Raw genomic sequence first — 55,842 nt, forward strand, 5'->3', positions numbered from 1 at the left:
GAAGCAGTTGAACACCTGGGTCAGTTTTCAGTCGGCAGAACAGCCTCTACTGGGTCAGTTTTCGGTCAGCGGCAACAGGGCTTACGGAAAAAGCCATTTGTTCCGGTCATTTCGACGGAAAATGCCACTTTATCTGGCTCAATCATGCCAATAATGGTGCCCATTTTTCATGTAAGTCATTGATTTTTATAGAGTGGCGAATGTCACCTTTATCGCCCGTCGACATGCGCTTGTGCTGCTGAAGTAGAGTCAAACAAACCCCGGCCTGTGTGCCGGGGTTCTCATTTTGGCCTCTATAGCAAAAAGCTTACACGGCAACGAGCAGAGGGCCTCTCCCCTTTTATGTGAGTCATGGCTAATCTACACACACCTGCCGGGAACTGGATGTCCCGGGTCACGGAAGACAGACCGCGCCAGGACGGCAAACGACAGAATGTTGGAAGGTCTTAAAAAACCCGCTTTGGCGGGTTTTTTGTTGCCTACAGAAAAGTAACAGGCCCTGAACATTCTCAGTCAGGCACGATTCAGCTCTACCAGAGGAAAGCGTTGGTCTCCGACAGACCAACGATCAGGCAGAAAGCACTTTTTAATCTGCCATAGCCAGAACCTGTGTGTTACGCCCGGCATGCTTGGCGTGATAGAGCGCGGTGTCGGCCTTGAGCAGCATGCCGGTGATGTCCTCGGCGACGGGGCTGGTGCTGCCGTAAACACCGGCGCTGAAGCTCAAGTCGATGGTTTTTTCGTCGACCTGCGCCGGGTGCAGGGTCAGGGATTGGCGGAGCTGATCGACCAGCTCCAGCGCGCCGTTGGCGTCGGTGCCGGGCAGGATCAGCAGGAATTCCTCGCCACCATAACGGCCGATGCTGTCGTTACGCCGCAGCCGCTGCTGAAGATGGTCCGCGCAGTGCCTGAGCACGTCATCGCCGACCAGATGGCCGTGGCTGTCGTTGATCTGTTTGAAGTGATCCAGATCGAGCATGGCGATGGACAGCGGTGTGTGCTGGCGGCGAGCGCGCTCCAGCTCGTCGGTAAGTCGTTCGAGTATCGCCAGGCGATTGGGCAGCCGGGTAAGCGTGTCGCGCAGGGCGGTTTGGCGCAGCTCCGATTCGATGCGCTCGCGCGACAGCAGCACCAGGCCGAAGGAGAACATGATGATGGTGGCGGCGCCAAGGGCGACCGATACGGTCTGCTTCAGGTTGCTGACGTCGTAGTGCATCTCCGCCGGCGCACCGCTGAGGATGACCACCACGCGAATGCCCAGGCCGAACAGGCTGATGCCTGCACCTATCATCAAGATGCGATGGGCGCGCCCACCCTGCACGGCATGGAGACGGCTCAAACGCAGGATCACCAGGCATTGGCTGAACAGCAGCAGGCAGGCCACCAGTTGGCGGGGTTCCTGAGTGTCGATTAGCAGGCTGAGCAGCACGCCCAGTAGAAGCGGGAAGGCAAAGGCCAGCCGCCAGGGCGGGCGCCGGCCATGGATCAGCGGCAGGCTAACCGTGTAGAACGCCAGCGCGATAGACAGCAGCGTATTGGCCACCACATAGGTCAGCCACATCGAGGCCTGCCCGAACAGAGTGAAGCCGATGTAGGCCAGTGCATGGGAGAGCATGCCAAGCCCGGTGGTGAGCATGCCGTCGCGATGACGCAATTGGCCAACCAGGATCAGGCAGCTGCCCATGATCACGGCGACCAGCGCGACGGCTCCGAATAGTGTCTGGGTATGGGCGACCATATCGGCCTTCTGGCTCTTGAGGATTGCTTAACTCTAGTGCAATCCCCAGCCACATTGCTCGCGTTCGATCAGGACCACCAGTAGCGCACCATATGGAAGAACACCGGTGCGGCGAAACAGACCGAATCAAGGCGGTCGAGCATGCCGCCGTGGCCTTCGATCATGTGGCCCCAGTCCTTCACTCCACGGTCGCGTTTGATCGCCGACATCACCAGGCCGCCGGCGAAGCCGAGGATACACACCAGCAGTGCGAACAGAGCGGCCTGCCAGAACGCGAAAGGTGTGATCCAGCACAGCATGGCGCCGATCAGCGTGGCCAGGGCTACGCCACCGACAAAGCCTTCCACGGTTTTCGAGGGCGAGAGATTCGGCGCGATCTTGTGTTTGCCGGCCAGCTTGCCGCAGACGTACTGCAGCACGTCGGAGAGCTGCACGACGATGATCAGCCAGGCGATCAGCAGCAGATTGCGCCCCTCGTAGCCGGGAATGTCCAGGGTCAGCAGCGCTGGCACGGAGGAGATGCAAAACACCGCGATCATCAAGCCCCACTGCACCTTGGCCGCGCGCTCCAGATAGCGTGTGGTGTCGCCGCCCAGCGAGGCGAGGATCGGCAGCAGCAGGAACAGGTAGACCGGGATGAAGATGGCGAACAACCCGTACCAACCGAAGGCGATCAGCAGGTACTGCATCGGTAGGGCGAAATAGAAGGCTGCCACCAGAGCCGGGTAGTCGCTGCGCCGGGTCGGCGTCAGCGTCATGAACTCGCGCAGCGCATAGAAGGAGACGAAGTAGAACAGCAGGATCACGCCATTGTTGCCGAACAGGAAGGCGATGCCGATCACCAGCACCATCACCCACCAGGCGTTGATCCGCGCGTTGAGGTTGTCGATCACCGGGTTGGGCTGATCGCCACTGCGCCGCTTGAGGACGAAGCCGACCAGGCTGGCCAGCAACAGCAGGGCACCGATACCGGCGAACAGCAGCAAAGTGTTGTTATCCATCTCAGGCCTCCTCGGGTGCCAGTGCCAGCAGGGCGTTACGCGCGCGTTCCAGGAAGGCGTCTTTGCCCTCCCCCTCGATGGGCTCCAGCGCCGCACCGAAGCTCAGGGTGCACAGCAGCGGCAGTGGCAGCGCGCGGCCCTTGGGCATCACCCGGTTGAGGTTGGCGATCCACACCGGCACCAGCTCCACGTCCGGCCGCGCTTGGGCCAGGTGATAAAGGCCGCTCTTGAACGGCAGCAACGGTTCGTCGCCGAGGTTACGTGTGCCCTCGGGGAAGATGATCAGCGAGTCGCCGCCGTCCAACGCATCGAGCATCGCCTGCAGCGGGTTGACCCCTTCCTCCTTGCGCTCGCGGTCAACCAGCACACCGTTGAACACCTTGTTGATCAGAAAGCTGCGCACCCCTGGCTTCTGCCAGTAGTCGGCGCCGGCCACCGGCCTGGTGCGCTTGCGCAGCTCCGGTGGCAGTGAGGCCCAGAGCAGGACGAAATCGCCATGGCTGCTGTGGTTGGCGTAGTACAGACGTTGCGTCGCCTGCGCGGTGCTGCCGAGCCACAGGGCTCGGGCACCGGTCAGCAGGCGAGCTGCCGAGGTGATGGCGAAAGCGGTCAATGCAGCGAGCATGGCGACTCCTTAAGCGAAAACGATGAAGAACCCGAGTACGACGATGACGATCTGTAGCAGCAGACACAGCGCCTGTTTGCGTAGCAGGCCGAGTGCGCCCTGAGAGCGAAGGCTCCAGGTGCGGCCAGCCTGCTGGGCATTTTGCAGGCCCAGATTCTGTAGGGCCTGATCCAGTGCGTGAGTCTGGCTGTCGAGTTGTTCGCCGGCTTCAGCCAAGCATTGGAACAGCTCGGCATCCAGTGCCACGCGCAGCGCCCAGTACTTTTCGGCCAGGCCGGCGATCAGCAGCGACGCGCAGATCAGCGCCAGGATCAGGCTCGCGGGGGCGCAAAGCCAAGGCGCCAGGCCAAAGACCACGGCGACCAGGCTCAGCGCGCTGGAGCAATGATCGAGGCTGCGCCCCCGTCGCAACAGTGCCGCGACCAGCATGAGATCAGCCTGCATGGGCGACCTCCAGTTTCGCTCCGGCATCGAGCATGTCCTGCAGCGCGGCCAGGTGCTGCGGGCCAAGCACGATCTGCGGCCGCGCCTGGCGGATCAGCTCCACGGCCGCTTCCACGCTCTGGCAGCGGCCGCTATGCAGCAGCCAGGCCGCCACGGCGGTGGCGCTGCGCGAGTAGCCCAGCGCACAGCAAACCAGTACTGGGCCCTTGTGGCGTAGCCGTTCGATAGCCTCGGCGGCGTGTTGGCAAGTGAGCGCATCCGGCGCCACCAGATCCAGTGACGGCAGGCTGCAGTAGTGCTGTGGCGGGTGCCACAGCGGCAGTTCGGCGCAGAGATCGACCACGGCTGCATAGCCATCGAGATCGCCCGTGGCGGGCAGACGGCCGAGGTCGATGCCTTCCACCACCTGGCTTGGCCCAGGCTGGCGGTATGTCCACAGCCGCGAATTGATCCAGGCGCCGAGCAGATAGGGGGCGAGCAACGCCGTGGCGGCCGGGCTGAGGCGGCCGGAGGCCTGCTTCTGGAAACCGCCAGCACCGAACAGCAGGTAGTTGAGCGCAACCAGCGCCAGTGAAGCCGCCGGCCAGAACAGCCACAGCCAGGTACCGCCCAGCTTGACTGCGAGCACGGCGCATAGCGTTGCGCCAAGCCCGTAGCGCATAGCCAGGCGCCAACGGCGCGGATCGCTGGCCAGGCGTGTCTGCTTCAGCGGCGTATCATCCTGCAGCGGTAGCAGCCACAGGCAGAGGAACCCGGCCAGCAGCCCGGTGGGCACGTCGATGAAGTGGTGCTGCCAGGTGGTCAGCACGGAAATGCCGATCAACGCCATCCACCCGTGCAGCAGGCCACGCCAGAACGGGCCGCGGGTGTGATTGGCGAACATCGCCCAGATGATCACCAGCAGGGTGATATGCAGCGACGGCGCCTGGTTGAAGGGTTTGTCGAAGCCCATCAGTACGTCGAACATCAGACCGAAGGTGCCGTCCAGCGGCGGCCGCTCGAAGGTGAAGCGCAGCGGCCAGAGCAGGAAGCAGGCCACGCAGATCACCTGCGCGGCGAGCAGGCGCAGGGCATGGCGATCCATCTCGCGGCGGCAGGCCGGCAACAGGAAGGACAGGCCATAGAGCAGGTCGATCGACCAGTACGGCACGATGCTCCAGGGCCACAGCGGTATCTGCGGCTCCCAGGCGAAGACCAGGCTGCCGACATCCTCGCGTTGCCCGGTGAACCAGTTGGCGAAGCCGTAGCTGGCGAAGAACAGCGGGCCGAGCAACAGCAGCCAGAGTACGCCGCGCTTCCACAATCCTTGTTCGCGGGCGTGCTCCATCACTTCACCCGTTGTGCCAGGGACACGCTGAAGATGCCCCACTGGTCGATGCGTTGTGCCACCTTGCGGAAACCGGCTGCTTCCACCAACTGGTCCATTTCTGCCTGGCTGCGCCGGCGCATGACCCAGGCCTGGCCGTCGCGGTGGCTGGTCAGGGCGCGGGCGATCAGTTCCAGCTGCGGGTGCCAGGGCTGGCCGGTGTAGACCAGATAACCGCCCTCCTCGACCGCCGCTGCCAGCCCTGCCAGCGAGTCGCCGACCATCTGGTTGCTGCCGAACAGCTCGTACAGGCCGGAGACCACCGCCAGGGTCGGTTTCGGCTCGAGCGCGGCGAGATCCTCACGGTCGAAGGCATCGCCTTTGACGAAGCGGGCGATGTCGCCCAGGCCCTTCTGCTCGATCAGCGCATTGCCGTCGCGCACGTTGATGTCGCTGTAGTCGCGCAGCAGGATCGAGTCGGGGCGCTGCTGCTGGCCTTCCAGCGATTCGAGGATGTAGCGGCCGTGGCCGGCGGCGATATCGACGATGCGCACTGCCCTGCCCGCCTCGCGCAACCTGGCCATGGCCAGGCGCAGCAGTTCCTCGGCGTGCAGCTTGCGCTGACGAATGCCGCGCCAGCCGATGGAGTCCAGGTAGTTCTGGTCGATCAACCGGCCCAGCGCACCCTTGCCGGTGGGCTGGTTGCGGTAGACGTAATCGAGCGTACTGCCGGAGTCGAAACCGGTGTCGAAGCCCAGCTTCACGCCGGCTGACAGGCTGCTGCCCAGGCGCATGCCGGCGCGGGTGGCGCGCCAGTAGAGGTCGCGCAACGAGCGTTTTGGCAGCGGCGCGGCCAGCTCTTCGGCTTCGGCGCAGGTGGCGCCCAGACGATCGGCATCGAGCAGCGAGGGGCGCGTTAGCGGTTCCTCGAAGTTGCGCAGGATGAAGCGCCGCGCGCGGCTCAGGGCGTGGGCGCGGTCGCGTTCACCGAGGGTGTCGTGGAAGAAGCCCGGTAGCAGGTGCTTTTCCTTGCGCAGGCTGCCGAGGCGCTCGAAGAAGTCTTCCTGCGGCTTGCGGTGGACGACGAAGTCGGCGCCGGAGATCAGCAGCTGGGTCGGCACCTGGATCGCCTGGGCGTCGGCGACGATGCGGTCGGCGGCCTCGTACAGGCCGAGCAGCATGGTGACCGAGATGGGCCGGGCGATCAGCGAGTCATTCTCGAAGGAGGCGATGCGCTCGGGATCATGGCTGAGATAGCGCGCCTTCACGTAGCTGTTGACGAAGAAGTTGCCGCGCCAGGCGTGCAGCAGCTTCAGACCGGGGCGGGCGAAGGGCACGTAGAGCTTGACCTTGAAGGCCGGCGAGGCGAGTACCAGGCAACGCACCTTGGGCGCGTAGTCGTGGGCCCAGGTGGAGATGATCACCGCGCCGACACTCTGCGCCACCACCGCCAGGTCCTGTTCGGCGATGCCGTGTTGTGCGCCGATATGCTCGACGAAGGTCTGCACGTCACGCACGTTGGTGGCGAAGCTCGGACTGTCGCCGCGTGCGCCGGGCGAAAGTCCGTGGCCACGGGCATCCCAGGCGAAAAAGTCGCAGTGCGGCAGCTCCAGCTCGTCCACCAGGTGGGCCATGCGTCCACCATGTTCATGGCCACGGTGAAACAATACGACAGCCTGGCGTGGGCCATCGGCGGGCGCTGTCGCCGACCAATGTCGATAGCTCAGCTCGACGCCGTCATGAGTGGTAAAGGTGTGAAGCTGTACGGGGCGCATGGAATCTCCTTATTCCGTAGAACGGGTCAGACCGCTTCGGCCAACCCGTGGCGAACGCGGTTGTAGAGGGTATAGAGCAGCAGGGCGAGGATCAGGGCCAGCAGCAGGTTGATCCACAAGGCTGGGAGCAGGCCGCTGGCGACGCCAGCGCCGAGCACGCCGAAGCAGAAGGCGCGGTCACTCTTGCCCATCGGCCCGTCATAGCGGCGTGAGGCGCCGACCATGGGCCCGAGCACGCCAGCGTATTCGCTGATCACCGCCATCACCACCACGACAATCACCAGCAGCGGCGAGACGCCTGCCAGCAAGGCGAAGGGCAGATACAGGGCGCTGTCGGCGATCACGTCGCAGAGTTCATTGAGGTAGGCGCCGAGCTTCGATTGCTGGCCGAATTCGCGGGCGAGCATGCCGTCGACGGCGTTCAGCGCCATGCGCAGCAGCATCCACAGGGGAATCAGGGCGAACAGCCAGGTGATGTGACTGAAGGCCGCGAGCAGGGCGCCCAGCAGCACGGAGACGAGGGCTGCAGCCAGAGTGACCTGATTGGCGGTGACGCCGCGTGCATAAAGACGTTCGACGCCGGGGCGCAGCAGGTTCTGGAAGGCGGGTTTGAGCTGGTAGATCGATGGCATGGCAGTGAATTCCCTTTACTGATCCAATCTTCGGCCATTGCCGCAGGTGAGACTGTGAGCCCATCGAGGTAGACGCGGCTTTATCGACGGCGGGTGCCCGCTGGAAGCCAAATCGCTACATCTGAGCCACAACTTATACCCCGCCGCGGGATTTTCCTAGCGCTGGTGATTCGCCAGGAAAATCAGTTTGATGCAGGCAATGATGGCGCTTTGATTGCATTTCCTGCACAGCTTATCCACAGATCAGGCGGTTTCGCCCAGGCGGCTCAGCTGCGGCTCTTCGCCGCGCAGTTCGGTCTGTTGCTGGCGTACCCACTGAAAAGCACGTTCGTTGAGCTCGGCGATGGCGCGCGGGCCTTCACCCTCGGCGTACATCGGCTGGCCGATGATGACCTGAATGGTGCCCGGGCGCTTGCCCCAGCCGGCCTTGGGCCAGAATTCACCGGCGTTGTGGGTGATGGGCAGTACCGGCAGGCCGGCATTCACTGCCAGGGCGGTGCCGCCACGGGAGAACTTGCCGATCTGGCCTGGCGGAATTCGCGTGCCCTCGGGGAACACCAGCACCCAGGCGCCCTGCTTGAGGCGCTCATCGCCCTGCTTGGCCAGTTGCTTGAGCGCTGCCTTGGGGTTGCTGCGGTCGATGGCGATGGGCTTGAGCAGCGCCATGCCCCAGCCGAAGAAGGGCACGCGCAGCAGTTCACGCTTGACCACCTGCGACAGCGGCTCGAAGAAGCCGGAAAGGAAGAAGGTTTCCCAGGTGCTCTGGTGGTTGGCGAGGATCACGCAGGGGCGCTCTGGGATGTTCTCCAGGCCGCGCACTTCATAGCGAATACCGACGATCACCTTGGCCAGCCACACGGCGCAGTTGCACCAGGCCTGGACGACGAAGCGGTAACGCCAGCGAAACGGCAGCAAGGGCGCGACCACCAGGCTGATCAGGCACCAGAAGAACGAGCTGGCCGACAGCAGCAGGTAGAAAAGCGTGACTCTGAAAGCCTGCACTATCGCCATGAAACTTCACACCTTATGAGAGCAGTTGATCGGCGACAGCCGCCAGATCATCGAATACCAGAGTTCCTGGCGGCAGTGGCTTGGCCAGGGTGCGTTCGCCCTTGCCGGTTTTCACCAGCACGGGCTGACAATCGACGGCCAGCGCGGCCTGCAGGTCACCGCTGCTGTCGCCGACGAACCAGATTCCTGCCAGTTCCGTGGCGTAGTGCGCGGCGATCTGCTGGAGCATGCCCGGTTTCGGTTTGCGGCAGTCGCAGCCGTCGTCCGGCCCGTGCGGGCAATGCACGATCAGACCGACCTCACCGCCCTGCTCGGCCACCAGCTGGCGCAGGCGCGTGTGCATCGACTCCAGGGTCGCCAGGTCGTAATAGCCACGGGCGATGCCGGACTGGTTGGTGGCCACGGCCACCGTCCAGCCCGCCTTCGACAGACGTGCGATGGCGGTGATCGACGATGGGATCGGAATCCACTCGTCGAGCGTCTTGATATAGGCGTCGGAGTCTTGGTTGATGACACCGTCGCGGTCGAGGATCAGCAGTTTCATGCAGCCACGCCAGAAGCAGAGGTGGAAACGAACGCTGGCCGCGAAAACCTTCGCGGCCAGCGCCTGGCGTCAGCCCAGTACCGAGATGTCCGCCACGCCAAGGAACAGCCCGCGCAGACGAGCCAACAGGGCGTAACGGTTGGCGCGCACGCGCGCGTCTTCGGCATTGACCAGCACCGCCTCGAAGAAGGCGTCCACCGGCTCACGCAGGCTGGCCAGCTTGGCCAGGGCCTCGTTGTACTGGCGGGCGGCGGCCAGCGGTTGCACCGCGTGGTCGGCTTGCTGGATGGCGGCGTGCAGGGCGAACTCGCTGGGGTTGTCGAAGTAGTGCGCCTCGACCTGGGCGGCGATGCCACCTTCGGCTTTGCTCAGCAGGTTCGATACACGCTTGTTGGCGGCGGCGAGGGCAGCGGCTTGCGGCAGCTTGCGGAAGGCCTGCACGGCCTGCACGCGCTGGTCGAAGTCCAGCGGCGAGGTCGGGCCCACCGCACGCACCGCCTGGTACACGGCGACCTCGATGCCTTCGTCTTCGTAGCGCGCACGCAGACGGTCGAAGATGAACTCCAGCACCTGAGCTGCCAGACCGTCGCTCTTGATCTTGCCGGCATACTGGGCGACGGCGAAGTCGACCGCAGTGGCCAGGTCCAGATCCAGGCCCTTTTCGATCAGGATGCGCAGCACACCGAGGGCGGCGCGACGCAGAGCGTAGGGGTCCTTCGAGCCGGTCGGCAGCATGCCGATGCCGAAGATGCCGACCAGGGTATCGAGCTTGTCGGCCACGGCCACCGCGGCACCGGTCAAAGTGCTCGGCAGTTCGGCACCGGCACCGCGCGGCATGTACTGCTCGTTCAGGGCCAGGGCGACGTCTTGCGGTTCACCGTCGTTGAGCGCGTAGTAGTAGCCGGCAATGCCCTGCATTTCCGGGAATTCGCCGACCATCTCGGTGGCCAGGTCGCATTTGGACAGCAGACCGGCGCGGGCGGCGCGCTGGGCGTCGCCACCGACTTCGCGGGCGATGAAACCGGCGAGCGCCGATACGCGCTGGGCCTTGTCGAATACCGAACCCAGCTGGGCCTGGAACACCACGTTGGCCAGGCGCTGGTTGAAGTCTTCGAGCTTCTGCTTCTTGTCCTGCTTGAAGAAGAACTCGGCGTCGGTCAGGCGCGGACGCACGACTTTCTCGTTACCCGAGACGATCTGCGCCGGGTCCTTGGACTCGACGTTGGCCACGGTGATGAAGCGTGGCAGCAGCTTGCCGTTCGCATCGAGCAGGCAGAAGTACTTCTGGTTGTCCTGCATGGTGCTGATCAGCGCCTCCTGCGGCACCTCGAGGAAGCGTTCCTCGAACGAGCAGACCAGCGGCACCGGCCATTCGACCAGGGCGGTGACTTCATCCAGCAGCGCCGGCGGCACGATGGCCGTGCCCTGCTCGGCGGCGGCCAGTTCGTCGACGCGGCGGCTGATGATCTCGCGGCGCTCGGCGAAATCCGCCAGCACGTAGGCGCTGCGCAGGTCTTCGGCGTAGCTGGCCGGGCTGCTGATGCGCACATCGCGGTTGGCGTGGAAGCGGTGGCCGCGGGAGACGCGACCGGCTTTTTGCGCAAGGATCTCGCAGTCGACCACGGCGTCACCGAACAGCATCACCAGCCACTGGGTCGGGCGCACGAATTCGTCGCGGCGTGCGGCCCAGCGCATACGCTTGGGAATCGGCAGGTCGTTCAGCGAGTCCTGCACGATGGTCGGCAGCAGGTTCACCGCCGGCTGGCCGGGGATGTGCTGGGCGAAGCGCAGTTTCGCCCCGCTGCGGTCGAGCTCGGCGATGTCCACGCCGCACTTGCGGGCGAAGCCCAGGGCAGCCTGGGTCGGGTTGCCGTCGGCATCGAAGGCAGCCTGGATGGGCGGGCCGTCGAGGTTCATGCTGCGGTCGGCCTGCTGCTCTTCGAGCTGCTCGATCAGCACCGCCAGGCGGCGCGGCGCTGCATACACGCGGCTGGCGGTGTAGCCCAAGCCGGCGCCCTTGAGGCCTTTCTCGATACCGGCGAGGAAGGCGTCACCGAGGCTTTTCAGCGCTTTCGGTGGCAGTTCTTCGGTGCCCAGTTCGACCAGGAAATCTTTCGCACTCATGCTTGCGCCTCCAGGGTGTTGCCCAGTACTTCGTCTTGCAGGAGACCCGCATCCTTGAGCTTGGCCAGTACTTCGTCACGCAGTTCGGGGGTGGCCATGGGGAAGCCGAGTCGGGCGCGGGCCTGCAGGTAGCTCTGCGCCACGGCGCGCGCCAGGGTACGCACGCGCAGGATGTACTGCTGGCGCGCGGTCACGGAGATGGCGCGGCGGGCGTCGAGCAGGTTGAAGGTGTGCGAGGCCTTGAGCACCATTTCGTAGGTCGGCAGCGGCAGTTCCAGCTCGATCAGACGGTTGGCTTCGCTCTCGTAGAAGTCGAACAGCTCGAACAGCTTCTCGACGTTGGCGTGCTCGAAGTTGTAGGTGGACTGCTCCACCTCGTTCTGATGGAACACGTCGCCGTAGGTCACGGTGCCGAACGGGCCGTCGGTCCAGATCAGGTCGTAGACCGAGTCGACGCCCTGCAGGTACATGGCCAGGCGCTCCAGGCCGTAGGTGATCTCGCCGGTCACCGGGTAGCACTCGATGCCACCAACCTGCTGGAAGTAGGTGAACTGGGTGACTTCCATGCCGTTGAGCCAGATTTCCCAGCCCAGGCCCCAGGCGCCGAGTGTGGGCGATTCCCAGTTGTCTTCGACGAAGCGGATGTCATGCACTTCCGGGTCGAGGCCGATGGCCTTCAGCGAACCCAGGTACAGCTCCTGGAAGTTTTCCGGGTTGGGCTTCAAGACCACCTGGAACTGGTAGTAATGCTGCAGGCGGTTGGGGTTTTCGCCGTAGCGGCCATCGGTGGGGCGACGCGAAGGCTGCACGTAGGCGGCGTTCCAGGTCTCCGGGCCGACGGCGCGCAGGAAGGTGGCGGTGTGGAAGGTGCCGGCGCCCACTTCCATGTCGTAGGGTTGCAGCACCACGCAGCCCTGCTCGGCCCAGTAGTTCTGCAGGGCCAGGATCAGGTCCTGGAAGGTGCGCACGGCAGGCTTGTTCTGGCTCACGAAAAAATCACCTGTGGAGGCTTGCGAGGGAAAGCCGGGGAGTATATCGAAACTCGGCGCAGGCCGCAGGGTACGGCACATCGGCATCATCCCTTGTTGGTAATGACTGTATTTATATCCAGCTGTTTTGTGGTTATAGTCGCCGTTTCATCCTGACCGAGGCTTTCCGCCATGCCCCGTTGCTTCTGGTGTACCGACGATCCGCTGTACCAGGCCTACCACGACGAGGAGTGGGGCGTGCCGCAGCGCGATGCTCGGCAACTGTTCGAGATGCTGCTGCTCGAAGGCGCGCAGGCCGGGCTGTCTTGGATCACCGTGCTGAAGAAGCGCGAGCGTTATCGGCAGGTGCTGCACGGCTTCGATCCGGAGCGTCTGGCGCGCCTCAGTGACGAGGAAATCGAGGTTCTGATGCAGGACCCCGGCATCATCCGCAACCGCCTCAAGCTCAAGGCCGTGCGGCAGAACGCCCAGGCCTGGCTGAAGCTGGAAGACCCGGTAACCTGGCTCTGGTCGTTCGTCGGCGGCGCGCCGAAGATCAACCACTTCAGCGACCGCAGCCAGATGGTGGCGGTGACGCCCGAGGCCGAGGCGATGAGCAAGGCGTTGCGCAAGGCCGGTTTCAACTTCGTCGGGCCGACCATCTGCTATGCCTTCATGCAGGCCACGGGTATGGTGATGGACCACTCCACTGACTGCGACCGCTACGCGCAACTGAAGGGCTCATGACCACCATCACCACCCTGGACGAACTGCAGGCCGTTTACGGCGACAGCCACGAGCGCTCGCGGCGCAAGGAGCTGCCGCGGCTGATCGAACCCTACCGCGCGCTGATCCAGGCCTCTCCCTTCGTGGTGCTGGCCAGCGCTGGCCCGGATGGCCTGGACTGTTCGCCGCGGGGTGATGCACCGGGCTTCGTGCACATCCTCGACGACCAGACCCTGCTATTGCCGGATCGCCCGGGTAACAACCGCATCGACAGCCTGCGCAATATCGTCCTGAACCCACAGGTGGCGCTGTTATTCCTGATTCCGGGCGTCGGCGAGAGCTTGAGGGTCAACGGCCGCGCCGAAATCTCCCTTGATCCCGAGTTGCTGGAACTGGGCCGGGCCCAGGGCAAACTGCCGCGTAGCGTGCTGCGCATCCGCATCGACAGCTGTTACTTCCAGTGCTCCAAGGCGGCGGTGCGTTCCGGACTGTGGGATGCCTCGCGCCAGGTCGAGCGCGCCAGCCTGCCCAGTGCTGGCGATATCTTCCGCTGCATCTATGACGAGTTCGATGTCGAGGCCTACGAGCGAGACATGCAGCAACGCCTTCGGACGAGCCTGTACTGACTGGTCCGCCATGCGCCGCTACAATTGGCGCTTTTCTGAGCGGTTGGAGTCTGTTGTGGAAAAACTCAAGGGCGCCCTGGTGGTGGGTTTCCTGCGCCTGTTCGCGCTGCTGCCCTGGCGCGCCGTGCAGGCTGTGGGCAATGCCATCGGCTGGCTGATGTGGAAGCTGCCGAACGGCTCGCGCGACGTGGTGCGCATCAACCTGAGCAAGTGCTTCCCTGAGCTTAACCAGGCCGAGCTGGACAAGCTGGTCGGGCAGAGCCTCAAGGACATCGGCAAGACCCTGACCGAGAGCGCCTGCGCCTGGATCTGGCCGGCGCACAAATCGCTCGAGCTGGTGCGTGAAGTGGAAGGCCTGGAAGTGCTGCAGCAGGCCCTGGCCTCCGGCAAGGGCGTGGTCGGCATCACCAGCCACCTGGGCAACTGGGAAGTGCTCAATCACTTCTATTGCAACCAGTGCAAACCGATCATTTTCTACCGCCCGCCCAAGCTCAAGGCGGTCGACGAGCTGTTGCAGCAGCAGCGCGTGCAGATGGGTAACCGCGTCGCGCCGTCGACCAAGGAAGGTATCCTCAGCGTCATCAAGGAAGTGCGCAAGGGCGGAGCCGTGGGCATTCCGGCCGACCCGGAGCCAAGTCGTTCGTCGGGTGTTTTCGTACCTTTCCTCGGCACCACCGCGCTGACCAGCAAGTTCGTGCCCGGCATGCTTACCGGTGGCAAGGCAGTCGGTGTGTTCCTGCATGCGCTGCGTCTGCCGGATGGCAGCGGCTACAAGGTGATCCTCGAAGCCGCGCCGGAAGGCATGTACAGCGAGAACGTCGAAGAAGGCGTGGCCGCCATGAGCGAAGTGGTATCGCGCTATGTGCGCAACTACCCGAGCCAGTACATGTGGAGCATGAAGCGCTTCAAGAAACGCCCGGACGGCGAGGCCAAGTGGTACTGACGTACTGCCACTGAGCACGATGATGAACGAAGGCGCCTCGATGGCGCCTTTTTTCTGCCACATGCTGGGCGCCTGGACGCGAATGCGCTATTAAAGGCGACATCGCTCGTCCAATCACATGGAGCTGTCATGCCGAACCAGCGTCAGCAGGTGCGTACCCCGATGAAGTGCCGGATCAAGATCAGCCACCCCAGCTTTGGTGAGCTGTTGGCGCAGACCCGTGACCTGTCCGATAGCGGTGTCTATGTGAAGCACCCGGACATGACCGGCTTGACAGTCGGCACCGAGGTCACCGGCCAGGTGCAGGATCTGCCCTTTCCTGCGCCGGTATTGAAGATGGAAGTGATGCGCGTGGATGCCGAAGGAGCCGGCCTGCGCTTTCTCGGCGAAGCCTGAACGGCATAGCCGGCCGGACGTTCGCAATGAATGTTTCGGATAAATGGAACATTTTGTTACATCTACACTCTGATCAAGGCCTCACTCCGAGATGGCGTCCATCAGAGGCGTTTTCGACATGAGTCGAGCGGTACCCGAACTTCCCGTCCAGGGCGCTGATGCGCCTGATCTGCTTCCTTCCTCTCAACCTGGCTGGCTGCAACGCAATCGCCACCTGATCGGCCTTGGTCTGTCGCTGCTGTTATTCGGCCTGGCGCTGGTCGCCTGCTGGCACCTGGTGCGTGAGATCAACCCGGATCAGGTCCGTGAGTCCCTGGCGGCGGTGTCGCCGCAGGCCTTGTTCGGCGCCTTGCTGGCCACCGTGCTGGGTTTTCTGGTGATGCTCGCCTACGAGTGGTCGGCCAGCCGCTATGCCGACGTCGACCTGCCGCCGCCGACCCTGGCGCTGGGCGGCTTCTGCGCTTTCGCCATCGGTAACGCCGTGGGCCTGTCGGCGCTGTCCGGCGGTTCGGTGCGCTATCGCCTATACGGGCGCAATGGGCTGAGCGCGGGCGATGTGGCACGCATGAGCCTGTTCGCCAGCCTGTCGCTGGGCGTCAGCCTGCCGATTCTCGCGGCGCTGGCAGCCCTGTTCGATCTGGAAGATGCCTCGGGCGCGCTGCGTTTGTCCGAACCCGTGCTGGCAGTGCTGGCCGTTGCGATATTGCTCGCGGCACTGGTCGTGGGGCTGCTGGTCAGCCGTAAACGCCTTGCCGAGCGACCCGCACCCGGTTGCTGGCAAATCGATCTGGGCCGCTTCAGTCTGCGTCTGCCCGGTTTGCGCATGAGCCTGACGCAGCTGTTGATCAGCAGCCTCGATGTACTGATCGCTGCCAGCGTGCTGTATCTGCTGCTGCCCGAGGCGCCGCCTTTCTCCTCCTTCGTGTTGATCTACATGCTGGCACTGGCAGCTGGCGTGCTCAGCCATGTGCCGGGCGGTGTCGGGGTGTTCGAGGCGGTGCTGCTGGCGGCCTTTTCCTCGCGTATCGACCCGGCCGGGCTGGTCGCGGCCATGCTCCTCTATCGTCTGCTCTATGTGATTTTGCCGCTGGTGGCGGCTGGGCTCCTGCTGCTGGCCGCCGAGGCGCGTCGTCTGTGGTTCCCGCGGCAGGTGGCGCGCATGGCCAGTGGTATGGCGGTACCCCTGCTGGCGCTGCTGGTGTTCTGCGCTGGCGCGGTGCTGTTGTTCTCCGGGGTGACGCCGACCATGGACGAACGCTTGGAGGCGTTGGGTTTCCTCATGCCGCCGCAACTTGTGGCCGCCTCGCACCTGGCGGCCAGCCTGGTCGGCACGCTTTGCCTGCTGTTGGCGCAAGGGCTGCGCCGGCGCCTGTCGGCGGCCTGGGCACTGACCCTGGTACTGCTCTGCCTGGGCGTGGTGTTGTCACTGCTCAAAGGCTTCGACTGGCCGGAGGCCCTGGCGTTGGCGGCCATCGCCGGCTTGCTGGCGCTGTTTCGCCGCGAGTTCTACCGACGTAGCCGGTTGATGGACGTGCCGGCCTCCGGTCTGGTGCTGGCGGCCACCGCCGGTGTGATCGCGGCCTCGGTGTGGTTGCTGCTGTTCGCCTATCAGGATGTCGCCTACAGCCATCAGCTGTGGTGGCAGTTCGAGCTGGATGCCAACGCCCCGCGCGGCCTGCGGGCGGCGCTGGGCAGTGCCCTGGTGCTGCTGGCGGTCAGCCTGACCTGGCTGCTGCGCGCCACGCCGCCAAGTATCAGCCTGCCGGACAAGGAGGCGTTGCTGCGCGCCCGTGCCATCGTCCAGGCCTCGCGTCAGCCGGAGGGTGGCTTGGCGCTGAGCGGTGACAAGGCGCTGCTGTTCCATCCCGATAGCGAAGCCTTCCTCATGTATGCCCGTCGCGGGCGCAGCCTGGTGGCACTGTTCGACCCGATCGGTCCGCCGGCGGCGCGTGCCGAGCTGATCTGGCAGTTCCGTGACCTCTGCGACCGCCACCATGCGCGGCCGGTGTTCTATCAGGTGCGCGCGGAGAACCTGCCCGGCTATATCGACATCGGCCTGACCGCGCTGAAGCTCGGCGAAGAAGCGCTGGTGGATCTGAAGACCTTCGACCTGACCAGTAATGGCAAGGAGATGAAGGCGCTGCGCTACACCTGGAACCGTGGTCAGCGAGACGGCCTGAGCCTGGAATTCCACGCCCCTGGCCAGGTGCCGATGGAGGAGTTGCATGCGATTTCCGATGCCTGGCTGGAGGGCAAGAACGTGCGCGAGAAGGGGTTTTCCCTGGGCCGCTTCAGCCCCGAATACCTGGCGCATTTTCGTGTCGTGGTGGTGCGCTTCGAGGGCCGCGCGGTGGCCTTCGCCAACTTGCTGGAATGCGAGACGCGCGCTGTGGCCAGCCTCGATCTGATGCGCGTGCTGCCGGATGCGCCGAAGTCGACCATGGAGTTTCTCATGCTTGGCCTGATCCAGCAGTTTCAGAGCGAGGGCTATGCGCGTTTCAGTCTCGGCATGGTGCCGCTGGCCGGCCTGCAGACGCGCAAGGGTGCGCCGCTGCCGCTGCGTCTCGGCGCGATGGTGTTCGACCGTGGTGAGAGTTTCTACAACTTCCAGGGCCTGCGCCGCTTCAAGGACAAGTTCCTGCCGCAGTGGGAGCCGCGTTACCTGGCCGTGCCGGCCGGGCTCGACCCTTGGGTGGCATTGGCCGACACCGCCACGTTGATCGCGGGCGGCCTGGGTGGACTGGTGAGGCGTTGAGATGAGCAGGACGACAAGGACGCTGGGTGGCGTGTTGTTGGTGGTTGCCCTGGCTGCAGGGGCGGCGGGTTGGTGGTGGTCGATGCGCGGCGCCACGCAGTTCAAGACACTGCAGATTCAGGGTGCCTCGGCGCAACTGCTGAGCCAGGGCGAGGCGCGTCAGCGTGTGCTGCTGCTCGCGCCGGCCGACCAGGCGCTGGACGAAACCACGCTACGCCGCCTTGCCGAAGTGGGCGATCTGCGCCTGCTGCAACTGCCCTTCGTTGCGGGCGACTGCAAGGCGCAACAGCAGCTGATCAGTCAGGCCAGCGAGGCGCTGGGCGGCGCGCCGACCCTGGTCGCCGGTATCGGCCCGGCAGCAGCCTCGGCCTGGCGCTGGCTGGCGGCGCAAAGCGACGACCAGGCTCAGGCGCTGTCGGTCGGCTTCGACCTGGCCAAACCCGATTGCGCCGAGCCGCTGCCCCAAAGGGCGGAGCACGGTCACTGGATCGCCCTGTGGAACGACAACCCGGGTGACGACAACGCCCGCTTCCTGCGTGAACAGGCTAACGGCGAGCCACACATCGGCGCATTGGGCACGCCGCTGCCAACACTGCTGGCTGACCAGCTGCAACACCTGCTTGCTGGCCAGGGCGCGGCGATGCCGGTGATCGAGCATCCCTCGGCGCAACCGGCCGATACCCTGACCCTGTTCTATTCCGGTGATGGCGGCTGGCGTGACCTCGACCGCGCTTCCGCCGAGCACATGGCCGCTGCCGGTTATCCGGTGGTGGGTATCGACACCCTGCGCTACTACTGGCAGCACAAGAGCCCGGAACAGAGCGCCGCCGACCTGTCGCGGCTGATGCAGCAGTACCGCGACAAGTGGCATATCAAGCGCTTCGTGCTCGCCGGCTACTCGTTCGGTGCCGACGTGTTGCCGGCGATCTACAACCGCCTGCCGGCCAGTGATCAGCAGCAGGTCGACACCATATTGCTACTGGCCTTCGCCCGCAGCGGCAGCTTCGAGATCGCCGTCAGCGGCTGGCTCGGCAAGGATGGCGCGGAAGCGGCCACTGGCCCCGAACTGCGCAAGGTGCCGGCGGCCAAGGTGTACTGCATCTACGGCAGCGAGGAAGCAGCCGAGAGCGGCTGCACCGAAGCCGGTGCCCCGGGCGAGCACCTGATGATCAAGGGTGGCCACCACTTCGATGGTGACTACTCCGCGTTGGCGCAGAAGATGCTGGCGGCGATCAAGGCGCGGCGGCTGCGTTAGTTTCGCTGACGCATGCCAACGGATTGCCCTGATTCTGTAGGAGCGGATTCATCCGCGAAAAATCGCGGCTAAAGTCGCTCCTACGGAAACGGCAGAGCGCTCTGAGAGCCGCGACAGCCTTGCTACCCCGTCGCCGCTGAAGCGCCTCCCACAGTCCGTCTCAGTGCGCCTCGTTCACCGCGCTGAGGAACGCCTTCGTCCGTTCCTGCTGCGGGTTGCCGAATAGTTGATCCGGCGTGCCCTGCTCATGGATGCAGCCCTGGTGGAAGAAGCACACGCGGTCGGCGAACTCGCGCGCGAAGCCCATCTGGTGAGTGACCATCAGCATGGTCAGGTTGTGCTCGCTGCCCAGGCGGCGAATCACGTTGAGCACCTCGCCGCACAGTTCCGGGTCGAGTGCCGAGGTCACCTCGTCGAACAGCATCACCTTGGGCCGCATCGCCAGCGCGCGGGCGATGGCCACGCGTTGCTGCTGACCGCCGGAGAGCTGTGAGGGAAAATGGCGCAGCTTTTCGCCCAGACCGACCATCGCCAGCAGGTCCTCAGCGCGTTCTGTCGCTTCTTTCCTGCCCATGCCGAGCACCTGCATCGGCGCCTCGATCACGTTCTGCAGCGCGCACATGTGCGGGAACAGGTTGAAGCTCTGGAACACCATGCCGATCTTGCCGCGCACCTTGCGCTGGTGGCTGGCGCTGGCCGGCACCAGGCGGCCGTCGCGGCCGGGCATGTGGGTCAGCGGCTCGTCATCGACGGCGATCACGCCTTCGTCGATGCTCTCCAGGGTCATCAACGCGCGCAGCAGGGTGGACTTGCCCGAGCCGCTGGGGCCGATGATCGCCACCTTCTCGCCGGGAGCGACATCCAGATTGAGCTTGTTGAGTACGGTGAGGTTGCCGTAACGCTTGGTCACGTCGGTGAAGCGAACGATGGGCTGGGGCATGGAGGAACTCCCTGCAGCGTTTGTAGAGTTTAGAAAAGCAGTCATCGGGCAGTGACCTCCAGGCGATCTTCCACGCGCCGCACGCACCAGGCCAGGGCCAGGCTAAGCAGCAGGAAGAAGAGACCGACCATGGTGATGGGCTCGAGGTAGCGGAAGCTCTCCGAGCCGATGTTCTTGGCTTGTTGCATGATTTCCACCACGGTGATGGCCGACAGCACCGGGGTGTCCTTGAGCATGGCCACCAGATAGTTGCCCAGCGCCGGCAGGATCGGGCGCAACGCCTGCGGCAGGATGATCTGCCGATAGGCCGACAGCGGCGACATGTTCAGCGCCGTCACCGCCTCCCACTGGCCGCGCGGCACCGCGTCGAGGCCGGCGCGATAGACCTCGGCGGTGTAGCAGGCGTAGTGCAGGGCGATGCCGAGGATGCCTGCCTGCAACGCGGTGAGGTTCAGTCCGTAGTTGGGGAACACGTAGAACAGGAAGTACACCTGGATCAGCAGCGGCGTGCTGCGGATGAACTCGATCAGCCCGGCCACCGGCCAGGACAGCCACAGGTGCTTGCTGCGTCGGGCGATGGCCAGCAGCAGGCCGAGCACGATGGCAATGGCGAAGCCGGCGAAGGTGATCAGCAGGGTATTGAGCGAGGCCTTGAGCAAATCCGGGAGGATGCTCAGGGCGAAATCCCAGTCGAAGAAATTCATTGCAGGCCTCCGCGCATCCGGCCACGGCTCAGGCGTTTTTCCAGCAGGCGCATACCGAGGTTGATCACCTGGGCCATGAGGAAATACAGGACCAGGGCCAGAGCGAAGATCTCCAGGGTCATGAAGGTCGCCTGATCCAGCTGACGGGCGCGGAAGGCCAGGTCAGACAGGGTGATCAGCGACACCAGCGAGGTGTTCTTCAGCAACTCGATCAGCAGGTTGGTACCCGGCGGGATCGCTGCCAGCAGTGCCTGCGGCAGGATGATGCGCAGGAAACGCTTCGACGGCCGCATGTTCAGCGCGGTACAGGCCTCGTACTGACCTATGGCTACCGAACGGATGGCGCCGCGCATCACTTCCGCGCCATAGGCGCCGATATGCAGGCCGAGGCCGACGATGGCCACGGTGAAGGCGCTCATCTCGACGTTGAACGGTGGCATCGGCAGCACGAAGTACAGCCAGAACAGCTGCACCAGCAGCGAGGTGCCACGGAAGATCTCGATGTAGGTGATCGCCAGCCAGCGCAGTGGAGCGATGGGCGACAGCCGGCCGAGGGCGGCGATAACAGCCGAGACGATGGCCAGCAGCGAGCCCCAGAAGGTGACTTGCACGGTGACCCAGGCGCCTTGCAGCAGCAGGGGAAGAAGATCGGTCATGAATGTCTACCGCTCTATGCACGAAAGCGCGCCGCGCACCGGAGTGCGCGGCGTGGTCCGTTCATTACTGGCCGCAGAGTTCGGCGGCGGTCTTGTCGGTGATGTTGGACTGGTCGAAACCGAAGGGCTTGACCGTGGCCAGGTGCTCTTCGCTGCCCAGCCACTTTTTCAGCTCGGCATTCACCGCATCGCGCAGGTCCTTGTCTTCCGGGCGGAAGGCCAGGGCGCCATAGCCGGTGTGGGCTGGATCGTCCTTGAATTCGGCGATGGCTTCGACGCTGTCGCCGCCCTTGTCGGCCAGACCTTTCATGGTCAGCTGAGTGCCGACTGCAGCGTCGGCGCGACCGGCGCGCACGGCCTGCAGCTGTGCGGTGGTGTCCGGTACCTGGAGGATCTGATCGTCAGTGATGCCGGCGCTGCGGGCATAACCGAGGTTCACCGTGCCGGACATGATCGCCACCTTGGCACCGCTCTTGGCGATGTCCTCATAGCTGTGCAGGTCCTTCGGGTTGCCGGTTTTCACCAGCAGGGTATCGGGCAACTGGTAGTGCGGGTCGGTGAACAGCACCTGCTTGCAGCGCTCGGGGGTGATGTACATGCCGGCGGCGATCAGGTCGAAGCGGCTGGCGCGCAGGCCGGGGATCAGCGAACCCCACTCGGTGAGCACCGGGTTGATCTTCTCGACGCCCATGCGTTCGAAGATCTTCTTGACGATCTCTGGCGACTCGCCGGTGACGCTGCCGTCGAGGGCGGTATAGGCGAATGGCGTTTCATTGGCGTAGCCGATACGCACGCTGCTGCTGTCCTTGACCTTGTCCAGGGGCGAGGCCTGGGCACCGGCAGCGAGACCGGTGAGCAGGGCGCAGGCCAGTGCGAGGCGGCCGAAGCGGGAGGGGATAACGCTACTCATCTTGGTGTTCTCCTGTTTCTTGTAGTCCGCCAACGGCGGCGTGCTGTGTTAGGAGGCAGGTAAATCAAGAGCGTTGGTGCGCAGTAGGCCTGCGCCGGGTGGTGTTCTTTTGAGTTGCCTGAGGCACTGTTTTCCACCCTTGGGCCGAGCATACAAAGGCTTTTTTGGCTACGGCATTGCACTAGGACAATTGAATCGTAACGCCTCACGCGGGATGCTTGAACGCAGTTGCCGGAGGAGCCATCGATGCACAACTGGAAGAAGGCCCTGGCCAGCGCTCGCCCGGGCGAATCGAAATACAAGCTGCTGGTACAGGCAGTCGCCGCCGATATCGAACAGGGTACCCTGATCGACGGCCAACGGTTGCCGCCGCAACGTCAGGTTTCAGATGCGCTGGGCATCAGCGTGCAGACCGTGACCAACGCCTACAAGGAGTTGGAGCGTCAGGGCCGCGTGCGCTGCGAGGTGGGCCGTGGCAGCTTCGTCTCACGGCGCACCAGCGAGCGCGTGGCCACCAGCATGCTCGATCAAACCGAGCAGGCGCTGATGGACTTCTCCAACGCGCGCATCCTGCATACTGCCGATCACGACCGCTTGTGGCGACAGACCTGCCTGGAGCTGGCGCAGGAGCCGGACCAGCCGTGGATCCATGCCTTCCGCCCGATTGCCGGCATGCAGCATCAGCGCGAGGCCGCGGTGCGCTGGCTGGCGCGCCTGGGCATGGATGTCGGCATCGAGGATGTGCTGCTGACCAGCGGTGCCGCTCATGCCATCTTCCTCGCCCTAGCCACGCTTGCTGGCCCGGATGACGTGGTGCTCTGCGAAGGCCTGACCGATCACGGTGCCATCGGCAGCTCGCAGGTGCTCGGCTTCACCCTCAAGGGCCTGGAGATGGATCGCTACGGCCTGAACCCTGAGCACTTCGAGGACATGTGTGGCAACGAGCGGATCACCGCGCTGGTCTGCACGCCGAACCTGAACAACCCGACCAGCGCACTGATGCCCGACGAGCGCCGCCGGGAGATCGCCGAGATCGCCCGCCGCTATGGCGTGTACATCATCGAGGATGACGTCTACGGCCCGCGGCGGGCCGGCCCGCAGGCCACGCGGCCGCTCAGTCATTACGCGCCGGAGCTGTCGTTCTACTGCACCAGCATGACCAAGTCGGTGCTCACCGGTCTGCGGATCGGCTACCTGGTGATGCCCAAGCGTCTGGCCCTGCGCACCGAGAGCATTCTGCGGGTCAACAGCTGGATGGCGCCGTCGCTGCTCGGTGAGATCGCCACGCGCTGGATCGACTCGGGCGAGGCTGAGGATCTGGTGCAGTTGCAGCGGCAATTGCTGGCCAACCGGCAGGCGCTGGTGGAGCAGGAGCTGGGTGAGCACCTGATCGGCAACCACCCCTATTCGCTCAACAGCTGGCTGCGTGTGCCCGAAGGCTGGGAAACCGACGGCCTGCTGCGCGAACTGCGCCGGCGCAACGTCGCGCTGACCTTGCCCGATCCCTTCGTCCCGCCCGGTATGCCACGGCCGCGCGCGGTGCGCCTGTGCGTCGGCGCCGAATGCAGCGAAGCGAAGATGCGCCAGGGCGTGCAGATCGTGCGTGACGTGTTCGAGCAGTACCCGAAGGTGCATGATTTTTGATGGGCGTAGGGTGGACGTCGCTTTTCACGTCCACCGCAGCGGTGGATCGGTGAAGCGTGATCCATCCTGGTTACCGGCGCGGCAAGAGCTTCGCGGCTGAAGCCGCTCCCACAATTTCACCCTCCGTGCCGCTCAGCCCCCTCTCCCGCTTGCGGGAGAGGGTTGGGGAGAGGGGCTCTTGTAGCGCGGATGAAATCCGGGAGCGGTTTGCATCCGCTTACAGGCCGGTGCGCACGGCGCACCCTACGGGATTCGCGTCCGTAGGGTGCGCCGTGCGCACCGACTATCCCCGGTAAGGCACCTTCTTGAGCACCTAAATAAAAAATCGTCCTAGTACATTCAGCCGCTCAATTTCCCGCTCATACACTCGGCCGCACACCTTCACGGAACGTGCGCCATGCCCTCCACCATTGCCTTCGACGATCTGCTTCAGGCCCGCCAGCGTATCGCTGGCCTGGTGCGCCAGACGCCACTGGAGCATTCGCCCAGCCTGAGCCGCCTGGCCGGTGTGCCGGTGTGGCTGAAGCTGGAGTCGCAGCAGGCCACCGGCAGCTTCAAGCTGCGCGGTGCGAGCAATGCCGTGGCGCAGCTGGATGCCGAGCAGAAGCGTCTCGGCGTGGTCACCGCGTCCACCGGCAACCATGGTCGCGCGCTGGCTTTCGCCGCCTCGCAGCAGGGCGTGAAGGCCATTGTCTGTCTCTCCGAGCTGGTGCCGCAGAACAAGGTGCGCGCCATTCGCGAACTGGGCGCCGAGGTGGTGATCAGCGGCCGCAGCCAGGACGACGCCCAGCTCGAAGCCCTGCGCATCGCCCGCGAACAGGGCGCCGCCTTCATCCCGCCCTTCGACCACCCACACGTGATCGCCGGCCAGGGCAGCCTGGGTCTGGAGATTCTCGAACAGTGCCCGGACGTCTGCGAAGTGCTGGTGCCACTCTCCGGCGGCGGCCTGTTCGCCGGTGTGGCGCTGGCGATCAAGGCTGCCAGCCCGGCCATTCGCACCCACGGCATCAGCATGCAGCTGGGCGCGGCAATGCACGCCAGCCTGCAGGCCGGTGAGCCGGTCGAGGTGGAAGAACTGCCGACCCTGGCGGACTCGCTCGGCGGCGGCATCGGCCTCGACAACCGCTACACCTTCGCCATCACCCGCGAACTGTGCGACCAACTGCATCTGCTCGACGAAGCCGCCATCGCCCGTGGCATTCGCCACGCCTACCGCGAGGAGCGGCTGGTGGTCGAAGGCGCCGCCGCCGTCGGCATCGCTGCCCTGCTCGACGGCCTGATCGAACCGCGTGGGCCGGTGGTGGTGGTGATCAGCGGCCGCAATATCGATATCGACCAGCACCTGCGGGTGTTGGGCGGCGCCAACGCCTGAGGAGTCTCCATGGCCAAGACCCTGATTCTCAACCAGGCCGACCTGCGCGATTGCGTCGGCCTCGACGCCGACAGCCTGGCGGTGGTGGAAAACGCCTTCCGCCTGCTCGCCACCGCTGCCGTGGCGATGCCGCCGATCCTGCGTCTGGACGTGCCCGAGCATAACGGCGAGGTGGACGTGAAGACCGCCTACCTGCCTGGTGTGGCGCACTTCGCGATCAAGGTCAGCCCCGGTTTCTTCGACAATCCCAGGCTCGGCCTGCCCAGCCTCAACGGCCTGATGATGCTGTTCTCGGCGCAGACCGGCCTGGCCGATGCGCTGCTGCTGGACAACGGCTACCTCACCGCCGTACGCACTGCGGCCGCTGGCGCCGTGGCGGCCAAATGGCTGGCGCGTGAAGACGCCAGGGTGGTCGCCATTCTCGGTGCCGGCGAGCAGGCGCGCCTGCAGTTGCAGGCCCTGCGTCTGGTGCGTGACATACAGGAGGTGCGTATCTGGGCGCGCGATCCAGCCAAGGCCCGTGCCATGGCCGCCGAACTGGAGGATGCCTGCGCAGTGGACAGCATCGATGCGGCGCTGGAGGGCGCCGATATCGCCATCACCACCACGCCGAGTCGCGAGCCGCTGATCCAGCCCAAGCACCTGCGTCCGGGCCTGCATATCACCGCCATGGGCGCGGATGCCGAGCACAAGAACGAAATCGCCCCGGCGGTGCTGGCGCAGGTCGATGCCTATGTCGCCGACCGTCTCAGCCAGACCCGCGTGCTCGGTGAGCTGCATCACGCCATCGCCGCCGGCCTGGTTGATGCCCAGGTCGACTTCGCCGAACTGGGCCAGGTCATCGCCGGCCAGCGCGCTGGTCGCACCTCGAATGAGCAGATCACCCTGTGCGACCTGACCGGTACTGGCGCCCAGGACACCGCTATCGCCAGCCTCGCCTACCAACGGGCGCGGCAGGCCGGCAAAGGCCTCAACTTCGATTCATAAACCTGTAGGAGGGGCCGGACGGCGCTCCCACAGTCCAAAAAAACCACGGGGATTCATCCATGTCCGAAATCGTCGTCAACCTCCCCTTCAGTCGGGAGGAATACGCCCAGCGCCTCGCCAAGACCCGAACGGCCATGCAGGCCAAGGGCATCGAGCTGCTGATCGTCACCGACCCGTCCAACATGGCCTGGCTTACCGGCTATGACGGCTGGTCGTTCTACGTGCACCAGTGCGTGCTGCTGGCGCTCGATGGCGAGCCGGTCTGGTATGGCCGCGGCCAGGATGCCAACGGCGCCAAGCGCACGGTGTTCATGCAGCAGAGCAACATCGTCGGTTACCCCGACCACTACGTGCAGTCCACCGAGCGCCACCCGATGGATTATCTGTCCAAGGAGGTCATCGCCGCCCGTGGCTGGGACAAACTGAGCATCGGCGTCGAGCTGGACAACTACTACTTCAGCGCCGCCGCCTATGGCTCGCTGCAGCGCAACCTGCCCAACGCGCGCTTCGTCGATTCGACCGCATTGGTCAACTGGCAGCGGGCGATCAAGTCGCCCAGCGAGATCGGCTACATGCGCGTCGCGGCGAAGATCGTCGAGAAGATGCATGCGGCGATCTTCGACAAGATCGAGCCGGGCCTGCGCAAGAACGAGCTGGTCGCCGAGATCTACCGCACCGGCATCCTCGGCGCCGACGGCCATGGCGGCGACTACCCGGCCATCGTGCCGCTGCTGCCCACCGGCGCCGACGCCAGCGCGCCGCACCTGACCTGGGACGACTCGCCGATGATCAGCGGCGCCGGCACCTTCTTCGAGATTGCTGGTTGCTACAAGCGCTATCACTGCCCGCTGTCGCGCACCATCTACCTGGGCAAGCCGCCGCAACATTTCCTCGACGGCGAGAAGGCCGTGGTCGAAGGCATCGCCGCCGGCCTGGAGGCGGCCAAGCCGGGCAACACCACCGGCGATATCGCTCGCGCCTTCTTCAAGGTGCTGGAGAAGTTCGGCATCCACAAGGACAGCCGCTGCGGCTACCCCATCGGTATCAGTTATCCGCCGGACTGGGGCGAGCGCACCATGAGCCTGCGCCCGAGCGACGAGAGCGTGCTGCAGCCGGGGATGACCTTCCACTTCATGCCCGGCCTGTGGCTGGACGACTGGGGCCTGGAAATCACCGAATCGATCCTGATCACCGACAGCGGCGTGGAGACCTTCTGCGACGTGCCGCGCAAACTGTTCGTGAAGGACTGATCCTGTGGCTGCCGCTCCACCTGTAGGAGCGGCCGGGCGGCGATCCGCTTTAGCCGCGAAGTTTTCCAGTCGCGGCTAAAGCCCCTCCCACAATGAGCTCCATCTTGAAGGCCCGACCATGACCCAACTGCGCGACAACCCCATCAGCCCCACGGTCGATTTCGACCGTGATGGCGTGCAACACGGCTTTCTCAAGCTGCCCTATTCCCGTGACGATTCGGCCTGGGGCGCGGTGATGATCCCGGTGACCGTGGTGAAGAATGGCAGCGGCCCCACCGCGCTGCTTACCGGTGGCAACCATGGCGACGAATACGAAGGCCCGCTGGCGTTGAGCAAGCTGGCCCAGCGCCTGCGCGCCGAGGACGTCAGTGGTCGGGTGATCATCGTGCCGTTCATGAACACCCCGGCGGTGCAGGCGGGCACCCGTACCTCGCCCATCGACAAGGGCAACCTCAACCGCAGCTTTCCTGGTAAGCCGGACGGCACGGTGACGCAGAAGATCGCCGACTACTTCCAGCGCACGCTGCTGCCGCTGGCCGATGTGGTGCTGGACATCCACTCCGGGGGCAAGACCCTGGATTTCCTGCCCTTCGCCGCCTGCCACGTTTTGCCCGACAAGGCGCAGGACGCCGCCTGCGCGGCCGGCATGCGTGCCTTCGCCGCGCCCTACTGCATGCGCATGCTGGAACTGGACGCAGTGGGCATGTACGACACCGCGGCCGAGGAACAGGGCAAGGTATTCGTCACCACCGAACTGGGTGGCGGTGGCAGCAGCACGGCGAAAAGCCTGGCCATCGCCGAGCGTGGCGTGCGCAACCTGCTGATCCACTTCGGCCTGCTACAGGGTGAGATCGAGGCCGGCGAGTCGGTGATGCTGGATATGCCCGACGGCGACTGCTTCGTCGCCAGCGAAGACGATGGCCTGCTGGAAATGTGCCGCGACCTCGGTGATACCGTGGAGAAGGGCGAGGTGATCGCGCGGGTGCACAGTGCGCGTCGTACTGGCGCGCCGGCCACCGAATACCGAGCAAAACGTAGCGGCCTGCTCGCTGCCCGGCATTTTCCGGGGCTGGTGAAAGGTGGTGATACCCTCGCGGTCATCGCCGAGGTGGTGGACTAGAAACGGTCGCGGCTAAAGCCCCTCCCACAGTCTGAGTGTCTCGTGGGAGGGCTTTAGGGCATCTCTAAAAACGTAGGCGAGGCAGCCAGCGCAAGGCAAAAACAGGCGAAAAAGCACAGTTTACGCGCTGTAATGAGCATTTTGAGCCTGTTTTTAACGCAGCGATGGCAACGCAGGTAGTTTTTAGAAGTGCCCTTTAGCCGCGATCTGGCCTTTACATCTTTAAACCCTTAGCCAACCGAGAAGCCGATGCACAAGCTCGACCGCTATGACCTGAAGATCCTGCGCATCCTTTCCGAGGATGGGCGGATCACCAAGTCGGCCCTGGCCGAGGCGATCAACCTCTCGGTGACGCCGGCCTGGGAGCGGGTGCGCAAACTGGAAAGTGCCGGGTTGATCAAGGGCTACCGCGCGCAGATCGACTGGGCGGCGCTATTTCGCAGCCAGCAGGTGCTGGTGGAAATCACCCTCGCCCGCCACACCGCGCAGGATATGCGCCGCTTCGAGCAGCGCCTGAGCGAGGCGCCGGAGGTGGGCTTCTGCTACGCCACCGGCGGCGGTGTCGATTACATCGCGATGATCCGTGCCCGCGATATCGACCACTACCAGCGCTTCATCGACCAGCTGCTGCTCGAAGACCTGGGCATCGAGCGCTACTTCACCTACATCGTCACCAAGACCATCAAGGCGGACACGGCGGGTGCGCCCGCCGAACTGGATGAGTAACGTACGCCAACCACCAGATGCCGGGCGCCCGTAGGGTGGGTTAGCCGCCGCCGGAGTACGCCATGTTGGTTGCGGCGTAACCCACCATCTGCGCAACGCGTTTAATTGTCTGGTGGGTTACGCGACGCGCCACGATAGTGGTCATCATCAATTCGCGTTCAGCGTCGCTAACCCACCCTACGGGAAGTGGTTCGACCGACACCGGAATGCGGTATTAGAGCTTGCCTTTCACCGCCGCCAGTCCTTCACCGCCATCACGGGTTTTCACACCCTCCAGCCAGCCATCGAGTACCTGCGGGTTGGCCTTGATCCAGTTCCTGATCGCCGTGGCATTAGCCACCTTGCGGTTGAGCACGTCGTCCATGATGGTGTTCTCCATCTCCTGGGTGAACTTCAGGTTGGTCAGCAGCTTGCCCACGTTCGGGCATTCGGCAACAAAGCCCTTGCGCGCCAGGGTGTTGACCGAGCCAGTGCTGCCGAAGAATTTCTCGCCGCCCTTGAGGTACTGCATATCGAACTGCACGTTCATCGGGTGCGGAGTCCAGCCGAGGAACACCACGAACTCGTCGCGCTTCACCGCGCGGCCGACCTGTACCAGCATCGCCTGCTCGCTGGATTCCACCAGCTGCCAGTCGCCGAGGCCGAACTCGTTGCCGGTGATCATCTGGCGGATGTAGTCGTTGGCCGGCGAGCCGGAGCCGATGCCGTAGATCTTCTTGCCGAACTTGTCGGCGAATTTGGCGAGGTCGTTGAAATCCTTTACCCCGGCTTCATGGGCGTAGGTCGGCACGGCCAGGGTGTATTCGGTGCCGCCCAGGTTTTCCACCACCTTGTCGATTTGCCCGCTGGCCACGTAGCGGTCGTAGTCGTGCTGGCCGGCCGGCATCCAGTTGCCGAGGAACACATCGACCTGCCCTTTCTGCAGCCCGGCGAAGATGATCGGCACGGCCAGGGTGCGCGTCTGCGCTTTGTAGCCCAAACCGTCGAGCAGCAGGCTGGCGATGCCATTGGTCACGGCGATGTCGCTCCAACCGGGGTCGGCCAGGGTCACCGTGGAGCAGCTGGTGTTGTCGGTCTGCGCCTGGGCGCCGTGGGCGAGTGCCAGGAGTGAGGCGCCGAGCAGGAAAGCTTTGAGCGTCATGAGTGAATCCTTTCCGAAGATGAGTCGCTCCGCGACCTTAACGGCCGAGGGCCGGAGGCTCAACCTCCGAGTCATGATTGGACGCGATTGGTCGGGAATACGAAGGCATCAGCGGTAAACCGTTCGTCGGCTCGTCGCCTTGGAAATGAACCAAAGACTTTTCCAGGCAGTCCGTCTCCGGGATGGGCAGGAGGCTCGTTTCCGATGCAATGCCTTGATTCGGAAGGGCTTCCGCGCAAAGGCCAATCACCAGGATCACTGGGTTTGAATAAGTTCTTCATGTCATTTTGCCTGGGAGGCGCTCTTTTACTGGGAATTTGTACCCAAGCCTCCGCCACCTTTCGTATCCACACCCTTCCTGCCACCGCGCCAGCGGTTGCGCCAAAACCGTCCAGCGAAGTGATCGACCGCGCCCTGGGCGCGTTGGGCACGCCTTACCGCTGGGGTGGTACCAGCCTGCGCCACGGTTTCGATTGCAGCGGCCTGGTGCAATACGCCTTCAAGACCCAGGACGACCTCGACCTGCCGCGCACCTCCCGCGCGCTGTCGCGCCTGGACGCGCCCTCGGTGAAACGCAGCGACCTGCAGCCGGGCGATTTGCTGTTCTTCCGCATTCGCAGCCGCTCGGTGGATCACGTGGCCATCTACATCGGTGAGGGCCGCTTCGTCCACGCGCCGCGCCGCGGCGCCAACGTGCGTATCGACTTCCTCAACAACTCGTATTGGCAGCGGCATTTCCAGTTGGCCAAGCGGGTTGTGCCTGAAGCCTGAGTCAGCGGCGGCGCGACCTTCCATCCGAGCGGTTTGGTCATCTGCGGGAAAACCTATCCCGCGGGTCAACAACGCGCTAGAATGCGCGCCGCTCGCGGCCATGTCGGCTGCGGCAGTGGGTTCCCTAACCCCACTCCATGAAAAAGGACATCGACATGACCCTGATTCCTGCGTCGGTCAGTCGGCCCGTGCTGGCCGGCCTGATCGCCTTCCATATCCTCATCATCATCGCCAGCAACTACCTGGTGCAGCTGCCGATCACCCTGTTCGGCTGGCATACCACCTGGGGCGCGTTCAGCTTCCCGTTTATCTTCCTGGCCACTGATCTCACCGTGCGCCTGATCGGCAAGCATTCCGCGCGCGTGGTGATTGCCCGCGTGATGCTGCCGGCGCTGGTGGCCTCCTACGTGGTGTCGGTGCTGTTCCACGAAGGCGCCTTTGGCGGCCTGATGGCGCTGGGTGAATTCAACCTGTTCGTCTTCCGTATCGCCGTAGCCAGCTTCCTGGCCTACGCCTTCGGCCAGTTGCTCGATATCCAGGTGTTCGACCGCCTGCGCAAGATGCGCCAGTGGTGGGTCGCGCCGACGGCCTCGACCATCTTCGGCAATCTGCTCGATACCTTCCTGTTCTTCTCGGTGGCGTTCTGGCGCAGCGACGATCCGTTCATGGCCGCCAACTGGGTGGAGATCGCCACCGTGGACTACGTGATCAAGCTGGCCATCAGCCTGATCCTCTTCGTGCCGTTGTACGGCATGCTGCTCAGTGCCATCGTGCGGGCCTTGCCGCAGCGCACTGCCACGGCGTGATGCTCACTCGCCGCTGAAGCGCCTCCCACGGTGGCCAAGTATGTGGGAGGGGCTTTACCCGAGTGCCGCCGTCAAGGCATGACGGGCGCCCCAGAAATCTTCTGTTCCGGCTGATCCTTCAGAAAAAACTGCGGTAACGCCTGCCCGGCTTGGAAAAAATGCCAAGCCGCCCTTCCCTAGCATGTCTCCCATGCCCATCGGCCCGGAGACACCGCCATGCCCCTCGACCATCCCCTGCTGTTCAAATCGCTGTGCTATGTCGACGGTCACTGGCTGCACAGTGACGACGGCGCCAGCATCGCCGTGCACAACCCTGCCGACCAGAGCGTGATCGGCCATGTGCCGATGCTCGGTGAGCCGCAGATCGTTGCCACAGTGGACGCCGCCCAGCGTGCCTTCGCCGACTGGCGCGAGCAGAGCCTGGAAACCCGAGCGGCGTTGCTGCGGCGCTGGGCCGAACTGATCCTGCAGCATCAGGAAGACCTGGCGCGCATTCTCAGCCTTGAACAGGGCAAGCCGCTGGCCGAAGCCCGTGGCGAGATCCGTTACGCCGCCAGCTTTATCCCCTGGTTCGCCGAGGAGGCGCGCCGGCTCTACGGCCAGACAATCCCCAGCCATATCCCAGGTGCTCAGCTCGGTACGGTGAAGGAACCAGTGGGCGTCTGTGCCCTGCTCACGCCGTGGAATTTCCCCAGCGCGATGATCACCCGCAAGGCCGCCGCGGCGTTGGCCGCCGGTTGTACCGTGGTGGTCAAACCGGCGCACGAGACGCCCTATTCCGCCTTTGCCCTGGCGCAACTGGCCGAGGAGGCCGGCTTGCCAGCCGGTGTGTTCAACGTGGTATTGGGTGAACCGCAGATGGCCATGGAAACCCTGGTCAAAGATGCCCGTGTGCGCTCGGTGAGCTTCACCGGCTCGACTCGCGTGGGCAAACTGGTGCTGCAGGCGGCTGCTGAGGATGTGAAGAAGGTGGCGCTGGAACTGGGCGGCAATGCGCCGCTGATCGTTTGCGCCGATGCCGATCTCGATCACGCCGTGCAGGTGGCGCTGGATGCCAAGTTCCAGACCTCCGGCCAGGACTGCTGCGCCGCCAACCGCATTCTGGTCGAGCGCCCTGTTTATGAAGAATTTCTACAGCGCTTCGCCAAGGCCGTGCGTGGCCTGCGCGTCGGCCCTGGGCATGACGCGCGCAACCAGATCGGTCCGCTGATGCACCAGGCTGCGCTGGATGCCACCGCCGCTCGGGTCGCCGATGCCATCGAACAGGGCGCGCGCCTGCTGGCCGGTGGCGAACCGCATGCTCTGGGCGGCTGGTTCTGGCAGCCGACGCTGCTGGCCGACGTCACCGACGCCATGCGCATCTACCGTGAGGAGAACTTCGCCCCCATCGCCGGTGTACGCGCTTTCGACACCCTGGACCAAGCCGTGGCCATGGCCAACGACACCGAATACGGCCTGGCCGCCTACATTTGTTCCAACCGCGTGGATGTCGTCCACCCGCTGATCCGTCGCCTCGACCACGCCATGGTCGCGGTCAACGGCACCAAGTTCACCGGCCACCCGATCCCCTTCGGTGGCATGAAAGCTTCCGGTCTCGGCCGTGAGGGCGGTACGGAAGGCTTCGAGCCCTTCGTCGAGACCAAATACTTCTGCATTCATCATCAGGGCCAGCGCTACTGAGCCAAACCGGAGGATTTTCCATGAGCCATTACGACGAGTTGTTCGCCCAGGACCGTGCCCACTTCATGCACCCGTCCACCCACGCTCACGACCACGCCAGCGGCGCACTCAAGGGGCGCATCATCACCGGCGCTTCCGGCATCCGTATTCGCGACCACGAAGGCCGCGAGCTGCTCGATGCATTCGCCGGCCTGTACTGCGTGAACATTGGCTACGGGCGTACCGAAGTGGCCGAGGCCATCTACAAGCAGGCCAAGGAGCTGGCCTACTACCACACTTACGTCGGCCACTCGACCGAGGCCATCATCGAGCTGTCGGCGCGCATCATCGACTGGGCGCCGAAGGGCATGAAGAAGGTCTACTACGGCCTGTCTGGCTCGGACGCCAACGAGACCCAGATCAAGCTGGTGCGTTACTACAACAACGTGCTCGGCCGCCCGGCGAAGAAGAAGATCATCTCCCGCCAGCGCGGCTACCACGGCTCGGGCATCATGACCGGCAGCCTCACCGGCCTGGCCAGCTTCCACCAGCATTTCGACCTGCCTCACGCGGATATCAAACACGCCGCCTGCCCGCACTTTTACAAGGCTCCGGCCGGCATGGATGAAGCGGCTTTCGTGCGCCATTGCGCCGAGGATCTGGAGCGTCTGATCCTGGCTGAAGGCCCGGACACTGTTGCCGCCTTCATCGGTGAACCGGTGATGGGCACCGGCGGCATCATCGTCCCGCCCACCGGTTACTGGCAGGCGATCCAGGCCGTGCTGGCCAAGTACGACATCCTGCTGATCGCCGACGAAGTGGTCTGCGCCTTCGGCCGTCTGGGTACGCCGATGGGCAGCCAGATGTTCGGCATGCAGCCGGACCTGATCACCACGGCCAAGGGCCTGACCAGCGCCTACGCGCCCCTGTCGGCGGTGATCGTCGGTGAAAAGGTGTGGAACGTGATCGACGAGGCCTCCAGCCGCGACGGTGCCATGGGTCATGGCTGGACCTACTCTGGCCACCCGATCTGCGCCGCGGCTGCGCTGGCCAACCTGGATATCCTGGAGAAGGAAAACATCTCCGCCAACGCCGCCGATGTCGGCGCCTACCTCAACCAGCAACTGCGCCAGACCTTCGAAGGTCATCCCCTGGTGGGCGAAGTGCGCGGTGTCGGCATGCTCGCGGCGCTGGAGTTCATGGCTGACAAGGAGGCGCGCACGCCCTTCGATGCCGCGCTCAAGGTCGGTCCGCGCGTCTCTGCCGCCTGCCTGGAGCGCGGCATGATCGCCCGCGCCATGCCGCACGGCGACATCCTCGGCTTCGCCCCGCCGCTGGTGCTGACCAAGGCCGAGGCGGACGAGGTAGTGGGGATCGCCAAGGCGGCGGTGGATGCGGTGGCCAGCGAGGTGCTCTGAGATCTACCGCTGGAAGGACTTCAGCCATGAAGGCTGAAGTCCTTCTCCAGCAGGCCGTTGAAAAACGTAGGCGAGGCAGACTGGCCTAGGCAAAAACAGCCGAAAAAGCGGAGTTTACGAGCTGTAAATGAGCATTTTGAGGCTGTTTTTAACGACGGCCAGGCAACGCAGATAGTTTTTCAACAGCCTGCTAGCTTGGTGCGCACGGCGCACCCTACAACACCGCTCTGAACCGTAGGGTGCGCCGTGCGCACCGAGTCGATCAGCGTTGCTTGTCCAGCTTGCGCAGAAACACGCTCATTTCCTTCTCGGCCTGCTTGTCGCCCTTGGCCTGGGCGGCAGCGATGCCCTGCTGCCAGGCCTGGCGCGCGCCGTCGAGGTCGCCTTCGGCCTGCAGCGCCTTGCCCAGCAGCTTCCATGCCGCTGAATAGGCCGGGTCGAATTCCACGCAGCGTTGCAGGTGCTCGGCCGCCTGCACCGCATTGCCGCCATCCAGGTGGGCTTTGCCCAGACCGAACCGCAACAGGGCGTTGTCCATGCCCTTGGCCAACATCTTTTCCAGTGCCTCAGTGCTCATCAAGCTTCTCCGCTGATGTAGCCCGGATGCAATCCGGGTGAGGCCCGGCGCGATTCATCCCCGGATTGCATCCGGGCTACGGTTTTATTCAGAAGAACGTCAGACCGGCCTGGAACAGGCGCTCGACGTCGCGGATGTACTTCTTGTCGACCAGGAACAGGATCACGTGGTCGCCGGACTCGATCACCGTGTCATCGTGGGCGATCAGCACCTGTTCATCGCGGATGATGGCGCCGATGGTGGTACTCGGCGGCAGGGCGATGTCTTCGATGGCGCGGCCGATCACCTTGCTCGATTTGGCATCACCATGGGCGATCACTTCCAGCGCCTCGGCTGCGCCCCGGCGCAGGCTGTGCACGCTTTCGATATCGCCACGGCGCACGTGGGTCAGCAGAGTGCCGATGGTAGCCAATTGCGGGCTGATGGCGATGTCGATCTCGCCGCCTTGCACCAGGTCGACATAGGCCGGGTTGTTGATGATGGTCATCACCTTGCGCGCACCCAGGCGCTTGGCCAGCAGCGACGACATGATATTGGCTTCGTCGTCGTTGGTCAGGGCGAGGAAGATGTCGGCATCGTTGATGTTCTCTTCCACCAGCAGGTCGCGATCCGAGGCGCTGCCCTGCAGCACGATGGTGCTGTCGAGGTTCTCCGACAGGTAGCGGCAGCGCGCCGGGTTCATTTCGATGATCTTCACCTGGTAGCGGCTTTCGATGGCTTCGGCCAGGCGCTCGCCGATGTTGCCGCCACCGGCGATCACCACGCGCTTGTAGCTATCCTCGAGACGGCGCATTTCGCTCATCACTGCACGGATGTGCGCCTTGGCGGCGATGAAGAACACTTCGTCATCGGCCTCGATCACGGTATCGCCCTTGGGCATGATCGGCCGGTTGCGGCGGAAGATCGCCGCGACGCGTGTGTCGACGTTGGGCATGTGCTGGCGCAGCTGGCGCAGTTGCTGACCCACCAGCGGGCCGCCGTAGTAGGCCTTGACCGCCACAAGTTGCGCCTTGCCTTCGGCGAAGTCGATCACCTGCAGGGCGCCCGGATATTCGATCAGGCGCTTGATGTAATTGGTCACCACCTGCTCGGGGCTGATCAGCACGTCGACCGGGATCGCTTCGTTGTCGAACAGCGCCTCGCGGGTCAGGTAGGCCGCCTCGCGCACCCGGGCGATCTTGGTCGGGGTGTGGAACAGGGTATAGGCCACCTGACAGGCCATCATGTTGACTTCGTCGCTGTTGGTCACCGCCACCAGCATGTCGGCATCGTCAGCGCCGGCTTGGCGCAGCACGGTGGGGAAGGAGCCCTTGCCCTGCACGGTGCGGATGTCCAGGCGGTCGCCAAGGTCGCGCAGGCGATCACCATCGGTGTCGACCACGGTGATGTCGTTGGCCTCGCTGGCGAGGTGTTCCGCCAGGGTGCCGCCCACCTGGCCGGCGCCTAGAATGATGATTTTCACTGATCGCTCCGTTAGCTGTGGCTGGTCACAGCGGTCTTTATCAGCTTGGCATAGTAGAAACCGTCGTGGCCGTCCAGCTGTGGCAGCAACTGGCGACCATGGCCAGGCTGCAGGCCGAAGTCGCCAGCGATGGTGACTTCCTGCGCATCGGCGGTGCGGGCCAGAAACGCGGCGATGGTCTCGCTGTTTTCCGTCGGCAGCACCGAGCAGGTGGCGTAAAGCAGGATGCCGCCGGGCGCCAGGGTTGGCCACAGCGCATCGAGCAGCTCACCCTGCAACTGCGCCAGGGCGGGAATGTCCTCAGGCTTGCGGGTCAGCTTGATATCCGGATGACGGCGGATCACGCCGGTGGCCGAGCAAGGCGCATCGAGCAGGATGCGCTGGAATGGCTGGCCGTCCCACCAGGTACCGGTGTCCCGGCCGTCGGCGGCGATCAGTGTGGCCTTCAGCTGCAGGCGCTCAAGGTTCTCGCGTACGCGCGTCAGGCGCTTGGCTTCCAGATCCACGGCGACCACTTCGCTCAAGCCTGGTTCGACTTCCAGCAGGTGGCAGGTCTTGCCGCCAGGCGCGGCGCAGGCGTCCAGCACACGTTGGCCAGGCGCCAGTTCGAGCAGGCTGGCAGCCAGTTGCGCGGCTTCGTCCTGGACACTGACGCGGCCGTCCTTGAAGCCGGGCAGGGTGGTTACGTCGCAGGGTTGTAGCAGGCGCACGCCGTCACGGCTGAAAGCGCATGGCTCGGCATCGATGCCGGCGTCGCGCAGTTCGGTGAGGTACGCGTCGCGGCTGCCGTGACGGCGATTGACCCGCAGGATCAGTGGCGGATGCGCGTTGTTGGCGGCGCAGATGGCTTGCCAGTGCTCGGGCCAGAAGGCCTTGAGCTGTTTTTGCAGCCAGCGCGGGTGCGCGGTGTGTAGCACCGGGTCGCGATCCAGTTCAGCGAAAATCGCTTCATGCTCGCGTTGGGCGCGGCGCAGCACGGCGTTGAGCAAGCCCTTGGCCCAAGGCTTTTTCAGCGCACCGGCGCAGCCGACCGTCTCGCCGATGGCGGCATGCTCGGGGATGCGGCTGTGCAGCAACTGGTAGAGGCCGATCAGCAGCAGCGCTTCCACGTCCTTGTCGGCGGCCTTGAACGGCTTTTCCAGCAGTTTCTCGGCCAGCAGTTGCAGGCGCGGCTGCCAGCGTGCGGCGCCGAAGGCCAAGTCCTGTGCCAGGGCACGGTCGTGGTGCTCGACCTTGTCCAGCTGCGGCGGCAGGCTGCTACCCAGAGAAGCCTTGCCGGAGAGCACTGCAGTCAGGGCGCGGGCGGCGGCCAGGCGCGGGTTCATTGGCCGAGCACCAGGCCGGCGGCGAATTGATCGCGGCGGCTGTTATAGAGGTCGGCGAAGGCCAGCGGCTTGCCGCCCGGCAGCTGCAGGCGAGTCAGACGCAGCGCGCCTTCGCCACAGGCCACGGTCAGGCCATGCTTGTCGGCGGCGAGGATGGTGCCGGGAGCGCCCTTGCCTTCGCCGAGCTCGGCGGCATGCACTTTCAAGGCGTCGCCGCCGAGTGTGGTGTGGCAGATCGGCCAGGGGTGGAAGGCGCGCACCAGGCGCTCCAGCTCCACGGCCGGGCGACTGAAGTCCAGCAGCGCTTCTTCCTTGTTCAGCTTGTGCGCGTAGTTGGCCAGGGCGTCGTCCTGTACTTCACCTTTCAGCGTGCCCGCGGCCAGGCCGTCGATAGCCTGTAGCACTGCCTGTGGGCCGAGCTGGGCGAGGCGATCATGCAGCGAGCCGCCGGTGTCGCTGGCGCTGATCGGCGTGGTCACCTTGAGCAGCATCGGCCCGGTGTCGAGGCCGGCTTCCATCTGCATCACGGTGACGCCGCTTTCGGCATCGCCGGCCTGCACCGCGCGTTGGATCGGCGCGGCACCCCGCCAGCGCGGCAGCAAGGAGGCGTGGCTGTTGATGCAGCCCAGACGCGGGGTGTCGAGCACCACCTGCGGCAGGATCAGGCCATAGGCGACCACCACCATCAGATCCGGCTGCAATGCCGCCACCTCGGCCTGCGCCTCTTCATTACGCAAGCTGGCCGGTTGGTAGACCGGGATGCCGTGCTCGACGGCGAGTTGCTTGACCGGGCTCGGCATCAGCTTCTGGCCGCGACCTGCCGGGCGATCCGGCTGGGTGTAGACGGCAATGATCTGGTGCGGGCTGGCCAGCAGGGCCTTGAGGTGTTCGGCGGCGAATTCCGGGGTGCCGGCAAAGACGATACGCATGGGGCAGTCACCAAAGAAAAAGGCTTGCCGTGGCAAGCCTTTCGGGTAATCGGAGGTCAGGCGCGCTGGCGATGCTGTTTTTCCAGCTTCTTCTTGATGCGGTCGCGCTTGAGGTTGGACAGGTAATCGACGAACAGCTTGCCGTTGAGGTGATCGCACTCGTGCTGGATGCACACGGCAAGCAAGCCTTCGGCGATCAGCTCGTAGGGCTGGCCATCGCGATCCAGCGCCTTGATCTTGACCTTCTGTGGGCGGTCGACGTTCTCGTAGAAGCCGGGCACCGACAGGCAGCCTTCCTGGTACTGGTCCATCTCGTCGGTCAGCGACTCGAACTCGGGGTTGATGAACACCCGCGGTTCGGACTTGTCCTCGGACAGGTCCATGACCACCACGCGCTTGTGCACGTTGACCTGCGTCGCCGCCAGGCCGATACCGGGTGCGTCATACATGGTCTCGAACATGTCGTCGACCAGTTGACGGATGGAGTCATCCACGACGTCCACCGGTTTGGCGATGGTACGCAGGCGTGGATCAGGAAATTCGAGGATATTCAGGATCGCCATATGCGTTTGTGATGCACTTGTGGAATAAAGTCAAAATCCGCTGCTAAGATGATGAACAGCATTGAAAAACGGCTTCACGCCGCGTATTCAGCGGGTTTGGCACGCGGCGCTAGGGCGCTTCACGTGAAGGCACATAATAAAGGGATTCACCGTATGAGGAAATCACTACTCGCCCTGCTCTTTGCAGCGGGCGGACTGGCCCTGACCAGCTTGGCTCAGGCCGAAGTGCAACTCAAGGACGGTCACCCGGACCGCTACACAGTGGTCAAGGGCGATACCCTCTGGGACATTTCCGGCAAGTTCCTGCGCCAGCCGTGGAAATGGCCGGAGATCTGGCACGCCAACCCGCAGGTGGCTAACCCGCACCTGATCTATCCCGGTGATACCCTCAATCTGGTCTACGTGGACGGTCAGCCGCGCCTGATGCTCAACCGCGGCGAGTCCCGCGGCACCATCAAGCTGTCGCCGCAGGTGCGAAGCACGCCGATGGCCGAAGCGATCCCGACCATCCCGCTGGAGGCGATCAACAGCTTCCTGCTGAGCAACCGTATCGTCGACACCCCGGAAGAATTCAACGCCAAGCCTTATGTCGTCGCCGGTAACGCCGAGCGCGTGGTCAGCGGCGCTGGTGATCGCGTTTACGCCCGCGGCCAGTTCGACGAAGAACAGCCGGTTTACGGTATCTTCCGCCAAGGCAAGACCTACACGGATCCGGAAACCAAGGAATTCCTTGGCATCAACGCCGATGACGTCGGCACGGGTGAGATCGTCGCCGAAGAAGGGGATGTGGGTACGCTGCTGCTCAAGCGCTCGACTCAGGAAGTACGCCTGGGAGATCGCCTGTTCCCCACCGAGGAGCGTGCGATCAACTCCACCTTCATGCCCAGCGAGCCGATCACCGACATCAATGGTTTGATTCTCGATGTACCGCGTGGCGTCAGCCAGATTGGTCAGTTCGATGTTGTCACCCTGAACAAGGGGATACGCGACGGCCTGGAGATCGGCAACGTGCTGGCGGTCTACAAGACCGGCGAAACCGTGCGTGATCGTGTCACCGGCGAGAGTGTGAAGATTCCGGACGAGCGTTCCGGCTTGCTGATGGTGTTCCGCACCTACGACAAGCTCAGCTACGGCCTGGTACTGCAGGCCAGCCGCCCGCTGGCGGTGATGGACAAGGTCCGCAATCCGTAATGCCCAACGAGCCCCGCACTAGCGGGGCTCGTGCTTTCAGGCCGCCAGGATGGCGGTGCAACTGCTCAGGGACGAATCGCCATGCCTGCATCCTCCTCGCTTTCCCCTGCCATCTCTCCTGCCGAGCTCGAAGCCCGCTTGCGTCTGCATCTGTTGCCGGAACTGGGGCCGCGGCGTTTTCGCAAGCTCCTGAGTGCGTTCGACAGTGCTTCAGCTGCGCTCAGTGCGCCGGCCAGCGCCTGGCGTGCGTTGGGGTTGCCGGCAGCCTGCGCCGAGCCCCGGCGCAATGCGGAAATCCGCGAGCGAGCGGCTGCCGCCCTGCAATGGCTGGATGAGCCTGGTCAGCATGTGCTGATGTGGGACGATCCAGGCTACCCGGCTCTGCTCGGCGAGTTGGCGGATGCGCCGCCGCTGTTGTTCGTAGCGGGCGAGCCGAGCGTGCTGGAGGCGCCGCAACTGGCCATGGTCGGTAGTCGGCGGGCCTCGCAGCCAGGCCTGGATAACGCGCGTGCCTTCGCCCGCAGCCTGGCGGGCGGCGGTTTCGTCATCACCAGTGGTCTGGCCTTGGGGATCGATGGTGCTGCACATCAGGGGGCGCTGGAAAGCGGCGGCAAAACGGTGGCCGTGCTGGGCACCGGTTTGCAGTGTCTGTATCCGCGGCGGCATGTGAGGCTGGCGGCGCAGATCAGCGAGCAAGGCGGTGCGCTGGTCTCCGAGCTGCCGCTGGACTGTCCGCCGCAGGCGAGTAACTTCCCGCGGCGCAACAGGATCATCAGCGGGCTGTCGCTAGGTGTGCTGGTAGTCGAGGCCAGCCCGTCCAGTGGTTCGCTGATCACCGCACGCCTGGCTGCCGAGCAAGGGCGTGAGGTCTATGCCATCCCCGGATCGATCCATCATCCTGGCGCACGGGGCTGCCATCAACTGATCCGAGATGGCGCCACCCTGGTGGAAAGCATCGAGCATATCCTCGAAGCCTTGCGTGGCTGGCAGGCGCCAGCCGTTCAGCCCACATCGGCGCCGCTCGCTGGCGTCGAGCATCCATTGCTGGCCTTGCTGCATGCCGCGCCGCACAGCACCGAGGCGCTGATGCAGGCCAGCGGTTGGCCACTGGCTGAGGTGCTGGGAGCTTTGACCGAACTGGAGCTCGATGGCCTGGTGTGCAACGAGTCCGGGCGTTGGATGGCGCGCAGTCGCTAGCAGGCCGTGGCGGGTCCTGATCGGCTTGGATAGACTGCCGCCCATTGATTCAGCGGGAGACAGGCGATGGCCAGCAACTGGCAGATACAGCAAACGGCGCGAGTGGTGCGCGAGGGAGGCGTGATCGCCTATCCGACCGAGGCAGTCTGGGGCCTGGGCTGCGATCCCTGGAACGAAGAGGCGGTGTATCGTCTTTTGGCGCTCAAGGAGCGGCCGATACACAAGGGGCTGATTCTGGTTGCCGATGACATCGAACAGTTCGACTTTCTTCTCGATGATCTGCCAGAGGTCTGGCTGGAGCGCCTGGCCGCCAGTTGGCCAGGCCCGAATACCTGGCTGGTGCCGCATCAGAATCGTCTGCCCGAATGGGTGACGGGCGAGCACGACAGCGTTGCCCTGCGCGTCAGTGATCATCCGCTGGTACGTGCGCTGTGCCGCCACACCGGGCCGTTGATTTCCACCTCGGCCAACCCGGCTGGGCGTCCTTCGGCGCGCGCGCGCTTGCGCGTCGAGCAGTACTTCCCGGGTGAGCTGGACAAGGTACTCGGCGGCGCACTGGGCGGGCGCAAGAACCCCAGCCTGATTCGTGACCTGCGCACGGGCGATGTGATTCGCCCGTCCTGACACATGAAATCGTGTAGGAGCGGCTCTGCTCGCGAAGCGTTTGCAGGGGCCGGGTTCGCGAGCAGAGCTCGCTCCTACGCTTACGGCAGCAAAATGGTCGAGCCAGTGGTCTGCCGTGAACTCAGTGCGTCCTGCGCGGCGGCGGCGTCCTTCAGTGCGTAGCGGTTGCTGATTTCCACCTGCAGCTTGCCGCTGGCGATCATGCCGAACAGATCGTCGGCCATGGCCTGCAGACGCTGTGCGCTGGTGGCGTAGCCGGCCAGGGTCGGGCGCGTGACGTAGAGCGAGCCCTTCTGCGCCAGAATGCCCAGGTTGACCCCGGTGACCGCGCCGGATGCATTGCCGAAGCTGACCAGCAGGCCGCGCGGTGCCACGCAGTCCAGCGAGGTTTCCCAGGTGTCCTTGCCGACGCCGTCGTAGACCACCGGACACTTGGCGCCGCCAGTCAGCTCCAGCACCCGCTGCACGACGTTCTCATGGCTGTAATCAATGGTCGCCCAGGCACCCTGCTCCTTGGCGCGCGCGGCCTTTTCCGCCGAGCTGACGGTGCCGATCAGATTCACGCCCAGCGCCTTGGCCCATTGGCAGGCGAAGGAGCCGACGCCACCAGCGGCGGCATGGAAGAGGATGGTTTCGCCGCCCTTGAGCTCATAGGTCTGGCGCAACAGGTACTGCACGGTCAGGCCCTTGAGCATGACGGCGGCGGCTTGTTCGAAGCTGATGCTGTCCGGCAGTTTCACCAGCTTGTCGGCGGGCAGTACATGCAGCTCGCTGTAGGCACCCAGCGGGCCGGTGGCGTAGGCGACGCGATCGCCGACTTTGAAGCCTTCGACCTCACTGCCGACGGCTTCGACCACGCCGGCACCTTCGGTACCCAGGCTCGACGGTAACGCCGGTGGTTGATACAGGCCGCTGCGGAAATAGGTGTCGATGAAGTTCAGGCCGATGGCCTGGTTGGCGACCCGTACTTCGCGCGGGCCTGGCGCTGCCGGCTGATAGTCACGGTATTGCAGCACGTCGCTGCCGCCGTGCTGGCTGAACTGAATACGCTTGGCCATCTCGGATTCCTTGTCTGCTCGAGCCGCTGCAAGCGGCGAAAGGGTCTATCCAATCGTCTCGTTTGACCGACGTCAACTGCGGATGTGCCTGGGTGAATGCTATGCTGCCCGCCGATTTCGACCTGCTCTCTATTCAAGGTGCCGCCGTGACTGACCGTACCGAGGCCGTTAAGGCCTACCTGCTCGACCTGCAAGATCGCATCTGTTCCGCCCTGCAAGCCGAAGACGGCCAGACCGTTTTCGCCGAGGACGCCTGGCAGCGTCCGGCCGGTGGTGGCGGGCGCACGCGGGTGATCGAAAACGGCGCGCTGATCGAAAAAGGCGGGGTGAATTTCTCCCACGTGTTCGGCGACAGCCTGCCGCCCTCGGCCAGCGCCCATCGTCCCGAACTCGCAGGGCGCGGCTTCCAAGCACTTGGCGTTTCGCTGGTGATCCACCCGGAAAACCCTTACGTGCCGACCTCGCACGCCAACGTGCGCTTCTTCAGCGCCGAGAAGGAAGGCGAAGAGCCGGTGTGGTGGTTCGGTGGTGGTTTTGACCTCACGCCCTACTACGCCAATGAAGAAGACTGCGTGCACTGGCACCAGGTCGCGCACGACGCCTGCGCGCCGTTCGGTGCCGAGGTCTATCCCAAGTTCAAGGCCTGGTGCGACCGCTACTTCCACCTCAAGCATCGCGGTGAGCCGCGCGGCATCGGTGGGTTGTTCTTCGACGACCTCAACGAGTGGGATTTCGACACCAGCTTCGCCTTCATGCGTGCCATTGGCGATGCCTATATCCAGGCCTACCTGCCCATCGTCCAGCGCCGCAAGCTGACGCCGTTCGGCGAACGCGAGCGCGAGTTCCAGGCCTTCCGCCGCGGCCGCTACGTCGAGTTCAACCTGGTGTTCGACCGTGGCACGTTGTTCGGCCTGCAGTCCGGCGGGCGCACCGAGTCGATCCTCATGTCGCTGCCACCGCACGTGCGCTGGGGCTACGACTGGAAGCCCGAGCCGGGCAGCGAGGAAGCTCGCCTGACCGAGTATTTCCTGACCGATCGTGATTGGCTGGCGCAGGCCTAGCTTCCATTCTCTCTTGTAGGAGCTGCGCCCCGCAGCGAATGACGGCGGCATGTGCTACCGCGGCGAAGCAAAGGCTTCGCCGCGAGGCGGGGCTCCTACAGGACGGCGTCAGTTTCGTAGATTTCTACCGTTACAGGACTTTCCATGGACCGCTACTGCGTCTTCGGCAACCCCATCGGCCACAGCAAATCACCGCTGATCCATCGCCTGTTCGCCGAGCAGACTGGCCAGGTGCTCGACTACCAGGCACGCCTGGCTCCGCTGGACGATTTCACTGGCAATGCCCGCGCCTTCTTCACCGACGGCCTGGGCGGCAACGTCACCGTACCGTTCAAGGAGGAGGCCTTCCGCCTCTGCGACGCACTCACCGAGCGTGCGCGCCGCGCCGGTGCGGTGAACACGTTGAAGAAACTCGAGGACGGTCGCCTGCTGGGTGACAACACCGATGGTGCCGGCCTGACCCGCGACCTGCAGGACAACGCCGGCTTCAGCCTGGCGGGCAAGCGCGTGTTGCTGCTCGGTGCCGGGGGCGCTGTGCGTGGCGTGCTCGAGCCCTTCCTGGCGCAGAAGCCGGCGGTGCTGGTGATCGCCAACCGTACCGTGGCCAAGGCCGAGCAACTGGTGCGTGAATTCGCTGATCTCGGCCCGCTGGTCGCCGCTGGCTTCGACTGGATCGATGCGCCGGTGGACCTGATCGTCAACGGTACTTCCGCCAGTCTCGGTGGTGAGTTGCCGCCGATTGCACCGAGCCTAATCCAGCCCGGCCATACCCTCTGCTACGACATGATGTACGCCAAGGAACCGACCGCCTTCAACCGTTGGGCCGCCGAGCAGGGCGCGGCGCGCTGCCTGGACGGCCTCGGCATGCTGGTCGAGCAGGCCGCCGAGGCGTTCGAGCTGTGGCGCGGCGTACGCCCGGATACTGCGCCGGTGCTGGCCGAGCTGCGTCGCCAACTGGCCGGCTGAACTTCCCGAAGTTCGTGCAGAGCGCCGCTGCGTAGGGTGGGTTAGGCGCATGTCGCAACCCGCAAGTTCCGACGCACCGTAACCCACCATTAGTGTCACGCGGGAAGATCGCCCGGTGGGTTACGCGGCGCGCCATCACCGTGCTGTCAGGTCGTTCGGGGATTGCGCCGCTAACCCACCCTACTGGTTAGACACCGGCCACTCAATCCTCGAACAACACCGGGCAGCGCTCGGCGCCTTCCAGCTTGAGGATTTCTTCCACCACCTGCGGTCGTGCCTGGCGCAGCACCAGGCTGCGCTTCAGCGCCCGCAGGCGGCGCGCCTCCTGGTGCAGCATCTCCACGCCTGCGTAGTCGATGAAGTTGATGTGCCGCGCGTCGATTACCAGGCGCTGCCCGCGGCTGCGCTGCAGCAATTGCTGGATGTACTGGCAGGCGCCGAAGAAGATCGAGCCGTCGATGCGCAGCACCTCGTCATCACCGTCATGCCACAGGCGCACGCGTGGCTGCGAGGTGCGCTTGAGGTAGAAGAACAGCGAGGCCAGCACGCCGGCATAAATCGCCGTCTGCAGCTCCAGCACCAGGGTGGCGGTGAAGGTCAGCAGCATCACCATGAACTCGGCGCGGCTGACCTTGCGCAGCGCACGGATCGCCGGCAGATCCACCAGGCCCCAGCAAATCAGCAAGATACCGGCGGCCATCACTGGCAACGGGATATGCGTCAGCAGTGCTGCACCGAACGCCGCGAACAGCGCTACCAAGAGCGCCGAGAACACCCCAGCCAGCGGCGTACGTGCGCCGGCCTGCAGATTCAGTGCCGAGCGGGTGAAGGAACCGGCCGACAGCGACGCGGAAAACCACGGCCCGAGCATGTTCGACAGGCCCTGGGCGCGTACTTCCTGGTTGGCATCGAGGAATTGGTGCGATTTCACCGCCAGCGCGCGGGCGATGGACAGGCTGGTGACCAGCCCGAGCATGCCGCAGGCCACCGCTGCCGGTAGCAGGCGCAACACGTCGTCGAGGTCGAAGCTCAACAGGGTCAAAGGCGGCAGACCACCTTCGAACGGCGCCACCAAGGCGATGTCAGCGGTGAAACGTGCCGGCAGCAACCAGGCCAGCAGGCTGCCGCAGACCAGGCCGATCAGCAGCGCCGGCAACTTTGGCCAGAGCTGCCGCACCATCAGGCTGAGCAGCAGGGTGAAGGCTGCCAGGGCCACGCTGGGCCAATGCGCCTGCGGCAGGTGCTGGCCGATCTGCAGCAGGCTGGTCAGCGCCGTGGGCTGACTGGTGACCTCAACGCCGAGCAGGTTGGGCATCTGCCCGATGGCGATCACCAGGGCCGCGCCGAGGGTAAAACCGAGCACCACCGACTGCGAGATGAAGTTCACCAGGGCGCCGAAGCGCAGCAGGCCGAGCAGCCACTGGAACAGCCCGGCGAGAAAGGTCAGCAGCAGGATCAGGGCGATGAATTCGTCGCTGCCGATGCGTGCCATGGGGCTGACGCTGGTGAACAGGACGATGGAGATGGCCGCGGTCGGCCCGCAGATCAGGTGCCAGGACGAGCCCCACAGGCAAGCGATGATCACCGGTACGATGGCCGCGTACAGGCCGTATTCAGCCGGCAATCCGGCGATCAGCGCGTAGGCCAGGGATTGTGGCAGGGCCAGGATGGCGCCGGTCAGGCCCACCAGCAGGTCATTGCCGAGGGTCTTGCGGCTGGTGCCAGGCAACCAGCGTAGAAACGGCAGCAGGGTCTGTCGGTCAGGTAGGCGCATGGTTCGGGTCGAGGGTGGGCCGCGGGCGACTCCACCCTACTCACTTGCCGCGGTTAATTCAAAGCCGCGCCTTCACGGCGGCCAGGCCGTCGCCACCGTCGCGGGTGGTCACGCCGTCCCGCCCGCCATCGCGCACCTGCGGGTTGGCCTGCAGCCAGGCCTTGATCGCAGCGTCGTTGCTGGCCTGCTTGCTCAGCACCTGATCCATAATGCTGTTTTCCATCTCCTGGGTGAAGGCGAGGTTGCTCAGCAGCTTGCCGACGTTGGGACACTGTGCGGCGTAGCCCTTGCGCGCCAGGGTGTTGACCTCGCCGCTGTCGCCGAAGTATTTCTCGCCGCCTTTCAGGTACTTCATGTCGTACTGCACGTTCATCGGGTGCGGGGTCCAGCCGAGGAAGACCACGAACTGATCGCGTTTCACCGCGCGGCCGACCTGCACCAGCATCGCCTGTTCGCTGGACTCCACCAGCTTCCAGTCACCCAGGCCGAACTCGTCGGCGGCGATCATCTGCTTGATCGACTCGTTGGCCGGCGAGCCGGAGGCGATGCCGTAGAGTTTCTTGCCGAATTTGTCGGCGTGCTTGTCCAGATCGGCGAAAGTCTTCACCCCGGCCTCATAGGCATAGGTCGGGACCGCCAGGGTGTACTCGGTGCCTGCGAGGTTCTGCGCCAGTTTGTCCACTTCGCCGCTGGCGACGAACTTGTCGTAGTTACTCTGCTGCGCCGGCATCCAGTTGCCGAGGAAGACGTCGACCTGGCCCTTCTGCAGGCCGGCGAAGATGATCGGCACGGCCAGGGTCTGGCTTTCCGCTTTGTAGCCCAGGCCGTCGAGCAGGAAGCTGGCGATGCCGTTGGTCACGGCGATGTCGCTCCAGCCCGGGTCACCCAGCTTGACCGTGGCACAGGCGGCGTCCTCGGCCCAGACGTTGCCGGCACTGGTGAGCGCTGCGGTGAGTAGTAGCACGCTGAATCGGTTCATGGCGTCTCTCCTTTTTTCTTCTGTTTTGGGGGCGGCAGTAGGCAAAGGTTCATACCTGAGGGAAACGGGCGCGGCGCTCCAGGTCGTCGAGATCGATATGGTTGCGCATGTACTGTTGGCTGGCGTCGACCATTGGCTGGTGATCCCAACTGGTCAGTATGCCCTGGCTCAGTGCTTCGGCCACCAGGCGGCGGCGGCGCTGGCTGGCCAGGGTGGCGGCGTGGATCGCCGGGATGTCCCAGCGTTCGCGGGCTTCGGCCAGGAAACCGGCGAGGATGCCCTTGTGCTCGCTGGACTCGGCCAGGTTCTGACGCTCCAGCGGGTCATTGTCCAGATTGAACAGCAGCAGCGGGTCCTGTTCGGAATAGACGAATTTCCAGGGGCCGCGGCGAATCATCATCAGGGGGCTGATCGTGCCTTCGGCCATGTACTCACCAAGCACCTCGTCGTGGCCGCCCTTGCCTTGCAGGTGCGGCAGCAGCGAGTGGCCCTCCAGCTCCAGCCCCTGCTCGACCTGGCCACCGGCCAACTCCACCAGCGTCGGCAAGAGGTCGAGGGTCGAAACGGACTGGCTGACCCGATGCGCGGCGAAGCGTTTCGGCGCGTGCATCAGCAGCGGCACGCGGGCGGACATCTCGAACCAGTGCATCTTGTACCAGAGGCCGCGCTCACCCAGCATGTCGCCGTGGTCGCCAGAGAAGACGATCAGGGTGTCTTCGGCCAGGCCGCATTCCTCGAGAGTTTTCAGCAGCTTGCCGATATTGTCGTCGATGTAGCTGCAAGCGCCGAAATAGGCGCGACGGGCGTCGCGGATCTTGTCCTCGGGCAGTGGCTTGTCCCACAGGTCGATTACTTTGAGCAGACGCTGCGAGTGCGGGTCCTGCTCGCTTTGCTCGATGTGTTGGCGCGGCAGAGGAATGTCCACGCCTTCGTAGCGATCCCAGTATTCGCGCGGGATGGTGTAGGGGTCGTGCGGGTGGGTCATCGACACGGTCAGACAGAACGGCTGCTCCGGTGTCATGCGCACATGGTCGTAGAGGTACTGGCGCGCCTTGAACACCACCTCCTCGTCGAAATCCAGCTGGTTGCTGCGCACGCACGGGCCGGCCTGCAGCACCGAGGACATGTTGTGGTACCAACTGGCGCGCACGTCCGGCTCGTCCCAGTTCACCGCCCAGCCGTAGTCGGCCGGGTAGATGTCGCTGGTCAGGCGTTCCTCGTAACCGTGCAGCTGGTCCGGGCCGCAGAAGTGCATCTTGCCCGACAGCGCGGTGCGGTAGCCGAGGCGGCGCAGGTAGTGGGCGTAGGTCGGTACATCAGCCGGGAAATCGGCGGCGTTGTCATAGGCGCCGATCTTCGAGGGCAGCCGCCCGCTGACTAGGGTGAAGCGCGACGGCGCACAGAGCGGGCTGTTGCAGTAGGCCGAGTCGAACACCACGGCCTGTTCGGCCAGTTTCATCAGGTTGGGCATCTGCACCGGCGAGGCGGCATCGTGCAGCGGCAGGATCGGCGCGGCCATCTGGTCGGCCATGATGAAGAGGATGTTCGGGCGCTTCATGGTGGCGGGTATTCCATATTGTTGGTTTATGCGACAGTGCTGGCTCCATGATTCCGGTAGAACGACAGCAGGGTAAACCCAGCTGCGACACATGCCTCGGATAAGCAGAGCTTATGTTTAAAGCTATCGATGGGTTGTCGCTCGACGCACTGCGGGTGTTCGAGTCGGCCGCGCGCCAGCTCAGTTTCACCGCCGCCGCCAGTGAATTGGGCAGCAGCCAGCCGGCTATCAGCCAGCAGATCAAGCGTCTGGAGCAGCAACTGGCCACCCGCCTGTTCGACCGCGTCTATCGCGGCATCGTGCTGACCGAAGCCGGTGAGCTGTTGCTGGCCCATGTGCAGGAGGGACTGGCCAGCCTCGATGCCGGGCTCGTCGCCGTCACTGCACGCCAGCAGCACGAGGTGCTGCAGGTGGCCACCGATTTCGCCTTCGCTGCTTACTGGTTGATGCCACGCCTGCAGCGCTTCAATCGGCTATACCCGGAGGTGGACGTCAGCCTGATCACCAGCGAGCGTGACCCGGCCACGGTACCCAGCGACATCGACGTGGCGATCCGCTTCGGTGACGGCCGTTTCAAGCACGGCGAGGCACACTTGCTGTTTCGCGAGGAGGTGTTCCCGGTGTGCAGCCCGCGCCTGCTCGGCGAGCGTCAGCCGCCGTTGCCGGTTTCAGCGCTGGTCGACCTGCCGTTGCTGCACCTGCGGCCCGAGCACCGTTCGCGCTGGTTCGACTGGGATGGTCTGTTTCGCGCGCTGGGTATCGCCAGCCTGCCTACACCCGGCGCGCTGCGCTTCGACAACTACACCCTGTTGATCCAGGCGGCGATTGCCGGGCAAGGGGTTGCCATCGGCTGGCGCCATCTGGTGGATGAACTTCTGGCTCAGGGGCTGCTCTGTCGTCTGGGTGATGCCGAGGCGCATTCGGCACTTGGCTATTACCTGGTACTACCCGAGCGCAAACGTCGCCAGCGCCTGACCGCACGTTTCGTCGACTGGTTGCAGGCCGAGCTGGATTCGCCAGCAACAACCGTTTGATCGGGCCATACTGCAATAGCCAAGCGTGATCCTTATACTGATCACCGCCGCTCTAACCGGTCGTTTTCCACGTCTGCCAGCGGCCCCCACACTCCAACCGGTGAAGTGAACCGTGAAACTCCGTCATTCGATTTTGGGCCTGCTGCTGTGCGGCAGTCTTGTTGTTTCGAACCTCCAGGCCGCGCCGGCCCAGCCGAAGCAGGAGCTTGCCGCTGGTAGCGCATTGCTGATCGACCTGAAGACTGGCCAGGAGCTCTATTCCAGTAATCCGGATCTGCGCCTGCCGGTCGCCTCGGTCACCAAGCTGATGACCGCCATGGTGGTGCTCGATGCCAAGCTGCCGCTGGACGAGGTGCTGCCAATCACCATCCGTGATACCCAGGAAATGCAGGGCGTGTTCTCCCGCGTGCGTATCGGCAGCGAGATCACCCGCCGCGAGATGCTGCACCTGGCGCTGATGTCCTCGGAGAACCGCGCCGCCGCCAGCCTTGCGCACCATTACCCGGGCGGCCATGGCGCCTTCGTTGCGGCGATGAACGCCAAGGCCAAGGCACTGGGCATGCACAACAGCCATTTCGTCGAGCCCACCGGCCTGTCCGAACTGAACGTCGCCACCGCGCGCGACCTGGCGCTGATGGTCAAGGCGGCCAACCAGTATGCGTTGATTCATCAGTTCAGCACCGACTCCGAAGCCACCGTGGCCTTCCGCAAGCCCAACTACACCCTGGGCTTTCGCAACACCAACGCACTGGTGCGCAAGGCAGATTGGAACATCAACCTGAGCAAGACTGGCTTCACCAACGCTGCCGGCCGTTGCCTGGTGATGGCCACCACCATCGCCAACCGTCCGGTAGCTTTCGTGGTGCTCGGTGCGTTCGGCAAGTACACCCACATGGCCGACGCCAACCGCCTCAAGCGCTGGATGGAGACTGGCAAAGTCACTCCGGTGCCGGCTGCGGCGCTCAGCTACAAGCAGCAGAAGCTGGCCGAGTGGAGTCTGCAGGCCGCACAGTGACCTCAGGCTGATGATGCAAAAAAGGGCGACTCATTGAGTCGCCCTTTTTCGTTGTGCTGTCGTGCTGCGTCAGTGCGGGGAGCCCAGCCGCTCGCTGAGAAAATCGAGAAAGCAGGTGATGCGCGACGCCAGCGCGGTGTTGCGGTAGTACACCGCGTTGATCGGCTGGCGTACCTCCACGCGCTGCTCGGCCAGCACTTCCACCAGCGCGCCGCTGGCACGGGTGGCATCGGTCATGAAGTCCGACAGGCACACCAGGCCTTCGCCGGCCAGGGCCAGTTCGAGAATGGTGTCGCCGCTGGAGGCGCGCAGGCTCGGGGTGATGCGCCAGCGCTCGCCGAGGGCGTGGCGTAGCGGCCACTCGTTGAGGCTGTCCGGTTCGGTGAAGCCGATCAGGCTGTGTCCGGCCAGGTCTTCGGTGCGCGCCGGGTTGCCGTGTTGGCGCAGGTAGTCGGGGCTGGCCAGTACGCGTCGGCGGCTGTGGTAAAGCGGCCGGGCGTGCAGGCTGGAGTCTGGCAGGTTGCCGATGCGAATGGCCAGGTCGGTGCGGCGCTCCAGCAGATCGATGATGCGGTCGTCGCTGTTCAGCTCCAGTTCGATCTGTGGATAGAGCGCACGGAAATCGCCAATCAGCGGCACGATCACGTGCAGCATGAAGGGCGAGGCGGTGTTGATGCGCAAGCGCCCGGACGGTGCCTGGCGACGGAGGGTCATCTGTTCCTCGGCTTCCTCGACGCTGGCCAGGATGCGCCGCGCCTGAGCCAGGAACACCTCACCCTCCTCGGTCAGCTCCAGACGCCGGGTGGTGCGGCGTAGCAAGGTGACGGCGAGTTTTTCCTCAAGCCGGCTGAGGGCACGGCTGACACCGGACGCGGTCTGTTCGAGCTGCTCGGCGGCGGCGCTGATCGAGCCGCAGTCGACCACGCTGACGAAGGCGAGCATTTCTTCCAAGCTGGTCTTCATTGTTGATCTTCAGTCAAAGGTGTTTGCTGGCTTGGTAGGTTTTTCCGCATGAGTCTGGCGCGGATACTGCTCCCCAGCAAGCCTGACTGCTGCTCGCCCTTTATCTTGGGCCTGCAACTTTTACCCGTTGAGTCAGGCCGAATCATTCAGTCCCTGCCGGTCTGCTGATCGGCCATCCATTCACGACCTGTGAGGATCTTCGTCATGAAATTCATTCCCCCCTTCGGCCTCGGCACCTTCCGCCTCAAGGATCAGATCGCCATCGACTCGGTGCGCACGGGTTTGGAACTGGGTTACCGGCATATCGACACGGCACAGATCTACGGCAACGAGGCCGCAGTCGGCCAGGCCATCGCCGCCAGCAACGTGGCGCGCGACGAGTTGTTCGTCACCACCAAGATCTGGACCGAGAACCTCGGCAGCGGCCGAGTGATCGCCAGCTTGCAGGAGAGCCTGCAGCGCCTGGGCCTGGAGCGGGTCGATCTGACGTTGATCCACTGGCCGTCGCCGAACGATGAGCTTCCCGTCGCGCAGTACCTGGGCGAGCTGCTGGAGGCCAAGCGCCAGGGGCTGACGGCAGCGATTGGCGTGTCCAACTTCACCATTGCTCATTTGCGCGAGGCCATCGATGCGGTGGGTGTGGAAGAGATCGCCACCAACCAGGTGGAAATCCATCCGCTGCTGCAGAACCGCAAGCTGGTGGAGTTCGCCCGGCAGCAGGGTATCCATCTCACCGCCTACATGCCGCTGGCCTACGGCAAGGTGTTGGCCGAGCCGGTGATCCAGCGTATCGCCGCAGCCCACGGCGCCAGCCCGGCGCAGGTCGCCCTGGCCTGGTCGCTGCAGCAGGGCTATGCGGTGATTCCGTCCTCGACCAAGCGTGAGAATCTGGCGGCCAATCTGGCCGCTGCCGAGCTGCGTTTGAGCGAAGAGGATATGGCCGCCATCGCCACTCTGGAGCGTGGCGAGCGTGTCGCCAACCCGGGCTTCGCGCCGCGCTGGGACTGAGCCGTTCGTGTTGGTGCGCGTTGCGCACCTGACCACGAATGTGTGGGAGGGGCTTTAGCCGCGACTCTGGTTTCTATCTGCCGCCAGCTATATCGATCAGCGCGCCGGTGGTGTAGCTGGCTTTATCACCGAGTAGCCAGACGATGGCTTCGGCGACTTCCTCGGCCCGTCCGGCGCGGCCCAGCGGTGTCGCCTTGCCCAGGCGCTCGGCGCGATCCGGCTGGCCGCCGCTGGCGTGAATCTCGGTGTCGATCAGCCCCGGGCGCACGGCGTTGACGCGTACACCCTCGCCGCCCAACTCCTTGGCCAGGCCGCGGGTCAGGACATCCATGGCACCTTTGGCGCCGGCATAGTCGACGTATTCGAAGGGTGAGCCAAGGCTGGCGGCTACCGATGACACCAGCACCATCGATCCCCCGTTACCACCGCGGCTGCGGGCCATGCGTCGGGCGCCCTCGCGTGCGCTGAGGTAGCTGCCCAGTACGTTGACCTCGAACATACGGCGCAACCGCTCGCTGCTCATGTCCAGCAGCGGCATGGGCGGGGCGACGATGCCGGCATTGACCACCAGGCCGTGCAGCGGACCGAATTGATCCATGGCCTCGAACAGGCGCAGCACGTCCTGTTCATTGGCGACGTCGCCAGGCAGCGCGACGGCCTTGCCGCCCATGGCCTCGATCTGCGCCACCACCTCATAGGCGGCGGCACGGTCATTGCGGTAGTTCACGCCGACTGCCCAGCCGTCAGCGGCAGCCAGCAGGGCAGCTGCGCGACCAATGCCGCGGCTGGCGCCAGTGATCAGCAGGTTCTTGCTCATGGCTGGACTCCTTTCTTGTGCTTGTATTCAGGTTGCCGGATTTCCGCCGGGCCCGCCATGGCATGAGTCTTCCGATGAATGGCTTGCGCGGCAGCAGCGCGTCTATGACGGCAGCTACAGCCATCCCGTTAATACTTTGCACAACACTGCCTGAATGAATAGCCGAGTGAAAAAATTGGAGAATTGAAAGCGTGATATAAGATTCGATTCTTATTCTTTAAAGAAATATATGGCCACGGCGCAGGTGCAGTGGCAGGCAAACTCGATTAGCAGGAGGTGCGATGGAGCACAACATATCCCTCATCACCATGTTGGCCGGTGGCTTCGGCCTGGCTCTGATCTTTGGCTTTATCGCAGAAAAGCTGAAGCTGCCGGCGTTGGTGGGTTATCTATTGGCGGGTATCGCGCTGGGTCCGGCGACCCCAGGTGTCGTTGCGGACATGGAACTGGCCCCGCAGTTGCTCGAGATCGGCGTGATGCTGCTGATGTTCGGCGTCGGTTTGCATTTCTCCCTGAAAGACCTGTTGGCCGTGAAGAAGATCGCACTGCCGGGCGCGGTCGTGCAGATGAGCATGGCCACCGTGCTTGGCCTCGGTGTTGCCAGTTGGTGGGGTTGGACTTTCGGCGAGAGCCTGTTGCTCGGGCTGTCGCTGTCCTGCGCCAGCACCGTGGTGCTGCTCAAGGCATTGGAAACGCGCGGCATCACCGATTCGATGAATGGCCGCATCGCCGTAGGCTGGCTGGTGGTGGAAGACCTGGCCACCGTAC

Annotated in this window: 53 protein-coding genes (1 of these 53 only partly in view); 26 read left to right on the top strand and 27 right to left on the bottom strand. The window is 64.4% G+C overall.

Features of this window, described 5'->3' with window-relative positions:
* A partial coding sequence (locus EGJ86_RS25185) for a hypothetical protein (RefSeq protein WP_218565882.1) occupies positions 1-183 on the top strand: 183 nt, incomplete at its 5' end.
* Positions 184-586: 403 nt separating this feature from the next.
* Here EGJ86_RS25185 and EGJ86_RS07950 read toward each other — a convergent pair.
* From EGJ86_RS07950 to glyQ, 11 genes are all read right to left on the bottom strand, one after another.
* Complete coding sequence (locus EGJ86_RS07950) at positions 587-1,738, bottom strand: GGDEF domain-containing protein (protein WP_125834695.1); 1,152 nt, start codon at positions 1,736-1,738, stop codon at positions 587-589.
* A gap of 68 nt (positions 1,739-1,806) precedes the next feature.
* The gene (locus EGJ86_RS07955; protein ID WP_125834696.1) at positions 1,807-2,739 is read right to left on the bottom strand and encodes a phosphatidate cytidylyltransferase; all 933 of its coding nucleotides are present in this window, start codon (positions 2,737-2,739) and stop codon (positions 1,807-1,809) included.
* Position 2,740: 1 nt separating this feature from the next.
* The gene (locus tag EGJ86_RS07960; RefSeq protein WP_074938679.1) at positions 2,741-3,364 is read right to left on the bottom strand and encodes a 1-acyl-sn-glycerol-3-phosphate acyltransferase; all 624 of its coding nucleotides are present in this window, start codon (positions 3,362-3,364) and stop codon (positions 2,741-2,743) included.
* A 9-nt stretch (positions 3,365-3,373) separates the two neighbouring features.
* Entirely contained in the window at positions 3,374-3,808 is a 435-nt protein-coding gene (locus tag EGJ86_RS07965; protein WP_125834697.1) for a hypothetical protein, read from the bottom strand.
* Entirely contained in the window at positions 3,798-5,135 is a 1,338-nt protein-coding gene (locus EGJ86_RS07970; RefSeq protein ID WP_177432798.1) for a phosphatase PAP2/dual specificity phosphatase family protein, read from the bottom strand. The genes EGJ86_RS07965 and EGJ86_RS07970 overlap by 11 nt, the downstream gene beginning before the upstream one ends.
* Positions 5,135-6,889: a bifunctional alpha/beta hydrolase/class I SAM-dependent methyltransferase gene (locus EGJ86_RS07975; RefSeq protein ID WP_125834698.1), complete on the bottom strand. Its 1,755-nt coding sequence runs from the start codon at positions 6,887-6,889 to the stop codon at positions 5,135-5,137. The genes EGJ86_RS07970 and EGJ86_RS07975 overlap by 1 nt, the downstream gene beginning before the upstream one ends.
* 26 nt (positions 6,890-6,915) lie before the next feature.
* On the bottom strand, positions 6,916-7,521 hold the full coding sequence (locus EGJ86_RS07980; RefSeq protein WP_125834699.1) for a CDP-alcohol phosphatidyltransferase family protein: 606 nt from the start codon (positions 7,519-7,521) through the stop codon (positions 6,916-6,918).
* Between the two features lie 243 nt (positions 7,522-7,764).
* On the bottom strand, positions 7,765-8,532 hold the full coding sequence (locus EGJ86_RS07985) for a 1-acyl-sn-glycerol-3-phosphate acyltransferase (protein WP_074677282.1): 768 nt from the start codon (positions 8,530-8,532) through the stop codon (positions 7,765-7,767).
* Between the two features lie 13 nt (positions 8,533-8,545).
* On the bottom strand, positions 8,546-9,076 hold the full coding sequence (gmhB, locus tag EGJ86_RS07990) for a D-glycero-beta-D-manno-heptose 1,7-bisphosphate 7-phosphatase (RefSeq protein ID WP_125834700.1): 531 nt from the start codon (positions 9,074-9,076) through the stop codon (positions 8,546-8,548).
* A 69-nt stretch (positions 9,077-9,145) separates the two neighbouring features.
* On the bottom strand, positions 9,146-11,200 hold the full coding sequence (glyS, locus tag EGJ86_RS07995) for a glycine--tRNA ligase subunit beta (protein ID WP_125834701.1): 2,055 nt from the start codon (positions 11,198-11,200) through the stop codon (positions 9,146-9,148).
* The gene (glyQ, locus tag EGJ86_RS08000; protein ID WP_125834702.1) at positions 11,197-12,189 is read right to left on the bottom strand and encodes a glycine--tRNA ligase subunit alpha; all 993 of its coding nucleotides are present in this window, start codon (positions 12,187-12,189) and stop codon (positions 11,197-11,199) included. The genes glyS and glyQ overlap by 4 nt, the downstream gene beginning before the upstream one ends.
* 171 nt (positions 12,190-12,360) lie before the next feature.
* On the opposite strand from glyQ, the gene EGJ86_RS08005 reads away from it, so the two are divergent.
* The 6 genes from EGJ86_RS08005 (at position 12,361) to EGJ86_RS08030 (ending at position 18,869) form a co-directional block, all read left to right on the top strand.
* Positions 12,361-12,915: a DNA-3-methyladenine glycosylase I gene (locus EGJ86_RS08005; RefSeq protein WP_013713200.1), complete on the top strand. Its 555-nt coding sequence runs from the start codon at positions 12,361-12,363 to the stop codon at positions 12,913-12,915.
* Positions 12,912-13,520, top strand: a complete 609-nt coding sequence (locus EGJ86_RS08010) for a pyridoxamine 5'-phosphate oxidase family protein (protein WP_115298774.1) — start codon at positions 12,912-12,914, stop codon at positions 13,518-13,520. Before EGJ86_RS08005 ends, EGJ86_RS08010 begins: the two co-directional genes overlap by 4 nt.
* A gap of 55 nt (positions 13,521-13,575) precedes the next feature.
* On the top strand, positions 13,576-14,463 hold the full coding sequence (locus tag EGJ86_RS08015) for a lysophospholipid acyltransferase (RefSeq protein WP_115298775.1): 888 nt from the start codon (positions 13,576-13,578) through the stop codon (positions 14,461-14,463).
* 129 nt (positions 14,464-14,592) lie between these two features.
* Complete coding sequence (locus tag EGJ86_RS08020; RefSeq protein WP_115290296.1) at positions 14,593-14,859, top strand: PilZ domain-containing protein; 267 nt, start codon at positions 14,593-14,595, stop codon at positions 14,857-14,859.
* A gap of 118 nt (positions 14,860-14,977) precedes the next feature.
* Complete coding sequence (gene mprF, locus EGJ86_RS08025) at positions 14,978-17,614, top strand: bifunctional lysylphosphatidylglycerol flippase/synthetase MprF (protein ID WP_125834703.1); 2,637 nt, start codon at positions 14,978-14,980, stop codon at positions 17,612-17,614.
* 1 nt (position 17,615) lies between these two features.
* A complete protein-coding gene (locus EGJ86_RS08030) occupies positions 17,616-18,869 on the top strand; it encodes a virulence factor family protein (protein WP_372237963.1) in 1,254 nt (417 codons plus the stop codon).
* A 160-nt stretch (positions 18,870-19,029) separates the two neighbouring features.
* Here EGJ86_RS08030 and ehuA read toward each other — a convergent pair whose 3' ends face one another.
* The 4 genes from ehuA to ehuB all read right to left on the bottom strand — a co-directional run bounded on the left by ehuA (position 19,030) and on the right by ehuB (position 22,079).
* Entirely contained in the window at positions 19,030-19,809 is a 780-nt protein-coding gene (gene ehuA / locus EGJ86_RS08035; RefSeq protein ID WP_106734796.1) for an ectoine/hydroxyectoine ABC transporter ATP-binding protein EhuA, read from the bottom strand.
* Between the two features lie 41 nt (positions 19,810-19,850).
* Positions 19,851-20,513, bottom strand: a complete 663-nt coding sequence (gene ehuD / locus EGJ86_RS08040; protein ID WP_017676297.1) for an ectoine/hydroxyectoine ABC transporter permease subunit EhuD — start codon at positions 20,511-20,513, stop codon at positions 19,851-19,853.
* Complete coding sequence (gene ehuC, locus EGJ86_RS08045; protein WP_125834704.1) at positions 20,510-21,169, bottom strand: ectoine/hydroxyectoine ABC transporter permease subunit EhuC; 660 nt, start codon at positions 21,167-21,169, stop codon at positions 20,510-20,512. The genes ehuD and ehuC overlap by 4 nt, the downstream gene beginning before the upstream one ends.
* A gap of 64 nt (positions 21,170-21,233) precedes the next feature.
* Positions 21,234-22,079 carry an ectoine/hydroxyectoine ABC transporter substrate-binding protein EhuB gene (gene ehuB / locus EGJ86_RS08050; protein WP_125834705.1) on the bottom strand — a complete coding sequence of 282 codons (846 nt, stop codon included), beginning with the start codon at positions 22,077-22,079 and terminating at the stop codon, positions 21,234-21,236.
* A 246-nt stretch (positions 22,080-22,325) separates the two neighbouring features.
* On the opposite strand from ehuB, the gene EGJ86_RS08055 reads away from it, so the two are divergent.
* The 6 genes from EGJ86_RS08055 to EGJ86_RS08085 all read left to right on the top strand — a co-directional run bounded on the left by EGJ86_RS08055 (position 22,326) and on the right by EGJ86_RS08085 (position 29,178).
* The gene (locus tag EGJ86_RS08055; protein WP_125834706.1) at positions 22,326-23,723 is read left to right on the top strand and encodes a PLP-dependent aminotransferase family protein; all 1,398 of its coding nucleotides are present in this window, start codon (positions 22,326-22,328) and stop codon (positions 23,721-23,723) included.
* A gap of 397 nt (positions 23,724-24,120) precedes the next feature.
* Positions 24,121-25,095 (top strand): hydroxyectoine utilization dehydratase EutB, encoded by a 975-nt coding sequence (gene eutB / locus EGJ86_RS08060; protein WP_125834707.1) that lies wholly within the window; start codon positions 24,121-24,123, stop codon positions 25,093-25,095.
* A gap of 9 nt (positions 25,096-25,104) precedes the next feature.
* Positions 25,105-26,082, top strand: a complete 978-nt coding sequence (gene eutC, locus EGJ86_RS08065; RefSeq protein ID WP_125834708.1) for an ectoine utilization protein EutC — start codon at positions 25,105-25,107, stop codon at positions 26,080-26,082.
* Between the two features lie 59 nt (positions 26,083-26,141).
* Positions 26,142-27,332, top strand: coding sequence for an ectoine hydrolase DoeA (gene doeA, locus EGJ86_RS08070; protein WP_125834709.1), 1,191 nt, complete (start codon positions 26,142-26,144; stop codon positions 27,330-27,332).
* Between the two features lie 118 nt (positions 27,333-27,450).
* Entirely contained in the window at positions 27,451-28,452 is a 1,002-nt protein-coding gene (gene doeB / locus EGJ86_RS08075; protein WP_125834710.1) for a N(2)-acetyl-L-2,4-diaminobutanoate deacetylase DoeB, read from the top strand.
* A 249-nt stretch (positions 28,453-28,701) separates the two neighbouring features.
* On the top strand, positions 28,702-29,178 hold the full coding sequence (locus tag EGJ86_RS08085; protein ID WP_125834711.1) for an Lrp/AsnC family transcriptional regulator: 477 nt from the start codon (positions 28,702-28,704) through the stop codon (positions 29,176-29,178).
* A gap of 214 nt (positions 29,179-29,392) precedes the next feature.
* Here EGJ86_RS08085 and choX (EGJ86_RS08090) read toward each other — a convergent pair whose 3' ends face one another.
* Positions 29,393-30,319, bottom strand: a complete 927-nt coding sequence (gene choX / locus EGJ86_RS08090; protein ID WP_125834712.1) for a choline ABC transporter substrate-binding protein — start codon at positions 30,317-30,319, stop codon at positions 29,393-29,395.
* Between the two features lie 399 nt (positions 30,320-30,718).
* Here choX (EGJ86_RS08090) and EGJ86_RS08095 point away from each other — a divergent pair, with 399 nt between their 5' ends.
* From EGJ86_RS08095 to EGJ86_RS08110, 4 genes are all read left to right on the top strand, one after another.
* Positions 30,719-31,090 (top strand): C40 family peptidase, encoded by a 372-nt coding sequence (locus EGJ86_RS08095; protein WP_371254495.1) that lies wholly within the window; start codon positions 30,719-30,721, stop codon positions 31,088-31,090.
* Positions 31,091-31,245: 155 nt separating this feature from the next.
* The gene (locus EGJ86_RS08100; RefSeq protein ID WP_125834713.1) at positions 31,246-31,896 is read left to right on the top strand and encodes a 7-cyano-7-deazaguanine/7-aminomethyl-7-deazaguanine transporter; all 651 of its coding nucleotides are present in this window, start codon (positions 31,246-31,248) and stop codon (positions 31,894-31,896) included.
* Between the two features lie 216 nt (positions 31,897-32,112).
* Positions 32,113-33,576 carry an NAD-dependent succinate-semialdehyde dehydrogenase gene (locus EGJ86_RS08105; protein WP_125834714.1) on the top strand — a complete coding sequence of 488 codons (1,464 nt, stop codon included), beginning with the start codon at positions 32,113-32,115 and terminating at the stop codon, positions 33,574-33,576.
* A gap of 20 nt (positions 33,577-33,596) precedes the next feature.
* A complete protein-coding gene (locus EGJ86_RS08110) occupies positions 33,597-34,973 on the top strand; it encodes an aspartate aminotransferase family protein (RefSeq protein WP_106734784.1) in 1,377 nt (458 codons plus the stop codon).
* Between the two features lie 262 nt (positions 34,974-35,235).
* Here EGJ86_RS08110 and EGJ86_RS08115 read toward each other — a convergent pair whose 3' ends face one another.
* The 5 genes from EGJ86_RS08115 to def form a co-directional block, all read right to left on the bottom strand.
* Positions 35,236-35,550, bottom strand: coding sequence for a tetratricopeptide repeat protein (locus EGJ86_RS08115; protein WP_125834715.1), 315 nt, complete (start codon positions 35,548-35,550; stop codon positions 35,236-35,238).
* 88 nt (positions 35,551-35,638) lie between these two features.
* Positions 35,639-37,012 (bottom strand): Trk system potassium transporter TrkA, encoded by a 1,374-nt coding sequence (gene trkA / locus EGJ86_RS08120; protein ID WP_017676312.1) that lies wholly within the window; start codon positions 37,010-37,012, stop codon positions 35,639-35,641.
* A gap of 11 nt (positions 37,013-37,023) precedes the next feature.
* Complete coding sequence (gene rsmB / locus EGJ86_RS08125) at positions 37,024-38,337, bottom strand: 16S rRNA (cytosine(967)-C(5))-methyltransferase RsmB (protein WP_099525016.1); 1,314 nt, start codon at positions 38,335-38,337, stop codon at positions 37,024-37,026.
* Complete coding sequence (fmt, locus tag EGJ86_RS08130; RefSeq protein WP_125834716.1) at positions 38,334-39,266, bottom strand: methionyl-tRNA formyltransferase; 933 nt, start codon at positions 39,264-39,266, stop codon at positions 38,334-38,336. The genes rsmB and fmt overlap by 4 nt, the downstream gene beginning before the upstream one ends.
* A 56-nt stretch (positions 39,267-39,322) precedes the next feature.
* Complete coding sequence (gene def, locus EGJ86_RS08135) at positions 39,323-39,829, bottom strand: peptide deformylase (protein ID WP_013713230.1); 507 nt, start codon at positions 39,827-39,829, stop codon at positions 39,323-39,325.
* 153 nt (positions 39,830-39,982) lie between these two features.
* On the opposite strand from def, the gene EGJ86_RS08140 reads away from it, so the two are divergent.
* From EGJ86_RS08140 to EGJ86_RS08150, 3 genes are all read left to right on the top strand, one after another.
* Entirely contained in the window at positions 39,983-41,020 is a 1,038-nt protein-coding gene (locus tag EGJ86_RS08140) for a LysM peptidoglycan-binding domain-containing protein (protein ID WP_125834717.1), read from the top strand.
* A gap of 81 nt (positions 41,021-41,101) precedes the next feature.
* Positions 41,102-42,217 carry a DNA-processing protein DprA gene (dprA, locus tag EGJ86_RS08145; protein WP_125834718.1) on the top strand — a complete coding sequence of 372 codons (1,116 nt, stop codon included), beginning with the start codon at positions 41,102-41,104 and terminating at the stop codon, positions 42,215-42,217.
* Between the two features lie 66 nt (positions 42,218-42,283).
* Positions 42,284-42,841, top strand: a complete 558-nt coding sequence (locus EGJ86_RS08150) for an L-threonylcarbamoyladenylate synthase (protein WP_125834719.1) — start codon at positions 42,284-42,286, stop codon at positions 42,839-42,841.
* An 80-nt stretch (positions 42,842-42,921) separates the two neighbouring features.
* On the opposite strand, the gene EGJ86_RS08155 is transcribed toward EGJ86_RS08150, so the two are convergent.
* On the bottom strand, positions 42,922-43,899 hold the full coding sequence (locus EGJ86_RS08155) for an NADPH:quinone reductase (protein ID WP_125834720.1): 978 nt from the start codon (positions 43,897-43,899) through the stop codon (positions 42,922-42,924).
* 146 nt (positions 43,900-44,045) lie between these two features.
* Between EGJ86_RS08155 and hemF the strand changes: the two genes are divergently transcribed.
* Together hemF and aroE are read left to right on the top strand one after the other, a co-directional pair.
* On the top strand, positions 44,046-44,960 hold the full coding sequence (hemF, locus tag EGJ86_RS08160; RefSeq protein WP_125834721.1) for an oxygen-dependent coproporphyrinogen oxidase: 915 nt from the start codon (positions 44,046-44,048) through the stop codon (positions 44,958-44,960).
* 144 nt (positions 44,961-45,104) lie between these two features.
* Complete coding sequence (gene aroE, locus EGJ86_RS08165; RefSeq protein ID WP_125834722.1) at positions 45,105-45,926, top strand: shikimate dehydrogenase; 822 nt, start codon at positions 45,105-45,107, stop codon at positions 45,924-45,926.
* 202 nt (positions 45,927-46,128) lie between these two features.
* Here aroE and EGJ86_RS08170 read toward each other — a convergent pair whose 3' ends face one another.
* The 3 genes from EGJ86_RS08170 to betC are packed head-to-tail and all read right to left on the bottom strand — an operon-like array spanning position 46,129 to position 50,237.
* The gene (locus EGJ86_RS08170; protein ID WP_125834723.1) at positions 46,129-47,700 is read right to left on the bottom strand and encodes a SulP family inorganic anion transporter; all 1,572 of its coding nucleotides are present in this window, start codon (positions 47,698-47,700) and stop codon (positions 46,129-46,131) included.
* A gap of 58 nt (positions 47,701-47,758) precedes the next feature.
* Positions 47,759-48,679 carry a choline ABC transporter substrate-binding protein gene (gene choX, locus EGJ86_RS08175; RefSeq protein ID WP_125834724.1) on the bottom strand — a complete coding sequence of 307 codons (921 nt, stop codon included), beginning with the start codon at positions 48,677-48,679 and terminating at the stop codon, positions 47,759-47,761.
* Between the two features lie 49 nt (positions 48,680-48,728).
* Positions 48,729-50,237, bottom strand: a complete 1,509-nt coding sequence (betC, locus tag EGJ86_RS08180) for a choline-sulfatase (protein ID WP_125834725.1) — start codon at positions 50,235-50,237, stop codon at positions 48,729-48,731.
* A gap of 113 nt (positions 50,238-50,350) precedes the next feature.
* Between betC and EGJ86_RS08185 the strand changes: the two genes are divergently transcribed.
* Entirely contained in the window at positions 50,351-51,271 is a 921-nt protein-coding gene (locus EGJ86_RS08185) for a LysR family transcriptional regulator (RefSeq protein ID WP_125834726.1), read from the top strand.
* Positions 51,272-51,383: 112 nt separating this feature from the next.
* Positions 51,384-52,286: a D-alanyl-D-alanine endopeptidase gene (pbpG, locus tag EGJ86_RS08190; RefSeq protein WP_125834727.1), complete on the top strand. Its 903-nt coding sequence runs from the start codon at positions 51,384-51,386 to the stop codon at positions 52,284-52,286.
* 69 nt (positions 52,287-52,355) lie between these two features.
* On the opposite strand, the gene EGJ86_RS08195 is transcribed toward pbpG, so the two are convergent.
* On the bottom strand, positions 52,356-53,249 hold the full coding sequence (locus tag EGJ86_RS08195) for a LysR substrate-binding domain-containing protein (RefSeq protein ID WP_125834728.1): 894 nt from the start codon (positions 53,247-53,249) through the stop codon (positions 52,356-52,358).
* A 204-nt stretch (positions 53,250-53,453) separates the two neighbouring features.
* Between EGJ86_RS08195 and dkgB the strand changes: the two genes are divergently transcribed.
* Positions 53,454-54,257: a 2,5-didehydrogluconate reductase DkgB gene (gene dkgB, locus EGJ86_RS08200; RefSeq protein ID WP_125834729.1), complete on the top strand. Its 804-nt coding sequence runs from the start codon at positions 53,454-53,456 to the stop codon at positions 54,255-54,257.
* 73 nt (positions 54,258-54,330) lie between these two features.
* Here dkgB and EGJ86_RS08205 read toward each other — a convergent pair whose 3' ends face one another.
* Positions 54,331-55,074 carry an SDR family oxidoreductase gene (locus EGJ86_RS08205; RefSeq protein WP_125834730.1) on the bottom strand — a complete coding sequence of 248 codons (744 nt, stop codon included), beginning with the start codon at positions 55,072-55,074 and terminating at the stop codon, positions 54,331-54,333.
* Between the two features lie 281 nt (positions 55,075-55,355).
* Here EGJ86_RS08205 and ybaL point away from each other — a divergent pair, with 281 nt between their 5' ends.
* Positions 55,356-55,842: the 5' end (the start) of a YbaL family putative K(+) efflux transporter gene (gene ybaL, locus EGJ86_RS08210; protein ID WP_125834731.1), read on the top strand. It continues 1,244 nt past the right edge of the window; only the first 487 of its 1,731 coding nucleotides appear in the window; its start codon is at positions 55,356-55,358; its stop codon lies beyond the right edge, outside the window.

The sequence above is a fragment of the Pseudomonas sp. o96-267 genome (assembly GCF_003935465.1).
Classification (GTDB): domain Bacteria; phylum Pseudomonadota; class Gammaproteobacteria; order Pseudomonadales; family Pseudomonadaceae; genus Aquipseudomonas; species Aquipseudomonas sediminis.

Excerpts from the sequence above, each read along its gene's own strand:
- EGJ86_RS07950 (WP_125834695.1), bottom strand. The coding sequence starts at position 1,738 with ATGGTCGCCCATACCCAGACACTATTCGGAGCCGTCGCGCTGGTCGCC.
- EGJ86_RS07955 (WP_125834696.1), bottom strand. The coding sequence starts at position 2,739 with ATGGATAACAACACTTTGCTGCTGTTCGCCGGTATCGGTGCCCTGCTG.
- EGJ86_RS07960 (WP_074938679.1), bottom strand. The coding sequence starts at position 3,364 with ATGCTCGCTGCATTGACCGCTTTCGCCATCACCTCGGCAGCTCGCCTG.
- EGJ86_RS07965 (WP_125834697.1), bottom strand. The coding sequence starts at position 3,808 with ATGCAGGCTGATCTCATGCTGGTCGCGGCACTGTTGCGACGGGGGCGC.
- EGJ86_RS07970 (WP_177432798.1), bottom strand. The coding sequence starts at position 5,135 with ATGGAGCACGCCCGCGAACAAGGATTGTGGAAGCGCGGCGTACTCTGG.
- EGJ86_RS07975 (WP_125834698.1), bottom strand. The coding sequence starts at position 6,889 with ATGCGCCCCGTACAGCTTCACACCTTTACCACTCATGACGGCGTCGAG.
- EGJ86_RS07980 (WP_125834699.1), bottom strand. The coding sequence starts at position 7,521 with ATGCCATCGATCTACCAGCTCAAACCCGCCTTCCAGAACCTGCTGCGC.
- EGJ86_RS07985 (WP_074677282.1), bottom strand. The coding sequence starts at position 8,532 with ATGGCGATAGTGCAGGCTTTCAGAGTCACGCTTTTCTACCTGCTGCTG.
- gmhB (WP_125834700.1), bottom strand. The coding sequence starts at position 9,076 with ATGAAACTGCTGATCCTCGACCGCGACGGTGTCATCAACCAAGACTCC.
- glyS (WP_125834701.1), bottom strand. The coding sequence starts at position 11,200 with ATGAGTGCGAAAGATTTCCTGGTCGAACTGGGCACCGAAGAACTGCCA.
- EGJ86_RS08005 (WP_013713200.1), top strand. The coding sequence starts at position 12,361 with ATGCCCCGTTGCTTCTGGTGTACCGACGATCCGCTGTACCAGGCCTAC.
- EGJ86_RS08010 (WP_115298774.1), top strand. The coding sequence starts at position 12,912 with ATGACCACCATCACCACCCTGGACGAACTGCAGGCCGTTTACGGCGAC.
- EGJ86_RS08020 (WP_115290296.1), top strand. The coding sequence starts at position 14,593 with ATGCCGAACCAGCGTCAGCAGGTGCGTACCCCGATGAAGTGCCGGATC.
- mprF (WP_125834703.1), top strand. The coding sequence starts at position 14,978 with ATGAGTCGAGCGGTACCCGAACTTCCCGTCCAGGGCGCTGATGCGCCT.
- EGJ86_RS08030 (WP_372237963.1), top strand. The coding sequence starts at position 17,616 with ATGAGCAGGACGACAAGGACGCTGGGTGGCGTGTTGTTGGTGGTTGCC.
- ehuA (WP_106734796.1), bottom strand. The coding sequence starts at position 19,809 with ATGCCCCAGCCCATCGTTCGCTTCACCGACGTGACCAAGCGTTACGGC.
- ehuD (WP_017676297.1), bottom strand. The coding sequence starts at position 20,513 with ATGAATTTCTTCGACTGGGATTTCGCCCTGAGCATCCTCCCGGATTTG.
- ehuC (WP_125834704.1), bottom strand. The coding sequence starts at position 21,169 with ATGACCGATCTTCTTCCCCTGCTGCTGCAAGGCGCCTGGGTCACCGTG.
- ehuB (WP_125834705.1), bottom strand. The coding sequence starts at position 22,079 with ATGAGTAGCGTTATCCCCTCCCGCTTCGGCCGCCTCGCACTGGCCTGC.
- EGJ86_RS08055 (WP_125834706.1), top strand. The coding sequence starts at position 22,326 with ATGCACAACTGGAAGAAGGCCCTGGCCAGCGCTCGCCCGGGCGAATCG.
- eutB (WP_125834707.1), top strand. The coding sequence starts at position 24,121 with ATGCCCTCCACCATTGCCTTCGACGATCTGCTTCAGGCCCGCCAGCGT.
- eutC (WP_125834708.1), top strand. The coding sequence starts at position 25,105 with ATGGCCAAGACCCTGATTCTCAACCAGGCCGACCTGCGCGATTGCGTC.
- doeA (WP_125834709.1), top strand. The coding sequence starts at position 26,142 with ATGTCCGAAATCGTCGTCAACCTCCCCTTCAGTCGGGAGGAATACGCC.
- doeB (WP_125834710.1), top strand. The coding sequence starts at position 27,451 with ATGACCCAACTGCGCGACAACCCCATCAGCCCCACGGTCGATTTCGAC.
- EGJ86_RS08085 (WP_125834711.1), top strand. The coding sequence starts at position 28,702 with ATGCACAAGCTCGACCGCTATGACCTGAAGATCCTGCGCATCCTTTCC.
- choX (WP_125834712.1), bottom strand. The coding sequence starts at position 30,319 with ATGACGCTCAAAGCTTTCCTGCTCGGCGCCTCACTCCTGGCACTCGCC.
- EGJ86_RS08100 (WP_125834713.1), top strand. The coding sequence starts at position 31,246 with ATGACCCTGATTCCTGCGTCGGTCAGTCGGCCCGTGCTGGCCGGCCTG.
- EGJ86_RS08105 (WP_125834714.1), top strand. The coding sequence starts at position 32,113 with ATGCCCCTCGACCATCCCCTGCTGTTCAAATCGCTGTGCTATGTCGAC.
- EGJ86_RS08110 (WP_106734784.1), top strand. The coding sequence starts at position 33,597 with ATGAGCCATTACGACGAGTTGTTCGCCCAGGACCGTGCCCACTTCATG.
- EGJ86_RS08115 (WP_125834715.1), bottom strand. The coding sequence starts at position 35,550 with ATGAGCACTGAGGCACTGGAAAAGATGTTGGCCAAGGGCATGGACAAC.
- rsmB (WP_099525016.1), bottom strand. The coding sequence starts at position 38,337 with ATGAACCCGCGCCTGGCCGCCGCCCGCGCCCTGACTGCAGTGCTCTCC.
- fmt (WP_125834716.1), bottom strand. The coding sequence starts at position 39,266 with ATGCGTATCGTCTTTGCCGGCACCCCGGAATTCGCCGCCGAACACCTC.
- def (WP_013713230.1), bottom strand. The coding sequence starts at position 39,829 with ATGGCGATCCTGAATATCCTCGAATTTCCTGATCCACGCCTGCGTACC.
- EGJ86_RS08140 (WP_125834717.1), top strand. The coding sequence starts at position 39,983 with ATGAGGAAATCACTACTCGCCCTGCTCTTTGCAGCGGGCGGACTGGCC.
- dprA (WP_125834718.1), top strand. The coding sequence starts at position 41,102 with ATGCCTGCATCCTCCTCGCTTTCCCCTGCCATCTCTCCTGCCGAGCTC.
- EGJ86_RS08150 (WP_125834719.1), top strand. The coding sequence starts at position 42,284 with ATGGCCAGCAACTGGCAGATACAGCAAACGGCGCGAGTGGTGCGCGAG.
- EGJ86_RS08155 (WP_125834720.1), bottom strand. The coding sequence starts at position 43,899 with ATGGCCAAGCGTATTCAGTTCAGCCAGCACGGCGGCAGCGACGTGCTG.
- aroE (WP_125834722.1), top strand. The coding sequence starts at position 45,105 with ATGGACCGCTACTGCGTCTTCGGCAACCCCATCGGCCACAGCAAATCA.
- EGJ86_RS08170 (WP_125834723.1), bottom strand. The coding sequence starts at position 47,700 with ATGCGCCTACCTGACCGACAGACCCTGCTGCCGTTTCTACGCTGGTTG.
- choX (WP_125834724.1), bottom strand. The coding sequence starts at position 48,679 with ATGAACCGATTCAGCGTGCTACTACTCACCGCAGCGCTCACCAGTGCC.
- betC (WP_125834725.1), bottom strand. The coding sequence starts at position 50,237 with ATGAAGCGCCCGAACATCCTCTTCATCATGGCCGACCAGATGGCCGCG.
- EGJ86_RS08185 (WP_125834726.1), top strand. The coding sequence starts at position 50,351 with ATGTTTAAAGCTATCGATGGGTTGTCGCTCGACGCACTGCGGGTGTTC.
- EGJ86_RS08195 (WP_125834728.1), bottom strand. The coding sequence starts at position 53,249 with ATGAAGACCAGCTTGGAAGAAATGCTCGCCTTCGTCAGCGTGGTCGAC.
- dkgB (WP_125834729.1), top strand. The coding sequence starts at position 53,454 with ATGAAATTCATTCCCCCCTTCGGCCTCGGCACCTTCCGCCTCAAGGAT.
- EGJ86_RS08205 (WP_125834730.1), bottom strand. The coding sequence starts at position 55,074 with ATGAGCAAGAACCTGCTGATCACTGGCGCCAGCCGCGGCATTGGTCGC.